Below are 57,671 nucleotides of genomic sequence, written 5' to 3' on the forward strand. Positions count from 1 at the left end.
AATAATCGACAATGCCCCGTGGTAATGTGTTCAACTAGAACTGTGGTTCTACAGGTAACGCCTTGCCATCAGCTGGTTGCGCAGTACAGTCACATTCAATTATCTGTACATTGAAACATGCAGTTTATCTAGTTTACTTCTATGATTTCTCAAGTTTGCCGGAAGTTTGTAAGGTCCTTCTAAATTACAATGCACAAAAAAGCATAGTAAAGCTGCGTTTTCTTGTCGATTTTAACTTGTTATCCTTATTTCTTGTCTCTATAAAAGCCATCTATGGTTTTACTTGTTCAGAGTCGAAGCTTTACTAGCATAAGTATGGATCTGAGTTTCGATCTAAGGATTGTAATATAGATCCGCTAATGAACAAGAATACGACTGAATTTAGATCCCAAGATGACAGGTTAGAGATGAGCGAGATCCCTGCAGAAAATAATTTAATGGAACTGACTGCTGATATCGTGTCGGCCTATGTTGGTAATAACACTGTGGCCTCCGCTGATTTGCCTGTGCTGATCAACGACGTTTACGTCGCTCTGCAGAAAACCAGCGGTGACCTTTCCGAGCCAGAGCCAGAGCCACTTAAGCCTGCTGTGCCGATTAAGAAGTCTGTCACGAACGATTACATCATCTGTCTTGAAGATGGTAAGAAGTTCAAATCCTTGAAGCGTCACCTTCGTACGCATTACGATATGACGCCAGAAGAGTACCGCGAAAAGTGGGGTCTTCCTTCCGATTACCCTATGGTTGCTCCTCATTATGCAGCAGCTCGCTCTGAGCTTGCTAAAAAGATGGGCCTCGGCCAGCAACGTAAACGCGTTAAATAAGTTTGGACAAATGTCCGCAAAAAAGCCAGCCTCATTTGAGGCTGGCTTTTTTTATTCCCGTTCCGACAATATTATTCCCCACTCATTCGATGGATTTAATTCAAAGACTTGATCTCTATGAATGTTGGATGTGTGCAACAATTATGTAAATAATAAAGGGTAAATTTTACTCAGCAATTTTCAGAGCATAGTTTGAAATCATCATCAAATTAGGTTGATGTGATCTTTTTACGCGTACCGAATAATATGAATTACCTCAAAAATATAAGCAATTATATAGCAATTTGGAAATTGTTGTTTCAACAATTGTGTCTGTTTGCTTGATCAGGCACCTCTTTGATTTTGCAAAAATTGTGTTTTGCTCAACATACCTCTCAATCTTATCCCCCCTGACTTCCGCCAAGGCAACAATCAGTTGTTCTGAGATGATTACCAATCAGTTCATCGGAGTGATTTTATGCCTAGATTATCTGAGGGAGAAGGGTCCGCAATGTCGAGAGGTCCGCGAACTGGAGAGCAGAAGTTGCCACCGAGAGGACATAAGCCCTTAACGGCAGTTGACTGGATGGCCACGGGACGGGTCGCGTTGGCATTTGGGCTGAAGCCAGAAGAGATGCATTCCTCCTCGCGTGGGTATGCCACTGTTGCGAGGGCGCGTCAGGTTTCCATGTACATCCTCCATGTTTCAATGGGTATGACACTCTCTCAAGCTGGCGCGGTTTTTGACAGAGATCGCACCACAGCAGCTCATGCTTGCAGAGTAGTAGAGGACTTGAGGGACGACCCGGAATTTGATGCGATTCTGACTGAGATTGAAGGACAGTTATCAGCATCTGTTGCCAGCGCGCGCATGTGTTCTTCGTTTAAGCAGGAGGCGATAGTAGATGCAATTGGGGCATGAAGAACAATTAGATATGATCAAGCTGTGCAAGCTACTCGCGGGGAGCAATTCCAAAAACCTGAAGGTTGAACAATGGCAACATACGATTTCTCCTGCATTAGCCATTGGATTTATTGAACCTCAGCAAAACCACTATCAGCTTACGTCCTCCGGTAAGCAATGGTTGAGGAAGATGCTGAGTTCAGGAGGATTGGAGCTAAGTGAGGAAAAGTCTTGCGCAGTCCCTAGCAGTGCACCCGTATACAACACCGCAGAAAGCCCTCTTGCATGGCTTAGAAGCAGGAAAGATAGGAGCGGCGTCCCATTTCTTTCTGACAGGCAGTTTGATGCAGGGGAACGGTTACGAGAAGATTTTACCTATGCTCAGCTTCTGGGTAACGTCAGATCAAATTGGAAGGCTGAGCAACTTTCCAGATCAACTGCAAAGCTTGATGATGTCACTGAGAGCGCTTACGACGCGCGAAGGCGCGTTGAAAAAGCAATGAATTCAGTCGGCCCTGAACTGGCTGGAGTTCTGCTGGATGTCTGTTGCTTCCTGAAGTCCCTAAGGAATGTCGAAAGCGAAAGGCAATGGCCCCAACGTACCGCAAAAGTTGTTTTGTGCTTGGGATTGGACCGGTTAGCAAACCATTACGGGTCATCACGCAACTGCGCAGTTGGGCCAGATAAAAGCCAACTAACCAGTTGGCATGCTCTTGTTATTGAACCAGAGCAGCAGCCGCATCATCCTTGATGCGCTGAACCATGGAACTCAATCCATTTGAGCGTTGCGGAGTAAGATGTTCTTTGAGACCGATCTTGCCAAAGATTTCTTCAAGATTGGTCTCAAGGATTCCCTTTGCAGACATGCCGGAATACTGTGCAAGAACAATGGCAACAAGACCGCGAACGATGTGTGCATCGCTGTCGCCTTTATAAAACAGGATCGGGCCATTATCAGCGCCGCTCTGAATTTTTTTGGCCAGCCACACTTGCGAAACACATCCGTGAACGCGATTTTCTTCGTTGCGTTCTTCTTCGGTCAGTGGCGCAAGCTCTCTACCCAGCTCAATGACATAGCGATAGCGGTCTTCCCAGTCGTCAAGGAACTCAAAACCTTCAAGGATATCGGCAATCGCAGTGGTCATTATAGTGGTCTCTCGCTCAAGTATTTAAGTGCGTTTCTACCGCGGCTTCAGCACAGGGGCAATAAGCTTATCTCTATAATATAAAACGGCCCACACTCCATAAAAGGGGCGTGGGCGTAAATGCCTCAAATAAGATTCTTCAAGCTTCGGTTTATGATCCGCGAGAGTAAAGTGGATTTGGTCGCGGAAGAGGCACAGCAAAGGCTGGCGCTTTGTAGGTTGGAGTGACACGGGCAAACGGATTTTGCCTCTCGTTTTGCCCATCGTTTTGATTGTCGGTGATTTGAGTATTTCGCTGACCTTGATCCAGTTGCCAAGGGATCTGTTTATCTGCAGACGTGAGCGTGCCAGAATAAATTGGCTCGTCAACTGCATTTCCCATCTCAGGCAGCAACTGGCCGACAGCAACGTCATCAAATGGAATTGTCTCGATGGCTTCTTTCGCGGTTGTTATGGAAGCAACCTGGGTGGCATCACGACCAGATAAGCCATCGTCGCTGAGATAGTTGTATGTCAGGCGCGCAGCCTCTTTGGCCTTCAATCCAACCAGCGTGAACACTGAACCACCCATTTCACAAGCGTTAGCATTGCGATCACAAAACCCGCCTAAGTCTTTGAATGTAGACTGGGCAGCCATATAAACCTGCACAATGCCAATGGAAGGCGCATCCTCATCACTTCCTGTTCCGATAGGAAGAAGAAGGAGAACAAGTCCAATCCAAAATGTAGTTCTAAGCAAAAAGAACATTGGCTTCGCCCGTTGGTTTGATAGTTCAGAGCCGCAATCAAATTGTAGATAGCGCTCAACCTATTGAAATCATAGGGTTTAGGCTCAAATATAACTTTTATTGTTCTCGCTAAATTTGATTCAAATTTGATTCAAATGGCGAACGTGTTGATTTGTTGAGGCATTTTGGTTGCAATTGATTTTGTATGAAAATGATCTTGCTTAAAGAAGAGTAAATATTATCGATATTTTGAAAGATATTTACTTCACTTAGCGTTCTGTAAATGGTTCGCCCTCTAAAATGTATCTAGTTAAATTAAGTGGAATAAGAATCTCAGTATCTTTTTGAGGTTCTATCCGGCAGGTGATGATTAGTCTGCATTTCCAATACACTCAAGTTTACGCCATCCAATGGACATATTGGTGTCAACATCATCAAAGATAAGGCGGAATCATTACGCGTCGTGGTTTGCTACACTGGTGTTGGTATTGATAAATGCGAATTGCCGAACCTTTGTGAACCATTTTTTCAGGCAAAATCGGGTAGAGTGAACTGTAAGAGTGGAGCCGGACTAGAGGGGCCGGTCGTTAAAGGCCTTATAGACGTTCACGGTGGGCAGTTGCTTATTCAAAGTGGACTTGGAGAGGGGACAACGGTATCTGTTTCCCTTCCGCGTCAGCAACTTGATGCGTGTGGCAAAAGTTTAAACTCGAGTGAGAACTCGAAGACACAAAATGTAAGAGGTAGTGCTTTATGGCGGGGCGGAAACCAAACGGCAAGAATGCGAGCAGGGACCTGCCTAGAGCAAATCCTGTACAAGCTCAGCCAAATGGTGAGCACCAGCTTCAAATGCACTACGATGACGACGTCGCCTTCTACGGCGATGACGAAGTCGACCATGCAGCTGTTGCTAATGCAGCGAGCAAAAGACGTGGCAAGATGAACAAGTTCGCAACTTTCATGTTTATAGCGTTTGGGACAATGGGCTCGCTGATTGCTGTAAATGCGGCATTTCTTCAAGATGGTAAACATCCATCTCCAATAATGACCACCCGGACCGATCAGCCACAGTTAGACAGTTCTGCTCTCGTCAGAACAGCACAGCTTGTGCAACGTCAGGAGCTTGTTGGAGAAATACAACGGGAGCTCAGGCGGCTGGGTGTATATCCGGGCAGCTTAGATGGACAGTTTGGTCCTGCAACTGAGCGTGCCATCAGAGCATATCAACGCCAGCGTGCTATCAAAGAAACGGGTCTCGTGACGGATGGGCTACTGGCTCGCCTGACAATGGATTTTGATGCCGTCGAAGTTTCATCTTCACAATCGGAACAGGCAACGCCAAACGGAGATATTCCGATCCCGCGGGCAACGCCTGGAGAAATTGCAGCTTTAACGCAAGGCAAGCAGTTGGTTGCCCAAAAAGGTGTTCAGCAGGCAGCCACGACTGTGCGTATTAAAAAATTGCAACAAACGCTGGCAAGTCTTGGATATGGTCCGTTGACGGTTGATGGCATACCAGGTGGTCAAACCTCATCCGCTATCGCAGCTTTCCAGAGGGAAAATAAGCTCAAGGTGGATGGGAAGATGAGCGAAGCTCTGATTTCCAACCTGACACGTATCAGTGGAACTCGTATTTAGCGATAGCAGTTACACTCAAATCTGGAAGATATAAAAATGCGAGTAACCTCAGAGTTCTGGGTCGCAGCGTATACACGTCGCTGTTTTGCTGAAGGCGCATTTGCAGGCCTTCGCCGGAAGGGCGCTGCCGGGGCGGGTGCAATTTTTATTGTCATTGATCGTCTGGATTCGACCTACGATTTTTACGGTCCTGCACCACAATCATTTTTCGCTGAAGAAAAGCCGCTTGACCGTGAATTCGAGTGCCTGATGGAAAAGAAATCTCGTGAGGAAATTGAAACCAAGCTGGAGCGCGAAGAGCGTATGGACCCCGATTTCTGGGTTGTCGAGGTGGAGGACAAGGAGGCCAGGTGTTTTCTGACGCTCCCAAAAGAACTAGGGCCTGATGATCTGTTCTCACGCTTTTGAGGCAACCGCACTTACTTTTTGTTTATGTGGGCTGGCGATATGCCCAGTGTGGGAACGAAGCTCTCTGACCACCGTATTAGTCGCTTCAAAGATGCTTTGATAACGGGGAGTAGAGGGGTGCTCTGCCCAGCTTGCCAGTATGAGGCGTGCTGTATGTTTACAAAGTCCTGCAGCTGCCTTTTGTAAATCCCGCATACGATCTGTTTCAATCATCGTGCCCCAAAACCGAACCAGAAGCTGATCAACGGATTTGGGGGCAAATCCAAGCCCGACAAGCAGAACGATAAAACCGTCAGGTGTCTGGTGGCTACAACAGCTATGCACCTGATCAACTGTCATTTTGGACGCTTTGACCAGCTGAGCTGATACACTTGCCTGTCCGTCTCGTAGTCCCTTTTGGGCGAGCTCTTCGCATTCAACAAGGGTGAGCTTGGAAATTGACACATCTGGTGCGTTATCTTTTTCCAGACTATCCGTAAGATCTTGAAAAGTCGAAATCGGAGCTGCCTGCAAGAACGCTTCCAGCTTCTCAGAGGGTTTTATCCCTTTAGTCGTTAGGCCGCTGCTGGCTGGCCTGTGTAATTTCGAGCTACGGTTCTGCGCAACATATTCACCAATCATAAGATCGTGGTCGTTCGCCAGGACAGACATGACGGACTCTGGAGCATTTGAAAGAGGGCATAGCAGATGCGCGACCTTAAGCCGGCTATCAACGGAGACTGACGCAAGATGTTGTAGTGCCAGTTCCTCATACATATGTGCACCAGCACAGGAGTGACCGGAGGCAACAAAAGCTTCTGTTGCTGCAATTAGGAGTTGGGATCTGTCTTCCATGGAGGCGCGAACCTATTTACTCAACTAAAGAATTATCAGTGTTTCGGCGCTGACATAAAATGACACGGCTCTTATTAAGCTCCGAAGAAAATTACTAGCTAAATTTAGGAGTAAACACTTTACAGCTCATTAACTGAAACTCCGCTTAACTGTGAAAAGAAACAGTAGCTTGTAAAACTAGGAAACATACCGGAGGATCAGAAATGGGTAAACTTCATGATCTAGTTACTGAGCGGTCTCGTAGGCAACCAAAACTCGTTGGTCGAGCTGGCGATAGAAATACGGCCTCAGCTCAAATCCATATTTTCCCAGGCGTTTATAGAGTGCCGTCGGGGATTGCCTGTAAACAGAGGATTGGTGTTATTCGGGTGGTTGAAAAGCACTCGGAATACGAGCGGGACTAGCGCTCTGCAAACTTTGCCTGTATTCCCGGTGTACTGAACAATGGGACGCGAAGTTATGGGGCATATCTGTAGGACGGGATTGGACGGTGAGGGGGACAACTCTACCCTGCTAATCCGTATACTCAACGCCGCTCCAGAGCAGCAGAAAGCACAACGCACATGTGTGCCCGGCTTGATATTACTTGTCACCGCCAGCCTTCTCCTGACAGCTTGTGCGCGTCCCAAAGGCGATTTTGGTCGCGCAAAGCCTAATGTTTTGCATGACCGTGTCGCCAAAGATCTGGGCATGCTCTATCGCTATTCCCAAAAGCAGGATGTTTCCAATCTCAATCTGACCGATCAGGAAACTGAACTGAGGGATAGAGGCTGGACACTGGTGATACCTCCGTCCTCTGAAGATTGGATTGGGGCGAATAAAGCGCAATTGCAGCGACAGGGTTTTCTCAAGGATCCATATGCTGAGATGAATCCCTCCAGTTACTACGTCTACCTGCGTTCAGATAAATACCGCTCCAGCGAAACCCGTTATTCCCGTTTGATCGATGACATGAACGCTGAGCGTAAGTTGCTGCCTCCGTTTTGTAAGATCGCACGGAAGGTACTGGTGAGCGATCATGAACGTCTTGATGCGCTCAAGCGCCAGACTGATGTGAACCCGCAGTTTGCAACGGGTGTAAGGGCACGCACGAAGGAGAATAAGACCTTCGTAGATTGGGTGTTGCGCGCAACCGGAAGACGTCTGCAAGCCTATCAAATGGCTATCAACGCTCTTGAAATTGAAACGCCCTCACCTAAACAGATCTGGGATGCAAGCCACGGCTTTGAACTGCTTCGGCGTGAATACGAAGAGCTGCCGTCAAAATGTTATGCAGAAATGAAACCACGCAAAGAGCCTGAAATGAAGCCCTCTCGCATATTCACGGGTTGGGGGCTTGAAAGACCCGCTCCGCAGAAGTAGCCCGCAAGGGAGGTTCCTTCTGAAAAGTGGGTTCTGTGGCGCGGTAAACTGAGCCTAAGCGTTTGGTAGGCCAGAACATGTCGCACTGCGCAGCGCCTCAGCTATCCTTGGCAAATACGCACTGGAGGGAACAAACGCCCGAAAGAGCGCAAAGCCCTTCAGCTCGTTGGTCTCCACCACAATGATCTCTTCCAGATTATCCGGCGGGTTTTCACGCAAAATCGAAAGTTGCTGCGGTGTAAGCACCAGCATGGTCACCACTTCCCCCTCAGAGGTGCGGTCATTGAGGCTGTAGGTCACCTGACCCTTTTCGTTAAACAGGCCGAGAGACCAGAACGGAGAAGGAGCAACAGCACGCACCACCAAAGGACCGTTTTCAAGGGAATAACGGCAGATTGCATGGCGCATAGACGGATCAAGGTCTGGCAAAGGTTCACTACGTGGCAGGATTGGCGGCAGAACTTGAAAGCTCCGGTCCATGCCAAAACTTCCCACCCGTTCATAGGGGGAGTGAGGCACATAACCCGGCACATTCAGGAGTATGGCAACATGAATTATCCCCGCAACGAAAAGCCCGCCGATGCCCCAAAGAATCCATCGTGGTGAAATGTAGATGTTCCGCAGTGATTTTAGAAAATCGGTCACCGGCAACCCACCCGTTCTACAGATGGCATGATGGGAGCATTCAGGCCGGCGCCGGTTGTGTAGGGAGTATCATAAAGCCGCATGGCAAAGACGAGCCCGTTATACCCGCCGGTTGGCAGCCAGTTCCCCGGACGGGCTACAGGTGATACCTGGATAGCAAACCCTCCAGTGTCATCCATCAGGATCCCCTGACTATGCAAGGAAGCGCGGCCCGCATCTGTTGCCAACAGCTCCAGTGCGTTGTTCAAAGCTGTGATGGTCCAAAGTCGGGTCGCAAGTGCCTTGCCATAAATTCTGTAGTCGCATTGAGGGTTTAGCGCCCGTCCACTACTGTCAAACGCTGCATAAAAGGCAATTCCCTCACCACTGCCCAACGGTACGCGGCCTGTTCGAGCAAAGATGGCTGTACTGTAAGGGTCACTGGAAACAGTGCCTGCATAGGGGTGTGCAATCCAAACCCCACTTTCAAGCGCGTTAAAAGGAGAGCCACGGTTGAGGGAAAGGTAGGCACTGCCTATCCCCACTGTCAAAGCTATCAAGACAGAGAATAAAAACGGTCCGAATGAGAAGAAAGGCGCTTTGTAAAGCAGCGGTGAAATATGCGGCCAAGGTTTTTGCCAGGAGGTTTCCGGGTCAAAAACCTGCTGTTCATTCGGTTCTGGAAACGCCACAAGAGGCATATGCACTGTGTGTGTCATTGGGTATAAGTCACGCCCGCTGCTGCGTCAGAGCCCAGCTGAGCCTGCACATTGAAATTCGTATTTGTATTGAATGGAAGCGTTTGTAGCCGTTTGCCAAGTGCGTCCAGCACCTGTTGAGAGCTTCTGTTCAACAACTCTGGAGGGCCGGTCACTTCCCTGTCACTGAGGGAATTATTTGCTATGACGGCCTTGCCTTCAGGGGCTTCAACACCGGGCATAGGTTTTAATTCCAAGCCCTGATGAGCATAGGTCATAAATTTGCCCCAGGTCATAGCGGGCAGGCTGCCACCAGTCATCCGGCGCGTGGGGGAATAGTCATCATTGCCGTACCACACAGCAGCAGATAGATTGCCCGTATAGCCAACAAACCAGGCATCACGATAGGCTTGTGTTGTCCCTGTTTTGCCAGCAGCAGTTATACCCTCAAGTTGTGCTCGGCGGCCAGTGCCCCGTTCAATAACGTTCACCAGCACATCGTTCATCATTGCGACCTTATCAAATGGCAGAATTCGGAGAGCTGGGCCAACGTCTCGCTCATGACTGTAAAGCACTTCCCCTTTGGAGTTGCGTAGTTCCAATACACCGTAAGGGTCCACTTTCTTCCCGCCGGAACCAAAGGCTGCATAAGAACTAGCCATATCCAGAACGGTCACCTCAGAAACGCCAAGCGGCATCGCACGGGTGATTTTTAGCTCGCTGTTGATACCCATCATGTAAGCCGTGGTCGCGATTTTATCGCGCCCGATGGCCTGCGCCAAACGCACAGGAATGGTGTTAATGGACTTGGTAAGCGCCGTTTTGAGCGTAACAGGACCTGCGTAACCGCGGGTATAGTTACGCGGGCTCCAGCCACCAATGCTAATAGGGCGATCGGGGACAACGCTGTCACTCTCATATCCATTGAGGAATGCCGCCATATACACGAAGGGCTTGAAGGACGAACCCGGCTGACGCAGAGCATCTGTCGCGCGGTTAAACTGACTCTCATCATAATCGCGTCCGCCAACCATGCTGCGCACGGCGCCTTCAGTGGTAACAACTGCCATGGCCGCTTCTTCCACACCGTAGCGCTCGCTGTACTGGCGCAGGATACTCTCAACACTGTTGACGGCTTCCCGCTGGAAACCGGGGTCGAGGGTTGTGCGAACTGAGATAACACGATCGTTTTTCAACTCAGGGTATTGAGAAGCAAGTTTTTTGACCTCTTCAAAGGCCCAATCAAGAAAATGGTCGGGAGCTTCACTCTTGGTGCGGTCAATCGCTTCGGCTGGGTTGCGCCGTGCCGCAATAACTTGCCCCTCTGACATGAAGCCGGCCTGCACGATATTCGTCAGCACCTCATTGGCACGTGCGCGGGCAGCGGGTAGGTTTTTATGTGGAGCGTACTTGGAAGGGGCTTTGTAAAGCCCTGATAACATAGCAGCTTCTGCGAGTGTGATCTCGCGGACATCTTTGTCGAAATAAAACTCGGAAGCTGCAGCAACGCCAAATGTTCCCGCACCCATGTAGGCGCGATCAAGGTACAGTTTGAGGATTTCTCGTTTGGAAAGGTTCATTTCCAGCCAGAGAGCGAGGTAAGCTTCTTTGATTTTGCGTTGTAGTGTGCGTTCGTTTGAAAGGAACAGGTTTTTTGCAAGCTGCTGTGTAATCGAGGAGCCACCCTGCACAACGGAGCGGGCTTTAACGTTGGCAACCATTGCACGGAAGGTACCAAAAAAGTCGATTCCCATATGATTAAAGAATCGACGATCCTCTGTTGCCAGTGTTGCTTGAATCATATGGTCCGGAATCTCATCGAGTGGAACTTTGTCATTGAGCAGGATGCCGCGCTTGCCAAGCGGGTTTCCAAACCGGTCAAAGAAACTGATAGAAAAATCTGATGTGGTTTTCCAGTCTGTGCGTTCTGTTGCTTTGAAGGCAGGCTGCGCAAAGGCAAGCATGATGAGAAAACCAAAGGCACAATAAGTCAGCCCTTCAGAGGCAAGACCTGCAATCCATTTAGAAGGTCCGCGCAGGGTAAACCGGCGCATAAAGGCGGAGTATCCGCGAAAGAAGACGCCGAGAAACTGCGTCCCGCGCCAGATAGCAGAATCCAGCCATGCATCGGTTGCAAGCATGCGCTGGGATAAATCGTGAAGGGTAGATGAGCGTCCCTCACGCTTTTTATTCATCTTTTCAGCAGAATTATCCGTGACATTCTGCTTTTCGCTGCTATCAGAGTTTTCTTCCAAACCGATTACCCGTACTACCGGTCACATCCCTGAAGGCACTTGGGGGATTATGAACCAAAACTGACAAACCTGTTAAAATGACATCCTCGCGAACTTCCAATTGGAATTTTGCATTGAGAGCGACAAAAATGGTACCCGTAAACTCTGAGAGTCACCGCCCTTTCTGGCAAACGAAAACCCTTGAGGACATGACCCATGACGAATGGGAGAGCCTCTGTGATGGTTGTGGACGCTGCTGTTTGAACAAACTGGAAGATTGGGACACTGGTGCAATCTACTGGACAAACATCGCGTGTACTTTGCTAGATGGTACCACGTGTAGGTGCAAAAACTATGAAGATCGCTTCGATACAGTGCCAGATTGTGTGCAGCTTTCACCGGAAACTGTGAGAAATTTGAAATGGTTACCTCCAACATGCGCGTATCGTCTCGTTCGTGATGGCAAAGACCTGTACTGGTGGCATCCGCTTGTCTCCCAAGATCCTCAGTCCGTTCATGACGCGGGAATTTCAGTCAAAAACCAGACCATCAGCGAAGATGGGATGGAGCCTGAAGAATATGAGAAATTCCTCATCGAATGGCCTGAAGAGCCGGGCGATACTGAATGATCCTGCAAAATTACTTTTCGTTTCAATAGGCTTCTCCACAAGGGGAGGCGGGGATAACTCCAAAGTCTCTATGTCTTACTGCAACGCAGATCTCACAGGATCTGCGTTGAAATGCCCATATCCATCAATCCCTTGCCGTCCAAACAGATCGCACTGAACTTATCCTGCAATTTTAGCGCGAGAAGGGGATAAGTGTCCATTCTCAATTTGGCCAAATAACTAGGAATATAATCTTGACATCGCACCGCTGATCAGGTAGGTTTTAGGCATGCTAGAGAAAGTGTAAGTGACACCGCAATCGCAATGTTGCGTAGCTGGATCGATCTCTGGCCTTTATATATTTAGCGAATTCGCAAGCTGCCTCTGTTTCAAAGGGCGGCTTTTTTTGTGCCTGATGGATGGAGGTGCAGATGCCCTCAGAACCAAAACATCAAACCCCAACCGAGCCGGTATCAGATGAGCCAGCCCAGCTTGGTCAACGTCACCGTGTTTCTGCCGAGGTTTGGCAAACAGTGCGCCGCATGGTGGAAGACGACGCAATCTCCATTGCAGATATCGCCCGCAAAACCGGTCTGCCGGAAACCACAATCACCAGTAAAGTGAGGCGGGAAGGGTGGCTGCGAAAATGGCAGGTGGCACAAGAATTGGCAGGAGCGGAACCGGAAGAACGCAGGCGTTTGATCGCTCGGCTCTACAAAGCATTTGAGAAACAAGTCACGGCATTAGAAACCCGCTTGAAAGACCTGACAGGGAACCGGGAGAGTGCCGCAAACGAGATGGATGTCGCCGCCAAAGCAATCACCAGCCTCGCCAAGACGCTGGATATGCTCATTGACCTACAGGATGCACACGGTGTGAACGAGCAGAAGGAGGGAAGCGATGATGAACTGCGACAACAGCTTTCGCGCAAAATTGCAAGCTTGTGTGGCGCAGGGCAAACTTCCTGATTTTGTTGCTGCTCTTACCTCCGATGAGTTGAGATATTTGCAATATAATTGGCACCTGTTTTCCCATGCTCATCAGCTCCCGCCAGCAGGCAACTGGCTCACATGGGTACTGATGGGCGGACGTGGGTGCGGCAAAACCAGAGCAGGTGCAGAGTGGGTGCGCGGCAAAGTATCCGGTGAGCATTGGGCAGGCCCCAAAGCTGGCAATGTCGCGCTGATCGGCCAGACCTATGCAGATGTGCGAGAGGTGATGATTGAGGGTGTCTCCGGTTTGCTATCAGTCCATCCGCCAAATCAGAAACCTCAATGGAACTCCTCACGCCGCCGGTTGGAGTGGCCCAACGGAGCGGTTGCCAGGGCGTTTTCCTCAGAGGATCCAGAGGCATTGCGCGGCCCCCAATTTGACGCCGCCTGGTGCGATGAAGCAGGCAAGTGGAGCAACGCAACTGAAACCTTCGATATGCTGCAATTCGGGTTACGGCTAGGCACGCAACCGCAACAGCTGGTCACGACAACACCCAAGCCAACGCCGCTTATCAAGGCGCTGATAGCAGGAGAAAACACCGTCATCACTAAGGCCGCAACCAAAGCCAATGCCGCTTTCCTGGCGGAGGGGTTTTTAAAACAGATGGCGACCCGGTACGGCGGCACACGGCTCGGCCGACAGGAGCTGGATGGCGAGCTGATTGAGGACCGCGAGGATGCCTTGTTTGCCCGTAAATGGTTTGAGGCCGGACGCGTAAAACACCTGCCGGAGCTGCAACGCATTGTGGTTGCTATAGACCCCCCAGCCACATCCGGTAAGCGGGCCGATGCCTGCGGGATTGTTGCAACGGGAATAACGGAGACAGGGGACCTCTACGTGCTGCGCGATAGAACAGCACAAGGTCTGCGTCCCTCAGTTTGGGCGCAGCGGGCACTGTCGCTTTACCATGAACTGAGTGCAGATTGCCTTCTCGCTGAGGTTAATCAAGGCGGCGAAATGGTGCGTGAAGTCATCGCTGGATGTGATGACAGTGTGCCGGTTAAATCCGTCCATGCAACCCATAGCAAACGCCGCAGAGCAGAGCCGGTTGCTTTGTTATATGAGCAAGGCCGCGTCCATCATTGCGGAGTGTTTCCCGAACTGGAAGACGAACTCGCCGACTTTGGAGTGGATGGCTTGAGCAACGGTAAATCACCGGACCGGCTGGATGCATTGGTCTGGTCCATTGCAGAGCTGACGTCTCGCAAAGCGGGCAAACCGCGCATGCGAACTCTCTGAAATGCCAGTTTCAGAGCATAAAGCTAAGTCACCTTGGTGGGTTGCTCTGTACTCGAAATGGTATGATTCAAAACTTTAAGTTTAAGCGAAAAGGACTCTAATTACATGGGGTTACGCGGACTTCTAGACTCGATACTTTCGCCCGCTTCAGAGCAAAAAGCATCACGAACTCAATCTGTTGCTTCAATCCGATTTGGTGAAGGGGCCATCTGGACACCTCGAAACTACGCCTCCCTTATAGACCAAGGATATTTGCGAAATACGATCGCTTACCGGTGCGTACGGCTTATCTCAGAAGCATCTGCCAACGTGCGCCTCAACCTCAAAGTCGGAGATCGTGAGTTGGACACTCATCCGCTGCTGGACCTGATCGCAAGACCAGCTCCTATGCGCACTGGCCTGTCCTTGTTGGAGGAGGTTTACGGTTACTTGCTCGTAGCTGGCAATGCTTATTTGGAGGTTGTCTCTCTGCAAGGAGAACCGCACGAACTCCACGCTCTGCGACCCGACCGTATGAAGGTACTGGTGGATGAGGCGGGTTGGATTGAAGCCTACCAATACAAGGTGGCAGGGCGCGCTGTGGAGCTGCGAAAGGCGGAGGGCGATAAGCTTGAGCCGGTGCTGCACATCAAGCTCTTCAATCCGCTCAATGATCATTACGGCTTTGCTCCCCTTGAGGCGGCACAAGTGGCGCTCGATATCCATAATGCGGCAGGTGAATGGAACAAGTCACTGCTGGACAATGCAGCCTGCCCAACCGGTGCTCTTATCTATGGGGCCGGGGATGCCATGAACATGACGGACGACCAGTTCGACCGGCTCAAGGCGGAGCTGGAAAGCTCGTACCAAGGCGCAAAAAATGCAGGCCGTCCCATGCTGCTGGAAGGGGGACTGGATTGGAAACAGATGGGCATGTCGCCGCGTGATATGGACTTCATTGAACTGAAGAACATGGCCGCGCGCGAGGTGGCTCTGGCCTTTGGTGTGCCGCCCATGTTGCTCGGCATTCCGGGCGATAACACCTACGCCAACTATCAGGAAGCCAACCGCGCCTTCTGGCGGCTAACGGTATTGCCATTGGTCGCCCGTGTCCTTTCCGAAATCTCCGGCTGGCTGTCTGCTGCCTATGGGGAGCCGTTGAAGCTGGAAGCAGATCTGGATGCCATTGAAGCGTTGGCGCACGAGCGTAAAGCGCTGTGGGACAGAGTAACCGCTGCGGACTTCCTCTCGCGAGATGAAAAGCGGCTTGCTGTTGGCTACGGCGTGGAAGGTGCAGATGAGTGAGCTACTGCTCCTGCTCAGTGAACAAGGCGATCTGGCGCATATGGTGCTGGGTGCATGGGCGGGCACCTCAACCTCACTGTTGGTGTGGGTGCTCAAACAGGTCATTCGCTTCAATCGCCGCTTTGAGGAATTCATGGCGGAGCTGGAAAAACTCAACCAAATGCTGCTTGCAGATACCTGATGCCGTGCTCTTTTAACAGTTGAGGTTACGTCAAATACTAGGGAGTCTATGGCGTTCCCAACGCGCAAAAACGTGGGCGAGAACTACCATGAAAACAGAACACAACCGAGCGCCACTGGCAAAGGAAAGGGCCGAACCGCAACCACCTGCACAAACCTTTGCCAACTTCACACAAGCCATTGCGGGGCTTCTGGCTCAGCGCCGCACACACCAACCACCACCAGAAAAACAAAACGGGATGTGGAGCAGGGAATCGCAATAAGGGAGGCGGACAATTTGAACACAGAACACCCCATTGCCATAGAAGGGTATGCCAGCCGGTTTGAACTTTCCGATCAGGGGGGAGATGTCATGCGGCGTGGTGCATTTCAAAACTCGCTGCACGGGCGCAATCTGTCGGATGTCAAAATGCTCTGGCAACATGATCCAACAGTCCCAATCGGCAAATGGCTGCATATTCAGGAGGACAGCGTCGGCCTGTTTGTAAAAGGGGTGCTGTATCCGGGCATCTTGCAAGGGCAACAAGCCATCGCCATGGTGCGGGCTGGCATATTGGATGGCCTGTCCATCGGCTTTAAAACCCGCAAGGCTAGGCGAGATAATAGAACGGGCCGCCGCGATGTACTGGCAGTCGATCTCTGGGAGATCTCACTGGTCACATTCCCGCTGTTGTCATCAGCGCGTTTGTCGGTCGTCGCCTGAATCTCAAACAACTGAACGTTAATTGCGTGTGGCGTCATCCAGATGCCGCAGAGCGCACTCATGTGCTAGCGAAGGGAATAAAATCCTATGAAATCCGCATGTAATCCGACCTTGGAAACCAAGGACTTTGCACGGGAGGCCGCCAACAAAGCAGCTCCTCTTGCCAATACCGGCCATGTCACAGGGCAACTCACCGCCTATTCCGCTGTGCCAGCCAGTGCCGCCAGTTTTGAACAGCTGGGCAATGCGTACACAGAATACACGCAGACCAATGATGCGCGGCTGGAGGAGTTGGAGCAAAAATCCAGCGCAGATACGCTTTTGGATGAAAAACTGGCGCGGCTGGATGAGATTATTGATGGGCAACTGCGCCGGATCAATGAGGTTCAACTCAAATCACAGCGCTTGCCTCGTTCTGCGCCGGAAACTGGCCATAGCCAAACGGTTGAGGGCGAACATAAAACCGCCTTTGACACGTATATGCGCGAAGGCCGAGAAACGCAGCTCAAAGCCTTGGAACAAAAGGCAATGTCCGCTGGCTTGTCCGCAGATGGCGGTTATCTGCTGCCGGAGCAACTGGAAACAGACATTCTGCGCCGTCTCACATCTTTGTCTCCCATCCGATCCATTGCCGCAATCCGCAAGATTTCCGGTCCGTCTTATCGCCGCCCTGTCGTCAAAACCAACCCAACGGCGGATTGGGAAGGCGAAACAGACAGCAGAGCGGAAACACCCGGCATGAAGTTTGAAATGCGGGAGGTGAAGATATTCGAGCTCGCCGCCATGCCTGCGGTCACCCAAACCCTGCTGGACGATGCCGCCGTCAATATGGGCGAGATTTTGGCAGAGGAGGTAGAGACTGCCTTTGCAGAGAAGGAGTCCAGCGCTTTCCTCAATGGCAATGGCACATCCGAACCTCTAGGACTGCTCAAAGGCACCGTTCATGGAACACTGGATGATACAGGCGTTTCCATTGGTTCCATAAAGACCGGCGCAGCTGGTGCGTTTGCCTCCTCCAACGGAGGGGATGTTCTCATCTCACTGATCTACGGGGTGAAAACGGCAGCCCGCCGCAATGCGCGTTTCCTCCTCAACCGCAGAACCCAAGCGGCTCTGCGTAAGCTGAAAGACGGACAGGGCAATTACCTGTGGCAGCCACCAGTCACCGCAGGCGCTGACCCAAGCTTGATGGGTTTTCCGGTCACAGAGGCAGAACACATGCCGGATATGACGGCAGGCTCTAACCCCTACGCCATCGCTTTTGGTGATTTCCATCGTGGTTACATGGTGGTGGACCGGGTCGGCATCTCAGTGCTGCGAGATCCGTATACCAGCAAGCCCAACGTGCTGTTTTACATCACCAAACGCGTGGGCGGCGGCATCATGGATTATGACGCCTACAAGCTGATCAACTTCAGCGCCTAACCATTATCACTCTGAAATTTTGAAGAAGGAGGGGCCGCCGTGACGGCTATACTCACAGTGCCACCGGCTCTGGAGCCGGTTTCGCTTGCTCAGGCGCACGCGCAATTGCGGGTCTCGCACACCCATGAGGATGACCTGGTCACACGGTTGATCAAGTCGGCTCGGGAGCATGTGGAGACCATCACACGGCGGGCTCTCATTCATCAGGAATGGCGGGTGCTGCTGGATACCGCACCAGCTGACAGGCTTATACGGCTGCCCGTTGCCCCTGTGGCAGAGGTGCTCCGGGTCTACGTGTATGACCGGGAAGGCAATCAACGGCTGTTATCGGCCTCAGATTACCAGACGGATCTGGCGGGTAACCCAGCACGCCTGCGGTTTAAGGCCGGAGCCATTGGATGTCTGCGAGATCTCAATGGCATCGAGGTTGACTTCAAAGCAGGGTACGGCGCGGGGGCGTCCGCCGTCCCCGCTGGCCTGCAAACCGCCATCCTGATGTTGATGGGCTTCTGGTACGAGCGCCGCACGATGCTGGAAGAAGACCGCCTGACTGGACTAATGCCCCACGGCTTTGAGGCAGCACTGTCCCCCTATAAGGTTTTGAAAATATGAGGGCGGCAGGCAGGTTGAATGAGCCACTGCTGCTGCTGCGTTCAGAACAGACCCAGGCAACAGATGGCACCATCACACGTTCATACCAACAGGTCGCCATGGTGTGGGGAGAGGTGAAATCCACGGCAGGTAGTGAGGCGCTCACAGCTGGGCGGCTCTCATCAAGTTATCCCCTAACCATCACCATTCGCCGCAGAACGGATGTGGAGGAAGGCTGGCGGGTGGAGCGCGACGATCAAAGCTTGCGGGTCAAAGCAGTTGAGCCAGCCGGGGTGTCTGCCGCCTTCATGCGGCTGAGTTGTGAGTTGGAGGAAGGCCGTGATGGGGGAGCTTGACTACAGAAAAGCCTTGTTTCAAGCCATCCATGCCAAGACAGGACTGGCAGCTTATCTGGGGGATCCGTTGCGGGTGTTTGATGGTGTCCCGCGCGGCGCAAAATTACCCTACGCCACGTTAGAGGCTGTCTCAACCCAGTTGCTCACCGGGCATCTGGAGGAGGGCGGACGCATGAGCGGCTCCATTGGCATCTATTCCCGCCATCCAGATCGCTCCGAAATCCTCCAAGTTCTGCAAATACTCAGCGAGGTTCTGGAAGCTGGCGTATCGCCCGCCGCACCTCATGAAAGCGCAGGGCTCACCATGAGCGAAACCAGCTGCCGCCGCTTGCCAGATGGCCGCACTTGGTACGGGCGCATCAAGTTCACAGTTCTGCTTGAAGAAAACCAAGCGGCATAAACAGGAGGGACTACACATGGTCGCACAGGCGGGAAAAGATCTCCTGTTGAAGCTGGATTATGCGGGCTCAGGCACGTTTGAAAGCGTTGCAGGCCTGCGCAGCAGGCGCTTGGCGCTCAACGCAAGCCCGGTTGATATCACTGATGCCCAAAGCGTAGGCCGCTGGCGGGAGCTGTTGGCAGGCGCTGCCACACGGCACGCCTCCCTGTCGGGCAGTGGCCTGTTCCGTAACAAAGCCTCCGCTGAAAAGGTGCGCAGCGCTTTCTTTGCCGGAGAGTTGAAAAACTGGCAACTCATCCTGCCCGGTTTCGGTACGTTGGAAGGCCCGTTCCACCTCTCGGCACTGGAGTATTCCGGCGACTATCGCTCTGAAGTCACCTTCGAGATTGCGCTGGAATCGGCAGGTCCTCTCACATTCACCCCAACCCCCTGAGGAATGCATTATGGAAAGACCCTCATACAGACGCGGTGCCAACGCACGGCGCGGAGAGATCATTGCCGAACTGGCCGGGAAACCGCAAATCCTCGTCCTCACACTGGGGGCACTCGCCGAGCTGGAAGACGCCTTTGCCTGCGAGAACCTGCAGGCGCTGACTGAGCGTTTCACCTCCGGCTCCCTGAGCGCAACAGACATCATCAAGGTGTTGGGCGCAGGTCTACGCGGAGGTGGTCTACTCGTTGAAAATGAGGAGGTCGCCGGGATGCCGTGTGAAGGCGGTATTCCAGTCTTGGCAAGGCTGGCGGGAGAGCTGCTGGTCGCAACCTTTGCCCCGGAAACCAAACCAACAGCAGATCAGGGCGAGCACCACCCGCGCCCGTAATACGCGAGAGACCTTCAAACCAGCCCGCTGCCCAGTCTTTCCCATGGCGTGATCTTTTTTACAAAGCCAGCCGGGAACTTGGGTGGTCCTCTCGCACATTCTGGCAAGCAACCCCAACCGAGTTGGCCATGGCGCTGTTTCCTGAAAAGCCAAACGGATCTGCCGTTATGGAGCGGGAAACGCTGGAACAGCTCCTCACTCAGTTCCCAGATATTTAGGAGGGTTTAGGCAATGGCCTCTAACAACAATGAAACCATAGATGTGAGCGAAGCACGGGAGCTGGAAGCAACCATGCAGGAGGTGAGTTCACTGGCTAAAGAATTCTCCTCCGAGCTGAGTAAAGGCCTGCAAAGCGCTGTAGTCTCAGGCAAGGATCTGCAATCAATCCTCTCCAAAGTCGCCCTCAATCTTTCCAACTCAGCCCTCAGCAGTGCCCTTAAACCGCTGGAAAATCTGCTCACCTCCAGCATCACATCGCTCATCAGCGGGCCATCAGCAGGCGTAACCCCCTTTGCCAAAGGCGGGGTCGTATCCTCACCCACCATGTTCGCTATGGGTGGCTCTGGTCTTGGTGTGATGGGAGAAGCGGGCACAGAGGCAATATTGCCCCTGCAACGGGGCAGCGATGGCCGCCTTGGAGTTGCAGCATCAGGAGGCGGGACACACCCCAACATCACAGTCAATGTGATGGCACAGGATGTACGCAGTTTTGAAAAATCTCAGGGGCAGATTGCGATGATAATGGCCCGCGCCACCGGACGGGGGCGACGCGGGCTATGACGCCGGCATTGAAGAGGAGGGACTCAAGGACCGACGTAGTTTTGCTACCGGACGGTGGCAGCAAACTTTGTGGAAAATACCGCTGTTCAGCAAAGAGGGAGGAGCTTGAACATTGGGCCTGCGCAAATCACGCAAACAAATTTCCCATGTCAAACCTCATAGATGCTTCGTGCAGTCCTAACCTTGAGCCAAGTCAAACAGGAGAGGGATATGCCCTTATGTTTTGTTGATGAACCATTCCCCCTTGGAATTTCCTTTGGGGCATCTGTCAGGGTTGAGAAACGCGCGCAGGTCTCCTCTCTGCTCAATGGCATGGAGATTCGGAATGCCATCTGGAAGGGCTCCCGCCGTCATTATGATGTGGGCACAGGCCTGCGCAGTTCAGCAGACCTGCACAGTGTCCTCGGGTTTTTCGAGAAGGTGGGAGGCCGCCTTTGTGGGTTTCGGTTTCGCGACCCAATGGAGCATAAATCCTGCGCGTTTGATGGCGTGCCCAGCGCCACTGACGCGGTGATTGGCGTTGGCGATGTAACCACCACAACGTTTCAACTGGTTAAACCTGTGGGCGTGGGGGCCAGCTTATGGCAGCGCAAAATATCAAAACCGGTGGTTGGTACGGTGAGTGTGGCCGTGGCGGGAATGACAAAGACCATCGGCAGCCATGTTCTGCTGGATCCGATGACCGGCCACCTTGAATTTCAAGAGGGACATATTCCCCTCAGTGAGGAAGTCGTGAGCGCAGGCTTTTTCTATGACACGCCCACCCGCTTTGAAGCTGATCATCTGGATATCAACCTGCTGCACTTTGAAGCCGGACAGGTGCCCAGCATTCCCCTCGTGGAAATTATCGGCTGATCTCATTTAACGCTCCTGCATATTGAAAGAGCAAACTCATGTTCAACGCTGCTTTGAAAGAACACCTGCAAGGGGATGGGCTCACTGTGGCCTATTGCTGGCAATTAAAAGCCAATAACGGGCACACCCTCGGCTTCACCAACCATGATCACGCGATTACCTTTGATGGAATGACCTTCGAGCCGGGATTCGGGTTTGATGGCACGCAAGCCAACGCGCAAGCTGAGTTTCAGGCAGGACAAGAAGAAGCCCTCGGCATTCTGTCCTCAGATAGCCTGAGCGAGCAGGACTTGTATGCTGGTCTTTGGGACAATGCAGCAGTTGAGGTCTACCTCGTCAACTGGCAAGCCCCGGATCAGCACCAGTTACTTCGCCGGGGAGATCTGGGAGAAGTCACAAGAGATACCAACGTATTTCGCGCAGAGTTTCGCTCACTGGCAGCGCGACTTTCAGCACCAAAGGGCAGGGTGCTCTCCCAGCAATGCCATGCAGACCTTGGTGATGCAAAGTGCGGTGTGGACCTGAGCGCAACAAAGAATACCCGCTCAGTCACCATCGCGAGACAAGATGCCAGCAAACACCTCATCATTGAGGCCAATGCCGATATCACCGCAGGCTGGTGGGCGTTTGGTAAACTCACTCTGTTGGCAGGCCCTTACAAGGATCAAGCTCTTCGTATTGCAGGCCATACAGCAGAGCAAGGCGAACATAGATTATCCCTTTGGTCGCCAATTTTGCTGGAATTGACCTTTCCCCTCGCAGCGAAAATCAGTGTTGGCTGCGATAAGAGCTGGGGCACATGCCAGTCACGGTTTCAAAACCACCAAAACTTTCGCGGCTTCCCTCATATGCCGGGCAATGATTTTATGCTGGCGGGACCAGAAAGCACCTCCGCTGGTAACAACGGCGCAAAGCTGGTGGGGTGAAAATGACCTTGACCCGTGATGACATCATCGCCGAGGCCCGCAGTTGGATAGGAACCCCCTACCAGCATCAAGCCTGCGCCAAAGGGGCCGGCTGCGACTGTCTCGGCCTCATTCGTGGACTCTACCGATATACGCATGGCTCAGAGCCGCCAATGCCCGCAGCTTATGCACCCGAATGGGCTGAGCTGCGAAAAGACGATCAGCTCCTCCATGCCGCCCAGCGCTATCTGCATGAAATTGAGGGACAAGCGCAGACCCCGATGCCCGCTGAAATCATTTTGTTCCGCTGGGCACCTCAATACCCTTGCAAACATCTTGGCGTGATGAGTGGCAGTGACCGTTTCATCCACGCCTATGAGCCTGTGGGTGTGGTTGAAAGTCCGCTCGTTCCCATGTGGCGCAACCGCATAGCAGCCCGGTTTTCTTTTTTCCCAAATTAATCGTTTCAGAAAGGAATTCCCTATGGCAACCATGGTACTTTCCAGTGTGGGTGCAGCGGTTGGTGGTGCCATTGGTGGGCCTATCGGCGCGATTGCAGGGCAGGCATTGGGCGCATTGGCTGGGTCCTATATCGACCAGCAAATATTTGGTGAAACACGGGAAATCTCAACCGGAAAACTGGGAGACCTGCAATTACAAACCGCTGCTGAAGGCGCATCCTTGCCCTTCGTATATGGCCGCGTGCGGGTCACAGGCAATATCATCTGGGCAACCCGGTTTGAGGAGGTTGTTAGGGAAGAAAAGCAAGGTGGTAAATCCGCCGGGCCATCAACCAGTGTTACCAGCCACAGCTACTACGCCAATTTTGCGGTGGGATTATGCGAAGGCCCGATATCCGCCGTGCGCCGCATCTGGGCCAATGGCAAGGAGCTGGAGACCTCCTCCCTCAACCTGCGTATCTACCTTGGAAGCGAAGACCAGCAACCGGACCCGCTTATTGAAGCCAAACAAGGCGCAGCCCCGGCCTACAAAGGCACAGCCTATGTGGTGTTCGAGCATTTACCATTGGCAGATTTTGGCAACCGCCTGCCCCAATTGGCATTTGAGGTGTTGCGCTCTGTAGAACCCTTGGAGCAACAAATCAAAGCGGTGACCCTTATCCCCGGTGCGGGGGAGTTCATCTATCATCCAGAGGAGGTGTTACAGGAACTCTCTCCGGGCAACACCAGAAGCGTCAACCGCCATGGCAACGGCGAGGAAACAGACCTCATCCGGTCGTTAGACGAGTTACAAGCCCTTTGCCCCAATCTACAAAGTGTCGCGCTGGTGGTCTCATGGTTTGGCGATGACCTGCGTGCATCACACTGTTCCATTCGTCCCAAGGTTTCCAACAACACGGCCAAGCACTTGCCCGCCAATTGGAGCGTGGCTGGCCTTGCAAGGTCGCAGGCACAGCAAGTCTCACAGATTGATGGCAAACCAGCCTTTGGCGGCACTCCCTCGGATGCGTCCATCATCGCAGCGATCATCGAGCTAAAACGGCGCGGCTTGAAAGTCATGTTCTATCCGTTTGTGATGATGGATATTCCCGCAGACAACCAATTGCCGGACCCATATGGCGCTGCAAAACAGGCAAGCTACCCATGGCGCGGCCGCATCACCACAGATATTGCGCAGGGTGTAACAGGGTCTTCGCAGGGAACCTCTGCCATCAACCCACAGATAGAGGCGTTCCTTGAGGAAAGCACCCAATGGCGCTACCGCAAGTTCATTCTCCACTACGCAAATCTGGTGAATGAGGCAGGCGGTGTCGGTGCATTCCTGATCGGCTCAGAGCTGCGCGGTCTCACACAAAGCTGGGCGGGCGCTGGTTCGTTTCCGTTCGTCGATCACTTAAAAACGCTGGTGGGAGACGTGCGCCAGATTGTTGGAAACACAACAAACCTCTCCTATGCTGCGGACTGGAGCGAATACGCAGGCTACGCGCCGCAATCAGGTGACCTACGATTTCCTCTCGATCCACTCTGGGCACGGCCTGAGGTCGACTTCATCGGCATAGATAACTACCTGCCACTCACAGACCTACGAGATGAAGATGATCCGCAAAGTGCCTATGATCTGGAGCAACTACGTGCGGGAATCACCTCTGGTGAGTACTACGACTGGTATTATGCCAACCAAGAGGCACGGAACCAGAAGGCCCGCACCCCCATTACTGACGATGCCCATGATAAGCCATGGGTTTTTAGGCAAAAAGACCTGAAGAGCTGGTGGCAAAACCAGCATGTGGAGCGGGTTGGTGGAACGGAAGTAAGCAGCCCCACACCATGGGTGCCGCAATCCAAACCCATCTGGTTCACAGAGCTTGGCTTTCCAGCCGTTGACAAAGGCACAAACCAGCCCAACGTTTTTGTCGATCCCAAATCCTCAGAAAGCCACTTACCTCATTTTTCCAAAGGCCATCGGGACGATCTGGTACAACGCCGTGGGCTAGAAGCTCAGCTAAGCTATTGGGGCACGGATCATCCAAATTGGCCTCAAGGGGACAATCCAACGTCCAGCCACTACTCGGGCGAAATGGTTGATCCAGATAATGTCTATCTCTGGACGTGGGACGCACGGCCCTATCCTGAGTTCCCAACCTACACCAGCGAGTGGGCAGATGGCCCCAACTGGCAGCTCGGGCATTGGCTGACGGGACGCCTAGGCAACCTCTCTGCAAATGGCCTGATCCGCGCCATGCGAGACGATTTCGGCCATACTGCAGACCTGTGTGAACTTGCCGACCTTGGGGAGAGCATTGAGGGGCTGGTGGTTGCGGGTCCAACATCGCTGCGCTCAGCTCTTTCTCCCGTCCTGCAATTGTTCGACGCAATGGCAGTCGATCGCGGCACGCATCTTGCTATTGTATCAAAACACCCTGCTGGGACCAGTCCCATCGACAACACATTACAACTGGGGGATATTTTAGAGGCTCAGCAAGAGGGAGAGGGGTTTATCTCCATCGCTCGAAATGATGGAAAAGATCTGCCAGCTGAGTTGCGCTTGTCCGGTTCTGACCCTCAACGTAATTTTGAAAGTATCGTGGTTGCATCCCGCAGGCTGGAGGGTGTTGACCGAAGAACGTCAACAATTCACCTCCCTATCGTTGTCTCGTCCCATACAGCTAAACGTCTGGTGAGAAAGCTGCATCAATCACTTTGGCTAGACCGTGAAAAGATGATGTTCAACCTATCGCTTAAAACCGCAGATTTGCGTGTTGGAGACCAGATAACACTGCCGGCGGAATTGCTAAGTGAACAAGCAACACCAATGACATGCCGGATAGATCAGATTTCGCTGGGCTCTTCAATGGAGATTGAGGCTACGCGCTTGTCAGGATCACCATCCGCAGCGACTGCAATCTCCAACCACGGTGATGTTGCTCCCATCTATAATGAGGGCACATCCGGCCCGCCTCTCGTTAAAATCATTGATCTGCCAGGGTTCCATTCAGAAGGGCCCGATGATGGCAGCCCGGTCATCGCGGTCTATAACCAAAGCTGGCCCGGAGCCTATCAGGTCTATCAGTCCAGCTCGGGCGAGGATTTCACACCGCTCATGCAAGTGACTGACCCTGCTGTGATGGGAGAACTGGTTGAGAACCTCTCCGCCGGCCCTGTCTGGCGCTGGGATCTCAAATCAAACCTAACCGTCAAACTGTTTGGGGGCACACTGCAAAGCCGCAAGGAACTGGATGTTCTGGCAGGTGCAAATGCGTGTGCAGTCAAAACCTTGGATGAGTGGGAGGTGATACAGTATTGTAATGCCGAATTAATCGCGCCCATGACCTACAAACTCACCAAGCTTTTACGCGGCCAGTTAGGCACAGAGCATTTAGCGGTGATAGGCACGCCAACAGGAGCTGACTTCCTCGTGCTGGACGCCTCCATACAGAAGTTACCATGGACCTCGGACAAAGCGGATATAACACTCTCGTACCGTGTCGTTCCTGCAGGCAAACCGCTTGGATACAAATGGGCAACAACCACCACGGATACAGGAGACCAAAGTGCGCTCAAACCGTATGCGCCGGTTCATGTGAAAACCTCACAAGAAATCAACGGTGATCTCCACATCGCATGGACGCGCAGAACACGGTGGGAAGGGGACAGTTGGGCGCTGGTGGACGTTCCGCTTCATGAGGATGTTTTGCAATTCAGCGTAAAAATATACAAAAGTGTTGCCGGACAAAGTACCGTCACTTTTTTGCGTGAGCTCACGGTAGAGAAGAGTGAGGCAATCTACTCCCAGTCAATGATGCTTCAGGATGTAGGTGTGGGGAACCATCAACTTAAGATAGATATTGCGCAGCTCTCCGCCAAATATGGAAAGGGAACAACCATCACGAGTACGTTCAAAGTTTACCTCTGACATTAAGGGCGGTTTAAACAGGGTTATCCAAATTTCTTTAAGGAGAATGCCCAGTGCTGGCACAAGGGGCCAAGAATCTGCTAGGTCATTGTTTTGGAATAATAACGCATCGTTCATGTGACGTTCAGCGCTTGCCGGTTAGAAGACCCATTATGAGACATCGAATCCAACAATTCCTTTTTCGCCCTTTGATGGCATTGGCTTTGGTAACTGCCGTTTTCGCTTGGTCCACTCCAGCTCATGCTGCGTGTTTGTCGTCCAGCGCCACACGCCAGGCGGTTGCCAGTGGGCAGGCGAGGCCTTTAGGATCTTTGCGCGTCAACGGACAGATCCTTTCAGCCAAACTGTGCGAAAGCGGCGGCGGGTTGGTTTACGTGCTGTCGGTGCTCAACAACGGAAATGTTTCACAAGTGCGATTGAACGCACGAACGGGACGCAGGCAGTAACGAGAGTGCCAAGAGCTTTGGATATAAGAAGTCTTGCCTGAATTTGAACGAATTTTTCAAGCGATATAAACTTTGAAGCTGGTGTGGGGTATTTGTAATGCGGATGTTGGTTGTCGAAGATGACGGCGATTTAAACAGGCAGCTGTGCGAAGCGCTGGAAGATGCAGGCTACGTTGTCGATAAAGCATTTGATGGTGAAGAAGGGCATTTCCTCGGAGATACCGAACCGTATGACGCGATTATTCTGGACCTGGGTTTGCCGCAAATGGATGGCCTCAGCGTGCTGGAGCGCTGGCGCCGCGATGGTCATACCACACCTGTCCTCATTCTCACCGCACGCGACCGGTGGAGTGATAAGGTTGCCGGTATTGATGCGGGCGCAGACGATTACGTTGCCAAGCCGTTCCACATGGAAGAAGTCCTGGCGCGGGTGAGGGCTTTGGTTCGCCGTGCAGCTGGTCTGGCATCCAATGAGATCTCCATTGGCGATATTGTTTTGGACACCAAGGCGGGCAAAGTCACCAAAAACGGTATGTCCGTCAAACTGACCTCTCACGAATTTCGCTTGCTGTCCTATCTCATGCACCATAAAGGCAGAGTAATTTCCAGAACCGAATTGGTTGAACATCTCTACGATCAGGACTTTGACCGCGACTCCAATACCATTGAAGTCTTTGTAGGTCGCTTGCGGAAGAAATTCGGCAGCAAAATGATCGAGACAGTGCGCGGATTGGGTTATCGGTTACAGGAAGAAAATGCCTGACACAGACAGCAAACCGCAAATGGCCTCCAAAGGCCTTAATCGCTGGAACCTGATCCGTTATATCCGCAAACAGCAACAGACGTCATTGGCATGGCGTCTGATTTTTGTTGCTGGCCTCTGGGCTATTGTCACCCTGTTCGTTGCAGGCGCTATCCTCGTCGCCCTGTTTCGTGAAGCTGGTGAAAAAGCGCTGGATGATCGTCTAGACGTGCATATGACAGCTATTGTCAGCCTCATTGCCAATGTCGGAGACCAACAGAAGCTTGAGACCCGGCAAATTGGTGATCCACGCTTCACTATGCCGTTGTCTGGTTGGTATTGGACAGTTCAACGGGACGGCAAAGTCCTTTATGAGAGCGATTCTTTGTTCGGTGATACGCTCAAAATGCCAAATCTTGGTGGGGTATCAGAGGCAACGCGCAATATCATTGGTCCTGCAGGGCGAGATTTGCGCCTTCTGCAAAAACGCATTCAATTCGGCAGTGAAACACCTGTCACAATTGCTGTTGCTGGCAGCACGAGAGAACTTGGCGAAAGCACCACTTCTTTTGCGTGGCAGGCCGCGACGACACTGGGCGTTTTGGGTTTGGGGTTGATCGGCGCCATTTTCCTTCAGGTCCGCTTTGGTCTGCGACCTTTAAACGAACTTCAGGATTCATTTGGCCGGGTACGGCAGGGTAAAGAGGAAGAAGTGCTGGAGGACCTGCCAAAAGAGCTGAAACCGTTGGCAGTGGAACTCAACGCTCTCATTCATTCCAATAGAGAAGTGGTGGAACATTCCAGAACACAGGTAGGTAATTTAGCACATGCCCTGAAAACGCCTCTGTCAGTGATTACCAACGAGGCACGCAGTTCTGATGATCCGCTTGCAATGAAGGTTTCAGAACAGGCAGATCTGATGAGAGGGCAAGTCCAGCACTATCTGGAAAAGGCGCGCATGGCGGCTCAGCGCAGAGTTATCGGCGTGTCTTGTGAGGCAGGGCCGATCATTGCACGCATGGCTCGGGCGATGGAGAAAATCCATCGTGACAAGGAGCCGGAGATATCGGTTGAGATGGATGAAGGCCTGTTGTTCAGAGGTGAGCAACAGGATCTGGAAGAAATCCTTGGAAATTTGTTGGATAATGCCTGCAAATGGTGTGATAAAAAAGTGTCAGTGACGCTCAAAACCCACAATTCCTCCGCGTCACTTATATGTCTGATCGTAGAAGATGATGGTCCAGGACTAGGACCAGAAGAGCGAAAACGGGCGGTACGTCGTGGTCAGCGTTTGGATGAAACAGTACCGGGTACCGGGCTTGGTTTGTCAATTGTAGTTGATATTGCAGGCGTTTATGGTGGCGCGTTTGAGCTGGGATCTAGCAAACTGGGCGGGCTAAAGGCAACAGTCACGTTGCCTGCGCTGTCAATCTAATCTGTTTTGGGCAGGGGTTGCATCTGTTTTAAACAGTACGGATAGTAGATTTAACTGTGTTTTGGGGGTTGCTTGGCAACATCGTTTTCGGGCTAATGGCGCAGCTTTTGCTCAAAGACTGTCGAGAATCTCGGGAAGGAACTATCGTTCCTTTTCAGAAAACTGATAAGTCGCTAAAGCGACAAAAAGGATGCATGTTGGTGCGGAACTGGAAACAAATTTTGGCTTTGTCTTGCATGGTTGGCGGTTTGGCTGGCTGTAGCACGACAGACCATCTCTCAAAGTCAGAGCAGTCCTCATCCTCTTCATCTGTCTTTGGGTTCTGGTCTTCAGAAAACGAGCAGAATGGTGCAGCTCAAGCTGCAATCGACAGCGCAACTGCCGGTGAATTAAAGCAGATGCTCCGCAGTGGTGATCTGGATACCGTTTACAAAGCGCAAAACAAAGCACTCAACGCATCGGATGCTGGCAACAAAGTTGTGTGGCGGAACCGATTCTCGGGGGCCAATGGCACAGCAAAGTCTGGTCCGGTGTATTATGTGAATGATCGCCGCTGCCGCGACTTCAAACACACCATTGCTTACGATGAAAAAACGCAGGTTATCAAGGGTGCAGCCTGTGAAGAGGGCGAACGCTGGGCTGCGTTGAACTAACAAATTTCCTGAGCAAATTTAATCTTTCCCGAGAAAATTAGGCGGCTATAGCCGTTTATCTACGGAAAATATTGCCTATCAAGACTTGATTAAGCAATTCAGCCGATAGTTTCTGCGGGGTAATGCAATTCTGTCCTTTGATAAAGGTGTGTGTGATCCAGGTTTCGGCATAATTTTGCCGGGGCCAGAATAAAGCTGAGTACCAGAGAGTTTTGGATGCACGAAATAAACCACAAAGCGTTGCAGATGGAAAAGGTACTGGGTGCCTTATCTCATAGTGCATTGCGTATGTTGGAGCGGTCCGTAGAGGGCACGTTGCAAAGTGGCAAGTCTGTCCCCAACTCTGATCTCATGCTGCAGACGATTCGTCGGCTACTTGGTCAAAACACATCTATTCCTGAAATAAAGCTCTCTCTGGAAACACCGTTAAAGCGCGCGATCTTGAGCCCGCTACAGCCATTTTTGGTTCCTGCCCCGTTAAAGCAGCAACGCGCTGGACGTATAGATGCCTCTGTCATTGATACGCTTTGGGCTTATATGCGGCGTGAGCTTCTTTCAAAAGAGTTTTCAGAAGCAGTCACTGCGTTGGAAGAGCTTTGCGAAGAGCAAGATCTGCCCTCAACACATGATACGGTTCGAAAAGCGTTGGCGATCGCTGCAGAAGGATTACGCTTGCGTTTGGTTGCTGCGGCCAAAAAAGAACTGATAGCGGCTGAGAGTGACAGTCAAACCAAGACCAAACTCCGCCGCAAAGTTGGTGGGCACGTTAATTTCGACTTCTTTAGAGACGCGCTGGAGATTCTGGACCGCGCGCCCGCTTGGGAAGATGTAATGGTTCGCACAAAACCATTTGCAGAAGACGTTTTGTCCATGAGGTCGGGAGAGAGTTTATCAGAGCTGCGATCTCATATCGAAAAGCATCCCAAGGAGGCGAGTTATCTGGCCGCGCTGTCTTACCTGCGCCTGGATGAAGCGCCCGCGGAGCTCATAAAACTCGCACAGGCTCTCTCAGTAAGTGCAGAACTCAATGGCATTGTTGGGACGCCTTATGCAGTCTTTGTGGAATTTGCGTTGTCTGCCTTTGAACAAAGCATCATCCTTGTCGAAGGGTGGCAGAAGGACGAGGGCTCTGTTGTCGGCTTACCAGAAGCAGCAAAAGCCTGCCTGATTCATTTTGAGGATTTAGACGAGCTCAAGGGCTTTGTTGAATGTGATCACTGGTATCACCAAACAACCCAGCTTAAAGGTCGCCTCTGTGCCATGCTGAAGGAAGAAATCCGCACCCTACCGTCTTTACTCGAAGAGGTGATAGCCTCAGAAATTCAATCAGAGAGAGTGAAAAATCAGAGTGGATCCCGTACCGAGCAGATTCAACGCTCCTATCACAAATGTTTGAGGGGATTAAAACTGGCCAAGCTTGCATCCCAATACGCTGGCATCCTCGGTCTCAATGAGTTGCAAAACTCTACCCACGAACATGTTGAACGTTTTATCGACCGCAATTCTGAAATGCTGCTGAAGTCGCCTAAATCAGCGCAAAACGAGACAAAAAACGTTCCCAATTATGGCGAAATTTCGCAAAAGTTGAGCCGTTTGATCTCTATGAGCGAGATCTCATTAGAGCCTGAAGACACCGCGAACCTGATCCGTAGGCAGAAGACATACTTAAAAAACGCCGCTTAACCCATTGCTTGCGCCTGCGTCTTTTAGAAAGTAAGTGAATTTTCCTAGGTATTTTGTGGGTATATAACCCCTGCGACGGCCCGCCGCAGGGGGGGAACTGTTGCCTTTCACATTTAGAACCTGTCTATTTAGGCCACTATGACATTCTGGTTAGTTCTCGCAATTTTGACGGCGGCGGTCGCATTGACCGTACTCGTTCCATTGACCCGCTCTCCCAAGGTTAGTCCTGAAGAGCGCAATGATGAAGCTGTGTTTCGTGCTCAGCTTGATGAAATACAAAAAGATCTTGAGCGCGGTGTTATCGCGCCGGATATGGCAGAAGCCGCCAAAATTGAAGTGTCGCGCCGTTTGTTGGCAGCGCATAAGCAAAACCAGGGAGGTCATACCTCGGCTCCCTCTAAGTTTCGCATGCGATTGGTCCAGCTTACGGTGATTATACTGATGCCATTGGCTGCCCTTGGTATGTATTTGCAATTTGGCTCTCCTGAGGTGCCAGACCAACCACGCGCAGAGCGTTTGGTCGCACAATCAGGGCAAGCCGATTTGCGGGTGCTCATTGCGCGCACTGAAGACCATTTGCAGGAAAATCCGAAGGATGGTCAGGGCTGGGCAGTCATCGCTCCAGTCTACATGCGCACCGGGCAGTTTGAGAAAGCGCGCCGCGCCTACGCCAATGCGTTGCAACAGTATTCTGAAAATACTGAGCTGATGGTTGGATGGGCAGAAGCCAGCATTTTTGCCAACAACGGGCAGGTCAGCGAAGAAATTGAAAAGGTATTGCGGAGGATCAACCTCGCGCAGCCTGAAATGCTTCAACCTTACTATTATCTGGCCATGGCGATGGGCCAAAAAGGTCAGCTTAATAAGGCTCTGGACGCGTGGAATGCCCTACTGAGAAGTGCAGACCCAACAGCGCCTTGGATAGATGCTGCCAAAGCTCAACGCGATGAACTGATCGCACAAGGTGCCGTCGCATCAAGCAAAATTCCTGAGCTTTCTGCCGCAGCGCAACAACCAGCCAGCCCAACAGCTGAGGAAGTCAGTGCAGCATCGCAAATGAGCGCAGATGACCGCAAAGACATGATCAACCAAATGGTTGTTCAGCTGAATGAGCGTTTAACGGAAGAGGGTGGTTCAGCTGCCGAATGGGCACGATTGATCCAGTCTCGGATTATTCTTGGCGAACAGGTAAAGGCGATCAAAACAGTTGCCCGCGCCAAGGAAAACCTGAAAGACGATGCTGCTGGTCTGAAACAGATCAACCAGCTGGCGGCGAGTTTGAAGTTAACACCTGCCAAATGAGGCAGATAGCATAAATGCTGCGACCAGCTTGAAAAACCTAGTGGCTCAGAGTTGGCAACGTATCTTTGGAACTGGCAAAAATGACACGTAAACAGAAAAGACTCGGCCTCATTGGTCTTGCAGGATTGGTGCTGACGTCAGCCGTCGGCTTGGTTCTTTATGGACTTTCCAGCAGCGTGACCTATTTCCAAAGCCCAAGCGATATTGCTGAACAGCAGATAGCTGTTGGGCAGAGAATTCGTCTTGGTGGTTTGGTGGAAGATGATTCCGTCGATAAAAGTGCTGGCTCCATAATTCTGTTTCGCGTAACCGATCAGGCTGAAACTGTTCCGGTGTTCTTTAAAGGTATTTTGCCAGATCTGTTCCGCGAAGGGCAGGGCATCATCGCCGAAGGTTTTATGGATGAAAAAGGCGTCTTCAATGCCGATTTGGTTCTAGCCAAGCACGATGAGAGCTACATGCCTAAGGAAGTCTATGAGTCACTCAAAGACGAGGGACATTGGATGGAAGAAGAGCAGGCCGCAGTCACCGACCAGAGTTCCAAAATAAATTAATCAAAGTCAGCCCACAACCGGGCCGGAAGTACAGCACCTGAAATGGACTGTAGGAAAACGCAATGATAATTGAAATTGGCCACTATGCGCTCATTCTTGCATTGGTAGTCGCAGCGATTCAATCAGTCTTTCCAGTGTGGGGAGCCGTTCATTCAGATCACCGTCTGATGGGAATGGCGCCTGGCCTTGCAATACTTATGTTCCTTCTGGTTTGCGTTTCCTTTGGCGCATTAACCTGGGCCTATTTGTCCTCTGACTTCTCACTGCTGAATACCTATCAGAATTCGTATAGTGATAAGCCGTTGATCTATAAAATCTCCGGCGTCTGGGGGAACCATGAGGGCTCCATTCTGCTCTGGGTGCTCATTCTTACGTTGTTTGGCGCGCTCGTTGCTGTGTTCTCCCGCAACATTCCTCAACAATTGAGAGCCGCAACACTCGGCGCTCAGGGTTGGGTATCCTTCGCATTCCTTCTGTTTGTTATTGTTGCATCAAATCCGTTCATACGCATTAGCCCGGCTCCGTTACAAGGCACCGGCCTGAACCCAATGCTGCAGGATGTGGGTTTGGCTATACACCCGCCAATCCTTTACATCGGTTATGTTGGCTTCTCCATCGTGTTCGCGTTCGCAGCCGCAGCCCTTATTCTTGGCAAGCTTGATGCCGCATGGGCGCGTTGGGTGCGTCCTTGGATTCTCGTCAGTTGGTCCTTCCTCACCCTCGGCATCGCAATGGGTTCTTATTGGGCTTATTACGAGCTCGGTTGGGGTGGCTGGTGGTTCTGGGATCCGGTTGAAAACGCATCCTTTATGCCATGGTTGACCGGTACCGCCCTGTTGCACTCCGCAATTGTTATGGAGCGCCGTGATGCGCTCAAAGTCTGGACAGTCTTCCTTGCACTTCTGACATTTTCGTTGTCGCTGCTTGGTACCTTCCTCGTCCGTTCTGGTGTCCTGACCTCTGTTCACGCGTTTGCAGTTGATCCAGCTCGTGGTGTCTTTATTCTGGCTATCCTCCTCATCTTCGTAGGTGGATCTCTGGCTTTGTTCGCATGGCGTGCGCCTCTGCTACGTCAGGGTGGTTTGTTCTCTCCCATCAGCCGTGAAGGCGCGTTGGTGCTCAACAACTTGTTCCTTACAACGGCTTGTGCAGCTGTGTTTGTTGGAACGCTCTATCCGCTGGTCCTTGAAGCCTTCTCTGGCAGTAAGATTTCTGTAGGCGCACCATTTTTCAACCTGACATTCGGCCCGATCATGGTGCCCGTGCTGATTTTGATGCCATTTGGTCAGTTGTTGGCGTGGAAGCGCGGCGATATATTGGGCGTGAGCCAACGTCTGACGTCAGCTTTCATTGTGTCGATTCTGGCAACGATTGGATTGATCTGGTTCATGGGCGCAAGCTCCACCAGCATCCTGACAGCGCTCGGCTTTGGTCTGGCCTTCTGGGCAATCTTCGGCTCCTTGTGGGAGATTGTAGATCGCTCTCAGATCTTCAAAGTAGGTGTCGCGCGTGCCTTTGCTCGTGTTAAAGGCTTTGCACCAACAGTGTGGTCCTCTGTTCTGGGACATGCTGGTATCGGTATAACTGTTCTGGGTATTGTCGCCACCTCAGCCTTTGAGATGGAACGTGTGGAAGTCATGCGACCGGGTGATACTCTGGAGCAGAATGGCTATCACGTGACCTACGAGAAGAGTTGGGTACAAAAAGGCGCGAACTATGAAGAGATTGTATCTCGCTATACGCTTCGTAAAGACGGCCAGATTGTAGACATCATGGAGCCTACCAAGCGTGCTTATGCAGCCGGTGGTATGCCGATGAGCGAAACGTCCATCGCAACCTTTGGGTTCTCACAGGTCTACTTCGCGACAGGTGACACTGATGAAAATGGTGGTATCGTTACGCGCATCTACTTCAAGCCGTTGATCACCTTGATCTGGATTGGAACACTTATCATGTCCCTAGGTGGTGCGATTGCGTTGTTTGATCGTCGCTTGCGTGTAGGCGCTCCTGTATCTGCACGAAAACGCAAAGTTGCAGCACTTGCGCGTGCAAATGCTAGTCCGGCGGAGTAAGAACCATGAAGCTCAAATTCGTTCTGGCCCTGCTTTCATGCATTCTTATGGGTTCTGGTATTGCATTCGCTGTGAACCCGGATGAAGTGCTGAAAGATCCGGTTTTGGAAGGACGTGCTCGCGAAATCTCAAAAGTGGTTCGCTGTGTGGTGTGTCAGAACCAGTCCATCGACGATTCTAACGCCAAACTGGCAAAAGACTTGCGGTTGTTGGTTCGTGAGCGGTTGGTCGAAGGGGATAGCGACAGCGAAGTTCTGGATTATCTTGTAGCCAGATATGGTGAGTTCGTTCTGCTGAAGCCTCGTTTTGCGTTTCACACTTTGTTCTTGTGGGCAGGCGGTCCTCTGGTTCTCGTTTTGGGTGGCTTTTTCTTGTGGCGAACGGCTCGCAAGAAAAAAGGCGCTTCTCAGAATAAGGCTGGATCCGCTGTTAAACCTCTGACAGCCGAAGAGCAGGCCGAATTGGACAAGTTGATGTCTACGCCTAAATAGAGCGATAAATTCGCGAAGGGGCCTCACGATCACAAGTTGTGAGGCTCACGGTAAATCACTTCTTTTTGCAACCAGTTGAATTGTAAAGGTGCGTGTAAGCGCGCACTAGATACCTGTCTTATAAAGTATTGACTGCGCCCGGAGCTATTCTAGATGGCAGCTGCGCAGGAAAATGACAGGAACCATTCACATGGCAAATGATCCGGAAAAACTGGAATTTGAAGGCTCTTTGGGAGCCCAACTCGCAGCCCGTCTGGATAAGCCAGAAGGCACACCCAAAGCCTATGCGCTTTTTGCGCACTGTTTTACATGCTCTAAAGACTTGTCAGCCGCGCGCCGTATTGCTGCTGCCCTGACAAAAGATGGCATTGCAGTCCTACGCTTTGATTTTACAGGTTTAGGTAACAGCGGTGGAGATTTTGCCTCCACCAACTTCTCTTCAAACCTTCAGGATCTTGTGCTTGCCGCGGATTACATGCGCAAACATCTGGAAGCTCCCAAATTGCTTGTTGGCCATTCTCTTGGCGGCGCAGCCGTGCTTGCCGCTGCCGCGGAAATTCCCGAAGTTGATGCTGTCGCAACCATTGGCGCACCGGCTTCAGCTGATCATGTCATCCATAATTTTGGTGCCTCACTGGATGAAATTGAAGAAAAAGGCGAGGCAACTGTCCAACTTGGTGAGCGCCCGTTTAAGATTAGAAAACAGTTTGTCGACGATCTGATAGCTCAGGACGTGCGATCTAGAGTGGCGGTGCTTAAAAAAGCTGTCCTGGTGCTTCATTCTCCCGTTGATAAGACTGTCGGTATCGAAAATGCCGCTCAAATTTTTGAAGCAGCCAAACACCCCAAATCCTTTGTCTCACTGGACGATGCAGATCACTTGTTGATCAAATACAAAGATGCTGATTATGCGGCACGCGTTATTGCAGCATGGGCAAGCCGGTATATGGGCGCAAAGAAATAGGCGTGTAGGGACCCAATAGTTTTCCCATCATTACAGAAGATTAATGTGGCAGATAGGTGTTTGTAAGGTTGGCTCAGGCATAGTCATTCTCAACGGAATTCAAAAAAAGCCCGTTTCCCCGGTTGGGCTGAGATTGACCAAATGGAGTTGAGCCAAATGAAGTTGACAAAGAACGCAAGTTCCAACGTTATTTCCCTATCTGCTGCTAATTTTTTTTCCAAACGTCGTTCCAGTCTTCTCAACGGCACCATGGCCCTCGCGATCGTCGGCGCCATGGCTGCTCCCCTTGTACTTGCCCCTATAACTGCTCAGGCAGAGCCTGTTCGCGTTAACGCTCCCGCAATGCCAAGCTTTGTTGCTTTGGTAGAAGCAGTTCAGCCTACCGTTGTTTCTGTCCGGGTTCGCTCTGAGATCAAAGAGGAAGATCGCCTTAGCGGTGTTCCTCCGATGTTCCGCGATATGCCTAAGGATCACCCGCTACAGAAGTTCTTCCGCGAATATGGTCGTCCGGGCGGCGATGCTCCTCAGAAAAAAGCCCCACGCAAACGTTACGACCAATCTCAAGGCTCCGGGTTTTTCATCTCTGATGATGGTTTCGTCGTGACCAATGAACACGTTGTTGAAGGTGGTACTGAGTTCACGATTGTGACCAGTGAGGGTGATGAACTGGATGCAACCCTTGTTGGGTCCGATAAACGCTCAGATCTGGCGCTGTTGAAAGTCGAGGGCAAAGAGAAATTCGAATACGTTGCATTTGCTGAAGACACGCCATCGGTAGGTGAATGGGTTGTTGCCGTTGGTAACCCGTTCGGCCTTGGTGGCACAGTAACTGCTGGTATCGTCTCTGCTCGTGGTCGTGATATCGGCGCAGGTATCTATGATGATTTCCTCCAGATTGATGCCTCGGTAAACCGCGGTAACTCAGGTGGCCCAGCCTTCAACGTCAAGGGTGAAGTTGTTGGCGTAAACTCCGCCATCGTCTCCCCAAGTGGCGGTAACGTAGGTATTGCCTTCGCAATTCCAGCAGCAACAGCCAAAAAGATTATCTCAGACCTGAAAGAAGATGGTGCTGTGACCCGTGGTTGGTTGGGTGTTCAAATCCAGCCCGTAACCAAGGACATTGCAGAATCTCTGGGCCTTGAGAATGAAAATGGGACGCTGGTTGCTGAAACTCAGGAAGGTACTCCAGCCGAGAAAGCAGGCTTTACAGCCGGCGATATTATCCTGAAAGTTGACGGCAAAGAAGTGAATGGCCCACGCGAACTTGCTAAGGTCATTGCTGGCTACGAACCGGATACAGATGTTGAGATCACCTACTGGCGCGATGGTGACATCAAAACAGCAACAGTTACTCTTGGCACCATTCCTGATGAGAAAAAGAAGGCGTCAGTCACCAAGAACAAGGATGCCAACACTGCGCTGGTAGACAGCCTTGGTCTGGAACTGGCGACAGCTGAGCAAGCAGGCGTGGATGAAGAAGGTGTTGTTGTCACCAAAGTAGCTCCAGATGGTCCGGCAGCGGACAAAGGTCTGGCACCAGGTGCAATCATCACAGAGGTTGCTGGCGTAACTGTTAAAACACCGACAGACGTTGCTGAGCAGGTTGAAAAAGCACGCGAACAAGGCCGCAAAGCAGTTCTGCTTCGTGTAACCCGCGGCGAAAACACTTTGTTTGTTGCAATTCCGTTGGAAGGAAATGAAGACAAAGAATAACCCTTTCCCCGAATGAGGATCGCAGGACGCCCCTCCTGTGATCCTTCACCGAAACATGTGATCTTACCCTCGTTGATGTGTTTCGGTTGGTTATGGGGCTGGTATCAAATGCCCTCATCTGACGACCAGCCCCACGAACCATCTCATTGAGCTCGGCACGGGTTTGACTGACGGGGCCTTTGCCGGGCACAATAAAACTTCTGCAAATGCTCGAGGTTGCCTCTGACAGCATTTGCTTTTTTTTATCGTTTCCCCGCATTCTAGGGCAAACGACCAATGCCTTGCTCCGGGAATGACAAAAATGAGAATCTTGATTATTGAAGATGATCGGGAAGCCGCAGATTACTTGCTCAAAGCACTAAAAGAAGCAGGACATGCCGCTGATCTGGCCGTAGATGGCGAAGACGGATTGGAACTGGCAATCTCAAATACATGGGATGTGCTGGTGGTGGATCGCATGTTGCCCAAACGAGACGGCCTTTCAATAATCGAAACACTTCGCGCCTCTGGTGATGAAACCCCAGTCCTCATCCTATCAGCTCTGTCTCAGGTGGATGATCGCGTTACCGGCCTGCGTGCTGGCGGAGATGACTACCTCTCCAAACCCTACGCATTTTCAGAACTTCTTGCTCGTGTAGAAGCATTAGGCCGCCGGAAAACGGGTCCGCAGGTGGAAACCAAGCTGCAAGTGTCTGATCTGATTTTGGACCGTCTTGCGCACTCTGTCTCGCGCGCTGGTCAGGATCTTGTTTTGCAGCCCCGTGAGTTCCGTCTGCTGGAATACCTCATGAAACATGCAGGACAGGTCGTAACCCGCACTATGCTGCTGGAAAACGTCTGGGACTACCATTTCGACCCTCAGACCAATGTAATTGACGTTCACATCTCGCGTCTCCGGTCAAAGATCGACAAAGGCTTTGACTATCCATTGTTACACACCGTGCGCGGTGCGGGGTACTCCATCCGTGACAGCTCTAACTAGGATACTCTCCACCACGGCCTTCAAACTGGCGGCGATCTACCTCACGTCGTTCACCGCGCTCTCTGTGTTTTTGTTTATCTTCATTTCGCAGAACACAGATGATCTGATGAACAAACAGGTCGTACAAACCGTTGATGCTGAAATTCAGGGCCTTGCCGAGCAATACGCTCAAAACGGGATCAACGGCCTTGTAGTCGGCGTGGAGCGCAGAGTGCGCAGCCCCAATTCCAATCTCTATCTCATTCTGGATTACTCCGGAAATGTCATTACAGGAAACATCTCCTATCTTCCTGAAAAGGTCTTGGCTGAAAGCGACGGGAGCATTCAGTTTGTGTCCTATACGCCGCACGGCATGCCTGCGACAGAGAAAGCAAAATTCAAAGCCATAGTCCGCATCTTTGAGCTCCCCGGCAACTTTAAACTCCTTGTCGGGCGTGATTTGGAAGATCAGGTTCATTTGAAAAACCTACTGGGAGATGCGCTCACGCTGTGGCTCGTAGGTATGGTGGTTCTGGCCGGAATCACATGGTTCTTCGTGAACCGCCGTATTTTGAAGCGTATCGACAACCTGTCCATGAGCTCACGTCAGATTATGGAGGGCGATTTGGCAGGTCGTCTGGACGTCACTGGTAATGGAGATGAGTTTGACCGCCTCGCAAGCAACCTCAACGTCATGCTGGATCGTATTGAGGACCTGATGCGCGGCCTTAAGGAAGTTTCCGATAACATCGCCCATGATTTAAAAACTCCACTCACACGCATGCGGGGACGTGTGGAAGCAGCCTTGCGTGCAGATCTGACGGAGATTGAAGGCCGGCGCTGCTTGGAAGATACACTGATTGAAACAGATGAACTCATCAACACCTTCAATGCGCTGCTGCGTATCGCCCGTGTTGAAGCAGGGTCGACCGGTGCGCAATTGAAAGCCCAAAGACTTGCGGAGATCGTCAATGATGTCTGTGAGCTTTATGAACCAGCTGCTGAAGAGGAAGGCGTTGAGTTTTCTGTGTCAGTCAAGGGTGACCCAATTGTTGACGGTGACCGGGAACTCCTAGCTCAGGCAATGGCAAATCTTATTGAAAATGCTCTCAAATATGGGCGTCCAGAACACGAAGATGTTCAACCTACCATCAAAATTGACTTATCCAAAATTGGCGAACAAGCTATACTCAGCATCGAAGACAATGGCAGCGGCATTGTCAAAGCTGATCGCGATAGAGTCTGTAATCGCTTTGTTCGGTTGGATAGTTCACGTCATGCACCGGGATCTGGCCTTGGACTGTCCCTTATCAAGGCGGTGGTAACTCTCCATCATGGAGAATTGCAGTTAAGGTCTGCAACAACAGCAGATGATTCTGATAGTGATAAACAATCTGGCTTAAGTGCACGGATTGTGTTGCCCCTGAGCAAGGGGTTAGCAAGTGACGGAGAGGTCAAAGAGGCATGGGACAAGGCTCAGAAGAAGAACGCCACCAGCTGAAAACCAGTACTCTCAAACGCGTCCATAGAGAAGGGGCACCTGCGCCCCTTCTTGAGCGTTTGGAGAAAATGCCTGTTTGTGCGGATGATGATTTAGGCAACCAGCACCTTAAAGACCTGATTAAAAAACTGGAACGCAAAGATCTGATCTCTGAGTTTGAACAGTTGTGTCAGCGCGTCCCACATCTTCGCAGTTTCATTAAGGGCTTCATGGTCAATGCGCCGTTTCTGCGCGAGACCATGCTGCGTGATGTACATCGCTTCCTGCGCATTCTTAATACGCCACCAGAAGAAACGATTGCCATTCTTTTACAGGACTGCCTGATTGCCAAACCGCAAACAGAAGCCGAGCTTATGCAGGTCTTGCGGTTAGCAAAGCAGGAGATGGCGCTTACTGTCGCTCTGACGGATATCGCCGGGGCATGGCCTTTGGAAAGTGTCACCGGTGCTCTTACACGCTTTGCTGATACGTCTCTGACGGCCTGCTTGCGCTTTTGCTTTCGGGACTTGGAAGCAAAAGGCAAGTTCATCCCTGTTGACCATGATGAGCCGGAGAAAGAAGCGGGTTATTTCATCCTCGCCATGGGCAAACACGGTGCTGGAGAACTCAATTACTCCTCTGATATTGATCTGATCATAATTTATGACCCTGAGAGATCCCGCTTGATTGGCGGAGCTGAAGCTCCTGTTGAATTTGTCCGTATGACGCGCCGCCTCGTAAAACTGATGAATGAGCGCACAGGTGATGGCTATGTCTTTAGAACAGACTTAAGATTAAGGCCTGATCCCGGCGCCACGCCTCTGGCTATCTCGGTACCAGCTGCGCTCGTCTATTATGAAAGCCTTGGGCAAAACTGGGAACGCGCTGCTCTCATCAAAGCGCGCCCTTGTGCTGGTGATATAGAAGCCGGTGAAATCTTTCTGGAAGAAATTCGACCATTCGTCTGGCGGAAATACCTCGACTACGCCGCAATTTCTGACGTTCATTCCATCAAACGGCAGATACACGCTCATAAGGGGTTCGGCAAAATCACTGTTGCTGGTCATAATGTGAAACTTGGTCGTGGTGGTATTCGCGAAGTTGAGTTTTTCGCACAAACCCAGCAGCTCATTGCCGGGGGGCGGAACCCACAGTTACGAGATCGTCGCACAATTATAACGCTGGAACGCCTCGCCGATTGCGGCTGGATTGACCAGTCCGCTTACGTCGAGATGGAAGAAGCCTATCGCTACCTACGGGAAGTTGAGCACCGCATTCAGATGATCAACGATGAGCAAACCCATATCCTGCCAAAGGATGAGGAAGCCCTTACTCGCGTCTACCATCTGATGGGCATTCGTGGTCGCTCAGAGTTTGCCACAGAGATCCGTGCCAGGTTTGAGACGGTGCAAAAACATTATTCCGGCCTGTTTGAACATGAGCCGGATCTGGCGACAAACCTCGGCAATCTGGTCTTTACGGGAGATGATGAAGACCCTGATACTGTTGAGACATTGATGCAGCTGGGTTTCCATAGACCTATTGAGGCGATCAAAATCATTCGCCAGTGGCACTATGGTAGATACCCAGCTGTCCGAGCACCCAAGTCACGGGAACGTTTGACTGAGTTCACACCCATCCTACTGGATGCACTCGCCAAAACGGAAAACGCTGATAAGGCGCTGCTGACGTTTGACTCGTTCCTTTCCAAACTCCCCATGGGTGTTCAGCTGTTCGGATTGCTGAAGTCCAACCCACATCTGCTCAACCTGCTGGCAATGGTCATGGGCAATGCACCGCGGATGGCAGAAATAGTCTCCAGGCGCGTGCATGTGCTTGATGCTCTTTTGGAGCCTGCATTCTTTGGAGGTGCACCAACCCCTGAGCAGGTGAACGCTGCACTTGCAACCACTTTGGGTCAAGCCAGCTACTATGAGGAAGCGCTGGACCGCGCGCGTATTTTTGCACAGGAACAACAATTCCTGCTGGGTCTTCGGCTGATTACAAGCTCCATCAGCGCTGCAGAAATGGGGCAGGGGCTGTCGACATTGGCAGATGCTGTTCTATGTCAACTGCTACCGCTTGTGCAAAAAGAACTGGAAGAGACACACGGTAAGATCTCCGGCGCAGATGTTGCACTTGTCGCCATGGGAAAACTGGGCGGGCAGGAAATCACATGTTCCTCTGATCTTGACTTGATCTTGCTCTACGACTTCCCTGAGGATGTTGTTCAAAGTGATGGCAAGCGCCCTCTTGCGCCTAGTCAGTATTACAGCAGGCTCACACAGCGTTTGGTCTCCGCGCTAACAGCGCCAACAGCTGAGGGCGTGCTTTATGAGGTCGACTTCAGATTGCGCCCCTCAGGCAATTCAGGGCCGCTTGCAACGCGATTTGCGTCCTTCAAGGACTACCAGTCCAAAGATGCATGGACATGGGAGCACATGGCTCTGACACGCACGCGGGTGATTACAAGTTCCAGCGTAGAATTTTCCATGCAGATCGACTGCGCTGTTTCGCAGCTTCTGCAGGAAAAACGTGAGCAGAAAACACTGGCACTTGAAGTCTGCGATATGCGCGCCCGTATTCAGAAGGAAAAGCCTGCAAAAAGCCCTTGGCAGATCAAAGGCATTCCCGGTGGTCTGATTGATATTGAGTTCATCGCCCAGTTCCTTCAACTGGCCCATGGCGTTAAACATCCAGAGATCCTTCAAACACGAACTGAAGACGCACTTATTAAGGCGCGTGACCTTGGCGTACTCTCAGAAGAGGATGCGGAAACACTCTTGCCCGCACTGCGTCACTACGAGGATCTTACGCAGATCCTAAAGCTCGCTTTGACTGGACATTTTGATCCCAAAACGGCGCCGGGTGGATTGCTGGATATGCTTGTTGATACGGGTGGTGAACCAGACTTTGAACGTCTGACCATTTATATGCAGGACCAGCAAGCTAAAGTGCGCGAAACCTTTGAGCGGTTGCTTGGGAAAGTCGAGCAAATTGCAAAAGCCCCTTGATCAGCTTTGAGCTTTGAATACAAAAAGGCCGCTCCTAGGAGCGGCCTTTTTAATGAAACAAACTCTTGTGTTAGGCCGCATTCAATTCGTTGAGGCTTGAAAGGCGACCTTTAGCGCGCCCTCTGGCTTTCAAAGGCAACTTGATGGTTACCTCGGTGCCTTTCTCAACTTCAGAAGCAATCTCCATATACCCACCATGCAACTCGCTCAGGGAGCGTGCAATCGCCAGACCTAGGCCGGAACCCTTGTGCGTCTTGGTGAACTGGTTTTCCACCTGAACAAACGGCTTGGCGAGACGGTCGATATCCTTCTTGGCGATGCCGATGCCGTTGTCGGTAATCTTGAGCTCGGCAAATGCGCCAACTTTGCGGGCAGAGATGCGAACCTCACCGTTATCAGGCGTAAACTTGATGGAGTTGGCAAGCAGGTTGAGAAGAATTTGCTTTACAGCGCGGCGATCCGCTTCAAGATGCATTTGCGGGAGATTCTCGCTAATAACCTTGATGTTTTTCTCACCAGCAGTTGCAGAGATAATCCGCGCCGCATCCTGCACAATTTGCTGGATCTGAACATCTTCAACAGACAGTTCAATCCGCCCAGCTTCGATCTTGGACATATCCAGAATGTCGTTGATCACGTTCAGCAGGTAGTTGCCGGAGGAATGAATATCCTTGCAGTATTCCCTGTATTTATCAGAACCAAGATCACCAAACATCCCCTGATCCATGATTTCAGAGAAACCAATAATCGCATTCAGCGGCGTTCTGAGTTCGTGAGAGATGTTGGCAAGGAATTCAGACTTCGCTTGGTTGGCATCTTCAGCACGGGTCTTCTCGTCAGCGTATTTCTCGGTCAGCTCAACAAGCTGTTGCGCCTGGAGCTCCAGTTTCTGGCGAGACTGACGTAAGTCGGCAATGGTCGCCATATGGCCGCGTTCTGAATCTAAAAGCTTCTCTTCTTTTCGCTTCAATTCGGTAATATCGGTTCCAACAGAAACGAAACCACCATCCTTGGTTCTGCGTTCGGAAACCTGCAACCAGCGGCCACCTTCCATTTCCACCTTGTAAGCGCTGTTCATATCATTGTCGGTGTAGTCGCCTTCTTCCGGTTCAGAAATGATCGGCTGACTTGCCGAAGACATCACGGTTGAATACGGCGTACCCGCCTTTACGACATGGTCAGGAAGGTGGTGAAGGAGACGGTAGTTGGAGTTACACATCACCAGATGGTTGTCTGCATCCCAAAGCACGAAAGCCTCTGAGATGTTTTCAATCGCATCCCGCAGACGCAAGTCAGCGGTGCGGCTTTGGGCTGCCAGCTGCTTCTGTTCAGTCACATCCATGCAGATGCCGATCAGGTGAGGCTCATGGGTCCCGGCATCCGTTTGGACTTCCGCACGAACACGCAGCCACACCCAGGAGCCATCAATGTGACGCATGCGCCATTGACGATCCACGTTGTTCTTACCGGTATCGAGCAAGCTCTTAGCCAGATCATAAAGGTCCACATCATCCGGGTGGGTGAGTGTTAGGATTTCGGCAAAACCCATTATATCGTTTCGAGGGTCCATGCCTAACATCTCATAGAGCGAGGCTGACCAGAACACACGGCCACGTGACAGGTCCCAATCAAACAAACCACACCGGCCGCGATTGAGAGCAGCGTCTATGCGAGATCGCGTTGCTGAGTAAATCCCATCGGCTTGGAGAGCCCGTGTCGCTTGCGCAAAGTAGGCATAGATGATCACCAGCAGCACCATGGAGGTGGCGACGAAGATTGTAACATTGGCAGAGAGCTTCACGCGCCAGGGTGCGTAAATCGCCTCCTCCGGCTGCATAATAGCAATCATGCCAAGCTTGTTTTGGAGATGGTGAACCGTTGCAAGCATCGCATTCGACTGACCTTCATTAACAGTCAGAACGCCAGCACGTTTCCCAAAGAATGTCATTGGCTGCGTATCACCAAGGTAACTGGTGATCTTCGAGCCTTCCATATCCGGGCGTGTTGGGGCGCTTGCGACGATCGTGCCGTTGGGATCAGTCAATAAAATCTGTCGGCTCTTGCTGGTTGCCCGAGGGGGAAGAGCTTCAGCTAGGGCACTTTGCAAAGCGGAATTGAGGCCCAAATTGCCTTTGTCCTGCTCTGAAATGTTGATGTTGGCCGTCAACGCGATCGCAATCAACGTAAGATCGTCTTGCGCCTGCTGGGTAACTTCTTCGTAATTATAAGCAATCTCTAAGCCACGAAAAATGGCAGTGCATGCAATAAACGCAATGCAAAGAACAGGAATAATTCTGCGCATCAATGGTTCAGTCGTTAAAAGACGCTGATAAGCAGGTTGGGCAAGTAATTTGATGTGACCAGTCAAAGCATCTTTTTTGCCTGCTCGTTTGGTCGAATTTAAGAGTCGTCGAGCGGTCGCGCCTCCCGTAAAGGCTCGTGCCATAAATGCCCCCATGTGTCAGATTCCGCCGCAAATAACTCAGGTTGCAATACCCCCGAATCACGTTCATTTGAATCTATCCGAATCAACTTGTCCAGTGTCCGCACACAAAAAAATGGTTAACGGCAGCACTTTTTGCCGCCGTTAATTTTCCTAGGACTCTCAGAGACTTCGCTGGTTGCAAAGTAGACTTGCCTAGCTTAGGCAACGCTCAACTATTTCCTTGACATCAGTTGAGAGTTGTTGATCCGAGCTAAGAATTCGCTTCAATGCTGCCTCGGCTTTTACTTTGCGTTCTGCATTCATATTCTTCCAAGTGCCAAAGCTTTTGACCATTCTGGAAGCAACTTGTGGGTTTGTCTTATCCAAAAGCAGTGTAATTTCAGCAAGGTAGTCGTATCCAGAGCCGTCAGCTGCATGAAAACCTCTCGTATTGCCACTTAGGAAGCCGCCAATGAGGGAATAGATCCGGTTTGGATTATCCCAAGAAAAGGCTGGATGCTCAGTAAGTGTGCGTAGGGCTGCGATGGGGGTTTCGCTTGGCGTACGCGCTGCTGTGTGGAGCCACTTGTCCATTGCAAGGGCGGTGCCTTGGTGGCGGTTCTCAAAGGATTTCAGGGCGTCTTCGGCTCCAGCATGGCTTTGCGTAACGAGGATTATAAGCGCTCCCATGAGGTCAGTCATATTGTCTGCCGCATCAAAATGAGCCTTGGTCAGCTCTGCGCCTTCCTGCTTCCCGCTTGCGGCCATGTAGGAAAGGCAGCGCAGTTTAAACATCCGCTTTCCGGCAGAAAGCGCGTCCGGGCTAAAGATTGGCGGCATTTCAAGGCTCTCGTAAATGCGCTTGAAGCTGTCATAGAGCGCAAGACCTATTTCCATAGCCAATGTGTCACGAGCAGAGCCAATCGCGTCTGTATCGACGTCCTTGCCGATTTCCAGTGCGATACCTTGTTCTGTCGGCAAGGGTAGGACGAAACCACGGAACGCATGATCGAGGGTGTCGTCCTCTGCCATATGGCCCAAAGCTTCAATGAAAGCCTCTTTGCCCGCAGGAACGTTGCTGTTGGTCATCTCAATCAGCATCTCGGTCATAAGAACCTGAGCGGATTGCCACCGGTTGAACGGGTCACTATCGTGGCGCATGAGGAAAATCTGGTCTTCGCGAGAAAGAGTACTTTCCAGTTTCACAGGAGCTGAGAATTCACGCAGCAAAGATGGAACCGGGCGCGCACCAATGCCGTGGAAGACAAGTGTTTGCTTGGCTTGCGTCAGACAAAGCAGGTCGCCCTTGACGTCAGCACCTTCAACCTTGGAGAACTCCAGATCATCCCCATTAGGTCCAACAAGGCCGAACCGGATAGGGATGAAGAAGGATGTCTTCTCGTTCTGTCCCGGTGTTGGCGGTGTTGGCGGTGTTGTCTGCTCCAGCTCAAGCGTGAAGGTCTTTGCAGCCTCATCATAGCAGCCGTTTGCCTTCAGTTGAGGCGTGCCAGATTGGTGATACCACAAGGAGAAGTGTGAGAGGTCTGCGCTGTTTGCCTCCTCAAAACACTTTATGAAGTCTTCAATCGTAGAGGCATCTCCATCATGACGCTCAAAATAAAGGTCCATCCCTTTGCGGAACCCGTCTGCACCAAGAATGGTCTTGATCATACGAACAAGCTCAGCACCCTTGTCATAAACAGTTGCGGTGTAGAAGTTGTTGATCTCTTTGTATTCGGTTGGTCGCACAGGGTGGGAGAGCGGTCCCTGATCCTCTGGGAACTGGCGAGATTTGAGGCGGATCACGTCTGCAATTCGCTTCACCGAACGCGAGCGCTCATCAGAAGAAAATTCCTGATCACGGAAGACCGTCAAGCCTTCTTTCAGGCAAAGCTGGAACCATTCACGGCAAGTGATGCGATTGCCAGTCCAGTTGTGGAAGTACTCATGCGCGACAACAGTTTCAATGCCTTCGTAATCTGTGTCAGTTGCCGTATCGCTATCGGCCAGAATGTACTTGTCGTTGAAGATGTTGAGGCCCTTGTTCTCCATGGCACCCATGTTGAACGCTGAAACGGCAACAATGTTGAACACATCAAGGTCGTACTCGCGGCCAAACACCTTCTCATCCCAGCGCATGGACCGAATGAGGCTATCCATAGACCAGCCTGCACGGTTCTCATTGCCTTTTTCGACATAGATGTTCAGGTCAACAGGCTTGCCGGAGGCCGTGGTGTATTTCTCGGAAATGCAGGTAAGGTCGCCGCCGACCAACGCAAACAGGTAGGCAGGTTTTGGATGCGGATCATGCCAAACGGCAAAATGACGGTCCGTACCCTCAATATCGCCGGTCTCCTGCGGATTGCCATTGCCTAGCAGAATTGGGCTTGTGGATTTGTCTGCTTCAATGCGGGTGGTGAACACGGAAAGCACATCAGGACGGTCATAGTAATAGGTGATGCGGCGGAAGCCTTCAGCTTCACACTGCGTGCAGTAAATACCTTGCGAGAGATAAAGACCCATCAGCTGCGTATTGGCTGTTGGGTTCAGCCGGGTGACAACCTCAAGCTCAAATTCTTCTGCAGGCGGCGAGGTCACCACCAATTTGTCCGCGCTCGCAGAATAGGCCGCCTCATCAAGCACAGCACCATTCAGCTTCAAAGAAACCAGCGTCAGTTCATCGCCGTCCAGCTCCAAAGGAGCGCCAGCATCAGAGCCTGCGCGAGGGCTAAGGGTAAGACTGGAAATAACCTCAGTGGCTTCCGCATGAAGTTTAAAGACCAGAGAGACGTTTTTGATGGTGTAAGGCGTCTCTTTGTAATCTTCCAATTTAATGAGCTGAGCACTCTCAAATCGCATGCTTGTTCTCCTAGGAGGTGGTGAAGCAGTCTTGTCGCCTTGGGCGCCATGCTTCCAAATTTTAATGTTGTTCGGCGGTACCTATGAAAACGGTTCCGGTCAAATGCAGGACTTCAATACATAAACAGTTTTGCACCCAAAAATAGATCTTTCAAGGTCTGGGAGGGACTGGAACGACTTCATGACAGATCCTCGCAGGACCGCATAAGCAAAAACAGATAGCACTGAGTCTCAGAAAATCCATTAAAGACTAAGTTGAGGTTACTCTCGTGAATGCGCCCCTTGAGAACGTGAAAGTATTGGAACTGGCTCGAATTCTGGCTGGTCCATGGATAGGACAAACCCTGTCTGATCTCGGTGCGGATGTGATCAAGGTCGAGAGCCCACGCGGGGATGATACACGCACGTGGGGCCCTCCCTTCATTGAGGAGGAGGGTGGCACCAAAAGCGCTGCCTACTTCCATGCCTGCAACCGCGGCAAGCGATCCATAACGGCAGATTTCGCAAAGCAGGAGGATTTGGAGTTAATCTTCGATCTGGTCCGCCGGAGTGATGTGCTGATCGAGAACTTCAAAGTCGGCGGGTTGGCAAAATACGGTCTGGATTACGAGAGCCTCCAGAAAATCAATCCCAAGCTGATTTACTGCTCCGTCACAGGCTTCGGCCAAACCGGCCCCTATGCGCACCGTGCAGGTTATGATTTCATGATTCAGGGCATGGGCGGCATCATGGATCTGACGGGCCCCAAAGGCGGTGAACCACAAAAGGTGGGCGTCGCATTTGCGGATATTTTCACGGGCCTTTACGGCGTTATAGGCATTCAGGCAGCGCTTCGCCGCCGGGATCTGACGGGCGAGGGCGAGTGGATTGATATGGCCCTGCTGGATGCTCAAGTGGGCGTGCTAGCCAATCAGGCGATGAATTACCTCAGCAGCGGCAATGTTCCAACGCGTATGGGCAATGCTCATCCCAACATCGTTCCCTATCAGGTGTTTGAAGTGAAGGATGGTCATCTGATTGTTGCGGTCGGCAACGACAGCCAATTTGCAAATTTCTGTAAAATCCTCGGCGTGCCTGAACTGGCGGAAAATGAAAAATATTCTACCAACCCAATGCGTGTGCAGCACAGAGAAGAATTAACACCAAAGCTTGAGGCACTCGTCCATAGGTTTGAGCGAGATGATTTGCTCTCTATTATGGAACAGCACGGTGTTCCTGCTGGCCCAATCAACTCAGTTGCAGATGTTTTAAATGATCCGCAAATTGAACATCGCCAAATGAAAGTTCAACTGCCAACAAATTCGGTCGGTACTGGTGAGCAAATCTATGTACGTTCCCCAATTAAATTTAAAAACTCTAAGCTGAATCTTGAAAGGGGTGCACCTGCACTTGATGAGCACAGAGAAGAGATATTAAGAGAAATAGGCAGGGAAGCTGGAGAATAAAGGGTGGCGACACTTTGTTACCAAAGGCAGTTTGACGCCTAGTGCGGCTAATGGTTTAACGGGCTGTTACTCTAGGACATGTAGGTGGTAAAACTTGAAATTCTGGAATGGAATAAGACACAGAATTACAAGTGTCTCGCATTGCTATTACAAGCTCTCATTGACGTGGCTGGTAAGCCTCACCTTCGTGACCGTGGTAACACTCTGCGGTGGCATCGTTTTGTATATGTCCGTCATGACCAACTTGAAAAATACCCGCAGTCTGATTGAAAAAGCTTCAATCATGTCGACACAGGCCATCGACAAAGGTGCGGGCAATTACTTTATGCCCGTCTTCTCGGCGATTAAAGGCGTGAAGCAATTCGCCGAAGAGTTTCCAGATAGAAAAAGTGCGATTGAAGCAACACGGCATTCCTTTCGGGGGACCTTGTTCGGAGTTGAGAGTGCTGACGCGCTTGTTATGTCTCTTCCAGACGGAACAATGCTTGGGATGAAGCGCGCCGAAAATGGCGGCGGTGTTGTTGAGTACATACCGAAATTACCGTTGTTCAAGTTCGACAACCTGAAAAAAATGGCCGCGCAAAAGACCCAGAACCCGTTTTGGGGCGATTTCTACTCGGGCAACAACAACCCTTTTGCAACGATCACAGGATCCATCGATAAAGACGGTAAAGTGATCGCCTATGTATCTGCCATTGTAACAATGCGCGGTCTTGGAGCTGTCCTTTCCTCTGATGAAGAAGAAGCGGATGTTACCAGGTTCATTTTGAGTGATAAATTCCGTGTCCTTGCTTACGCATCGCAGCACAATAAGCTAGACCAAACCAACTTACTGACCAAACTAGACGATTTTGGCGATCCGGTTCTTGCTGAACTGGAAAACAGTGAAGTTCAGCCGTTCAGCCAAAAAGCCAGAAAAAAAGGTGTAGAGCTCCACGTTATTTATGATGGTGAGGAGATGTATGTCCTTGTTCTGCAAAAGCTGAAATCCCCAGACGGGGCAGCTTATTATGTCGGTGAATACCAGCTTGCTAACTCTCGTTATGATGAGTTCTCACGGTTGATCGATTCTGTATTTGCGGGCATTGCTATTGTGTTTTTGTCCGCTCTCATCGCTATATTCTTGGCACGCCGCTTGTCCATGCCATTGAAAGGCATCGCACAGCAGGCAGAAAAGTTTGGCGCGTTGGAATTTGAACATTTGGAAGCTCTTCCGCGCAGTCATATCCGCGAAGTAGATCAAATCACCACAGCAATGAATGCCAGCTCCAGTGGCTTGCAGGCTATGAGCAAATACATTCCAAAATCGCTCTATTCCAAGTTGATGGCGCTGGGTATTGACCGTGCAGCCAAAGCGCGCGAAGCAGAACTGACTATTCTCTTTACCGATATCGCTGGCTTTACATCCTTGTCAGAACACAAAAGTGCAGGCGATATCGCAGGCCTTCTGAACAATCACTTTAAGCTGCTGGTCACGGCTGTGGAGGCTCATCAGGGCACCGTTGATAAATTTATCGGTGATGGCATGTTGGCCTTCTGGGGTGCTCCCGATGAAGTTAAAGACCACGCCCAAAGAGCCATTGCAGCCGCAGAAGATATGGTCAAAGCGGTGAGGGCAGCCAACGCTGAAAATCCGCAGGATGCTGTGTCTGTCCGCATCGCGATCCACACTGGCCCGGTTATTGTTGGCAATGTGGGCGCCGTGGAACGCTGGAATTACACAGTGGTTGGCGACGCGGTTAATGTTTGCAGCCGCCTGCAAAACCTGGCTGGAACCATTCCGCCAATGGTTGGCACTTGCGTTGTTCTCAGCGGCGAGACAGTTGAAGAGGCTGGAAACCCGGATAACATAACCTATCGCGGCAGTCACGAAATCAGAGGCCGAAAAGGCAAGGTGGATGTTTGGCAACTCAACTCCACCATCTGTAATGAACAGTAAGTAAGCTGTGCCGCCGAACGCTAGGTCCGAAAAGCGAGCACGATTTTCGGACCGAATTTGCGATAAAGTAAAAGATTAAAGCAGGTCCATTGCGCCAGATTATCGGTAAACTGCTTTAGTTTAATCTAAGTGTTCCGACCACCCCAACCTCATTGAAAGAAACGCCTGTTCTATTGTCAGTGAGGCGAACGTATATTTGCGCGCGCAGTTTGCTATCTCATATTCTTGAGGAAAGGGGCTCCTGTGAACCTGCTGGATGTCAAAGGGCTGAAAGTGGAGTTTCGTGGAGATGACGGATGCCATCAAGTTGTCCGTGACGTTTCCTTCAGCGTCCCGGAAAACAAATGCGTTGCGCTGGTTGGTGAATCTGGTTCTGGCAAAACAATTATTTCCAGAGCCATAATGGGTATCCTGCCGCCGAAGGCCAGTATCACCGCTGGACAAATACTTCTGCGAGACAACCGAAAGAACCGTGAGATACAGGATATCGCCAAGTTAGATCCTGTCGGCCCTGTCATGCGTGCAATTCGCGGTGAACGCATTGCCATGATTTTTCAAGAGCCCATGGTCTCCCTTTCTCCGCTCCATACCATTGGCGACCAGATTGGCGAAGCTGCACGGCTTCACCGAGATGTTGGCCGCAAAGAGGCACAAGAGCTGACAAAGGATATGCTGCGGCTCGTTCATTTCCCAGAGCCAGAACGATCCATTCGTGCCTACCCGTTTGAGCTGTCAGGTGGTCTGAGACAGCGGGCTCTGATCGCCATGGCCCTTATCTGTCGCCCGGCTCTTCTCATTGCAGATGAGCCGACCACAGCATTAGATGTAACAATTCAGGCGGAAATCCTGAAGTTGATCAAAGAAGTGCAGTCAGAACTCAACATGTCGCTTCTCATGATCACCCATGATTTTGGCGTGGTCACCAACATGGCCGACGAAGTGGTGGTGGTCTACAACGGCGAAATTATGGAAAAAGGCAGTGTAGAGGATCTGTTTGAGACCCCAAAGCACCCTTACTTAAAGGCCCTTCTCCATGCAGTCCCAACGCTCTCCATGGACCCTGAAGAGCGCCTGGCTCCCATCCGCCCAATTACGCCGCGCACAAGCGCTACGGATCTTAAACCGCACCGCACTGTTGAGGGACATCCTACCTATCGTGGCAGCCCGCTGATTGAGCTTGATCAGGTAAGTAAGACGTTCACATTGAAAAATCTGCGTGGTAAAAAACAACGCGGCATGACGACTGCACTGGATGAGGTAAGCCTTACTGTGCGGCGCGGAGAGTGTTTAGGGATCGTCGGGGAGTCTGGATCAGGCAAGACCACTGCAGCACTGGCAATGTTACGGGCGTTTCCATTGACCAAAGGCCGTATTATCTACACCACCGAGGAAGGCCCTCGAGACATTAGCAGTTACACACGTGCTGAACTGTTCCAATATCGAAAACGAGCTCAGATTATTTTCCAAGATCCATTCTCATCTCTCAATCCCCGTCGTACGCTCAATGAAATTTTGCAGGAACCGCTGATCATTCACCGTATGGGTGAACCTTCAAACCAATCAGCACGGGTGAGGGAACTGATTGATCTTGTTGGCCTCTCCCAAAAGTATCTGCGCCGTTACCCACACTCATTCTCTGGTGGCCAACGCCAGAGAATTGGCATCGCACGGGCACTGGCACTCAATCCTGAATTCCTGATTTGCGATGAACCAACCTCAGCCCTTGATGTGTCCGTTCAAGCTCAGGTTTTGAATTTATTGAAAGATTTGAAGGATGAGCTGGGTCTGACCTACGTTTTCGTGAGCCACAACCTCGCTGTTGTTGATTATATCTCGGATCGGGTGGCAGTCATGTGCAAGGGCAAAGTTGTAGAAATTGGTCCAACCCGGCAGGTCATAGACAATCCGCTTCATCCGTATACCCGTGCATTGCTCAAAGCGGTGCCTGAACCGTCCTTGGATCATAAGCTCGACTTTGCAGCTTTGGATGGTGCGGGCAGTTCTGACCCAACGCAATGGCCATCACCGTTCCGCATGCGCTATTCAACCCGGCCTTACTTGATCGAAATGGAAACGGACCATTGGGTTTGCGCTCCGGGCATGGAAGCAGAGCGAGACATCGTTGGTTTAGGGGGCAGCCACATATGAAACATCTCGGCCTGCTCCTAGCAATTGTCATATTCGGTGGGATGACACCCGCCACGATCTCCAACGCGTTGATCCTGAAAGAAACTCCGGGGATACTGCCGGGCCTGCCTCCAATTGTTGATCGTCTCCCCACAGAGCCTCTCATTACGAACCCAGAGGATCTGGGCAGAGAGATTGGAGTGCAGGGAGGCGCACTACACACGCTCATATCCAGGCCCAAAGATGTCCGCCTAATCAATGTTTGGGGCTATGCCCGGCTGGTTGGTTACAACGAGAATCTAGAGCTTTATCCGGACATCCTTGAAAGCGTCGACATCATATCCGACGAAATTTTCACGTTGAATATTCGCGAAGGCCACAAATGGTCTGATGGCATCCCATTCACGGCAGAAGATTTCAGGTTCTGGTATGAGGAGGTGGCTCTCAATAAACACCTTAATCCAAACGGACTGCCCGGTTTTATGCTTGTTGAAGGAAAGCCGCCAGAATTCGTTGTATTGGATAAATATGCAGTACAATTTGCGTGGGAAGACCCAAACCCACTGTTTCTTCAGGAACTTGCCAAAGCGCGCCCTCCCTTCATCTACCGGCCTGCACATTACCTCAAAAAGTTCCACGAAGGCTCTGGTAATCCAGAGTTTATTCGCAAGGTCGCACGCTTGGAAAAAGTTCGAGGTTGGGCACCCTTGTTCAACCGCATGGATGATATGTATGAGGCCAGCAACCCTGACATCCCCACCCTGCAACCGTGGGTGCCATCCACTCACTCTGGCGAACGTCGTGCAGTGATGGAGAGAAATCCGTTCTTCCACAGGGTGGATAGCAGTGGTCAGCAATTACCTTACATTGATCGTATCATCATGGATGTGGTGGACGGAAAGCTCATTCCAGCCAAAACATTAGCTGGGGAGAGCGACCTGCAAGCCAGAGGATTAGGCTTCTCCGACATCTCGGTTTTAAAGCGTGGCGAACACTCTCAAGATTATGAAACGCGTCTTTGGCTTAACTCAAAAGGCTCTGAGATTTCAATACTGCCGAATCTGAGTGTCAAAGACCCAGTTTGGCGCAAGTTGATGCAGGACAGACGGTTCCGTCATGCTCTGTCTATGGGGATTGACCGTGAACTCATCAACAAGGTGCTTTACTTCGGTCTGGGAAGAGCGGGAAATGATACCGTGCTCAATATATCCCCGCTGTACCAACCCGACTATCAAACAGCATGGGTCAGGTTTGACCCGGATTTAGCCAACAAACTTCTCGATGACATTGGACTGACAAAAAAACGAGGAGACGGAATTCGCCTGTTGGAAGATGGCCGGCCACTTCAACTTATCATTGAGACGACGGGTGAAAGTTCGGAACAATCTGACGCGTTGGAGCTGGTTGCGGAAACGTGGAAAGAAATCGGCGTATCCGCTTTCATTCGCCCCAGCCAACGTGACACCATTCGCGCGCGCGCGCTAGCCGGTTTGCTCGTCATGTCGGTTTGGTCTGGATTTGAAAATGGCGTGCCCACAGCTGATATGCCGCCACTGGATTATGCGCCCACCCGAGAGGACTTTCTCTCCTGGGCACCGTGGGGCAATTATTATGAGAGTGATGGGAATGCAGGTGAAAAGCCGGACTGGCCTCCTGCGCAACGCTTGATCGAACTATTCGATCAATGGCTCATGAGCGGCAGTTTTGAAGAACGGGACATGATTTGGGAGCAGATGCTACAAATCCATGCAGACGAGACGATCCACATCGGCTTGGTCAACAGTGTGCGCCAACCGGTTGTTGTGAAGGGATTGCTGAATGTTCCAGATGTTGGAATTTTTGGATGGGACCCAGGAGCGCAATTCGGCATTCACAGAATGGATCTTTTCTTCTTTGCAGATCGATTGCCGAGTGAGGATCGAAAGCATCATTAGTCAAACAAATCTTCAATCTTAAGTCCCAACTAATTTCGCTCCTCAAACCTGATTTTATTTTCCAAGAGAAAGCCAACGCAGCTCAATTAGACTTATGTGATGTGAGAATTTGAACGAGGAAGGGAAGTCAGTGGCCTATTATTTCTTTCGGCGACTTCTGGTGATGATACCGACCCTTGTCGCTGTCAGTTTCCTGATCTTCTTCATCATTGAGTTGCCCGAAGGCGACTACATTACCAACCAGATCTCAATGCTGAGGTCCACAGGCGAAAGTGCGTCCATCGGTCGACTGGAGTTTTTAAGATCCGAATTTGCTTTGGACCGCCCCTTCGCAGAGCGCTACGGAATCTGGGTTGGTTTATGGCCCGGCCCAAACGGGTTTGACGGACTAATTCAAGGTAATTGGGGCTGGTCTTTTGAGTATGACCAACCTGTGGGGGACGTGGTCGGTCCAACATTACCACTCACAATTGCCCTAAACCTTGCAACAATATTCTTTATCTACGCAATTGCATTTCCCATCGGAATTTACTCCGCCAC

The 57,671-nt window shown here is 51.3% G+C and carries 50 protein-coding genes (1 of these 50 running past the window's edge); 42 read left to right on the forward strand and 8 right to left on the reverse strand.

Annotation, left to right across the window (positions count from 1 at the left end; all coding sequences use genetic code 11):
* Positions 1-407 precede the first annotated feature (407 nt).
* From BLS62_RS08645 to BLS62_RS08660, 3 genes are all read left to right on the forward strand, one after another.
* Complete coding sequence (locus BLS62_RS08645; RefSeq protein WP_093179419.1) at positions 408-824, forward strand: Ros/MucR family transcriptional regulator; 417 nt, start codon at positions 408-410, stop codon at positions 822-824.
* A 490-nt stretch (positions 825-1,314) separates the two neighbouring features.
* A complete protein-coding gene (locus BLS62_RS08655; RefSeq protein ID WP_200798493.1) occupies positions 1,315-1,725 on the forward strand; it encodes a helix-turn-helix domain-containing protein in 411 nt (136 codons plus the stop codon).
* Complete coding sequence (locus BLS62_RS08660) at positions 1,709-2,458, forward strand: DUF6456 domain-containing protein (protein WP_143521533.1); 750 nt, start codon at positions 1,709-1,711, stop codon at positions 2,456-2,458. The genes BLS62_RS08655 and BLS62_RS08660 overlap by 17 nt, the downstream gene beginning before the upstream one ends.
* Here BLS62_RS08660 and BLS62_RS08665 read toward each other — a convergent pair.
* Both BLS62_RS08665 and BLS62_RS08670 read right to left on the reverse strand, forming a co-directional pair.
* Positions 2,424-2,852: a SufE family protein gene (locus BLS62_RS08665; protein WP_093179430.1), complete on the reverse strand. Its 429-nt coding sequence runs from the start codon at positions 2,850-2,852 to the stop codon at positions 2,424-2,426. The genes BLS62_RS08660 and BLS62_RS08665 overlap by 35 nt on opposite strands.
* A gap of 151 nt (positions 2,853-3,003) precedes the next feature.
* Positions 3,004-3,600 carry a DUF5330 domain-containing protein gene (locus tag BLS62_RS08670; protein WP_093179433.1) on the reverse strand — a complete coding sequence of 199 codons (597 nt, stop codon included), beginning with the start codon at positions 3,598-3,600 and terminating at the stop codon, positions 3,004-3,006.
* 733 nt (positions 3,601-4,333) lie between these two features.
* Between BLS62_RS08670 and BLS62_RS08680 the strand changes: the two genes are divergently transcribed.
* Together BLS62_RS08680 and BLS62_RS08685 are read left to right on the forward strand one after the other, a co-directional pair.
* Positions 4,334-5,218 (forward strand): peptidoglycan-binding domain-containing protein, encoded by an 885-nt coding sequence (locus BLS62_RS08680; RefSeq protein ID WP_093179439.1) that lies wholly within the window; start codon positions 4,334-4,336, stop codon positions 5,216-5,218.
* Positions 5,219-5,254: 36 nt separating this feature from the next.
* On the forward strand, positions 5,255-5,626 hold the full coding sequence (locus tag BLS62_RS08685) for a DUF1491 family protein (protein ID WP_093179442.1): 372 nt from the start codon (positions 5,255-5,257) through the stop codon (positions 5,624-5,626).
* Here the strand turns inward: BLS62_RS08685 and BLS62_RS08690 are convergent.
* Positions 5,615-6,460, reverse strand: a complete 846-nt coding sequence (locus tag BLS62_RS08690) for a hypothetical protein (RefSeq protein ID WP_200798494.1) — start codon at positions 6,458-6,460, stop codon at positions 5,615-5,617. The two genes, BLS62_RS08685 and BLS62_RS08690, sit on opposite strands and share 12 nt — an antisense overlap.
* 444 nt (positions 6,461-6,904) lie before the next feature.
* Between BLS62_RS08690 and BLS62_RS08695 the strand changes: the two genes are divergently transcribed.
* Complete coding sequence (locus tag BLS62_RS08695; protein WP_208990759.1) at positions 6,905-7,822, forward strand: hypothetical protein; 918 nt, start codon at positions 6,905-6,907, stop codon at positions 7,820-7,822.
* A 54-nt stretch (positions 7,823-7,876) separates the two neighbouring features.
* Here BLS62_RS08695 and BLS62_RS08700 read toward each other — a convergent pair whose 3' ends face one another.
* From BLS62_RS08700 to BLS62_RS08710, 3 genes are read right to left on the reverse strand one after another with little or no spacing between them, the layout of a single operon-like run.
* Positions 7,877-8,467 (reverse strand): DUF1254 domain-containing protein, encoded by a 591-nt coding sequence (locus BLS62_RS08700; RefSeq protein WP_093179448.1) that lies wholly within the window; start codon positions 8,465-8,467, stop codon positions 7,877-7,879.
* Positions 8,464-9,165 (reverse strand): DUF1214 domain-containing protein, encoded by a 702-nt coding sequence (locus tag BLS62_RS08705; protein WP_093179451.1) that lies wholly within the window; start codon positions 9,163-9,165, stop codon positions 8,464-8,466. The genes BLS62_RS08700 and BLS62_RS08705 overlap by 4 nt, the downstream gene beginning before the upstream one ends.
* Entirely contained in the window at positions 9,162-11,399 is a 2,238-nt protein-coding gene (locus BLS62_RS08710; RefSeq protein WP_093179455.1) for a transglycosylase domain-containing protein, read from the reverse strand. Before BLS62_RS08710 ends, BLS62_RS08705 begins: the two co-directional genes overlap by 4 nt.
* Before the next feature lie 128 nt (positions 11,400-11,527).
* Here BLS62_RS08710 and BLS62_RS08715 point away from each other — a divergent pair, with 128 nt between their 5' ends.
* From BLS62_RS08715 to BLS62_RS08870, 31 genes are all read left to right on the forward strand, one after another.
* Positions 11,528-12,007, forward strand: a complete 480-nt coding sequence (locus BLS62_RS08715) for a YcgN family cysteine cluster protein (RefSeq protein ID WP_093179457.1) — start codon at positions 11,528-11,530, stop codon at positions 12,005-12,007.
* Between the two features lie 410 nt (positions 12,008-12,417).
* Positions 12,418-12,954 (forward strand): hypothetical protein, encoded by a 537-nt coding sequence (locus BLS62_RS08720; protein ID WP_208990760.1) that lies wholly within the window; start codon positions 12,418-12,420, stop codon positions 12,952-12,954.
* Complete coding sequence (locus BLS62_RS08725) at positions 12,887-14,218, forward strand: DNA-packaging protein (protein WP_244283564.1); 1,332 nt, start codon at positions 12,887-12,889, stop codon at positions 14,216-14,218. Before BLS62_RS08720 ends, BLS62_RS08725 begins: the two co-directional genes overlap by 68 nt.
* A 105-nt stretch (positions 14,219-14,323) precedes the next feature.
* Positions 14,324-15,502, forward strand: coding sequence for a phage portal protein (locus tag BLS62_RS08730; RefSeq protein ID WP_093179463.1), 1,179 nt, complete (start codon positions 14,324-14,326; stop codon positions 15,500-15,502).
* Positions 15,495-15,683, forward strand: a complete 189-nt coding sequence (locus BLS62_RS08735) for a hypothetical protein (protein WP_093179466.1) — start codon at positions 15,495-15,497, stop codon at positions 15,681-15,683. The genes BLS62_RS08730 and BLS62_RS08735 overlap by 8 nt, the downstream gene beginning before the upstream one ends.
* Before the next feature lie 48 nt (positions 15,684-15,731).
* Positions 15,732-16,385, forward strand: coding sequence for an HK97 family phage prohead protease (locus tag BLS62_RS08740; protein WP_208990761.1), 654 nt, complete (start codon positions 15,732-15,734; stop codon positions 16,383-16,385).
* Between the two features lie 87 nt (positions 16,386-16,472).
* Complete coding sequence (locus BLS62_RS08745; protein WP_093179468.1) at positions 16,473-17,810, forward strand: phage major capsid protein; 1,338 nt, start codon at positions 16,473-16,475, stop codon at positions 17,808-17,810.
* A 39-nt stretch (positions 17,811-17,849) separates the two neighbouring features.
* Entirely contained in the window at positions 17,850-18,422 is a 573-nt protein-coding gene (locus BLS62_RS08750) for a head-tail connector protein (protein WP_093179471.1), read from the forward strand.
* A 14-nt stretch (positions 18,423-18,436) separates the two neighbouring features.
* Positions 18,437-18,757 carry a phage head closure protein gene (locus BLS62_RS08755; RefSeq protein WP_159436512.1) on the forward strand — a complete coding sequence of 107 codons (321 nt, stop codon included), beginning with the start codon at positions 18,437-18,439 and terminating at the stop codon, positions 18,755-18,757.
* The gene (locus tag BLS62_RS08760) at positions 18,744-19,157 is read left to right on the forward strand and encodes a DUF3168 domain-containing protein (RefSeq protein ID WP_093179477.1); all 414 of its coding nucleotides are present in this window, start codon (positions 18,744-18,746) and stop codon (positions 19,155-19,157) included. The genes BLS62_RS08755 and BLS62_RS08760 overlap by 14 nt, the downstream gene beginning before the upstream one ends.
* Before the next feature lie 16 nt (positions 19,158-19,173).
* Positions 19,174-19,590, forward strand: coding sequence for a phage major tail protein, TP901-1 family (locus BLS62_RS08765; protein ID WP_093179480.1), 417 nt, complete (start codon positions 19,174-19,176; stop codon positions 19,588-19,590).
* Positions 19,591-19,600: 10 nt separating this feature from the next.
* Positions 19,601-19,978, forward strand: a complete 378-nt coding sequence (locus BLS62_RS08770; RefSeq protein ID WP_093179484.1) for a gene transfer agent family protein — start codon at positions 19,601-19,603, stop codon at positions 19,976-19,978.
* A complete protein-coding gene (locus BLS62_RS08775) occupies positions 19,978-20,196 on the forward strand; it encodes a phage tail assembly chaperone (RefSeq protein ID WP_093179486.1) in 219 nt (72 codons plus the stop codon). The genes BLS62_RS08770 and BLS62_RS08775 overlap by 1 nt, the downstream gene beginning before the upstream one ends.
* Before the next feature lie 13 nt (positions 20,197-20,209).
* Positions 20,210-20,758: a phage tail tape measure protein gene (locus BLS62_RS08780; RefSeq protein WP_093179489.1), complete on the forward strand. Its 549-nt coding sequence runs from the start codon at positions 20,210-20,212 to the stop codon at positions 20,756-20,758.
* Between the two features lie 210 nt (positions 20,759-20,968).
* Positions 20,969-21,613, forward strand: coding sequence for a DUF2460 domain-containing protein (locus tag BLS62_RS08785; RefSeq protein WP_093179492.1), 645 nt, complete (start codon positions 20,969-20,971; stop codon positions 21,611-21,613).
* Positions 21,614-21,651: 38 nt separating this feature from the next.
* The gene (locus BLS62_RS08790; protein WP_093179495.1) at positions 21,652-22,539 is read left to right on the forward strand and encodes a DUF2163 domain-containing protein; all 888 of its coding nucleotides are present in this window, start codon (positions 21,652-21,654) and stop codon (positions 22,537-22,539) included.
* Positions 22,540-22,541: 2 nt separating this feature from the next.
* A complete protein-coding gene (locus BLS62_RS08795) occupies positions 22,542-22,979 on the forward strand; it encodes a C40 family peptidase (protein ID WP_093179499.1) in 438 nt (145 codons plus the stop codon).
* Positions 22,980-23,001: 22 nt separating this feature from the next.
* Positions 23,002-26,892, forward strand: a complete 3,891-nt coding sequence (locus tag BLS62_RS08800; protein WP_093179502.1) for a baseplate multidomain protein megatron — start codon at positions 23,002-23,004, stop codon at positions 26,890-26,892.
* Between the two features lie 543 nt (positions 26,893-27,435).
* On the forward strand, positions 27,436-28,101 hold the full coding sequence (locus BLS62_RS08810) for a response regulator transcription factor (RefSeq protein ID WP_093179508.1): 666 nt from the start codon (positions 27,436-27,438) through the stop codon (positions 28,099-28,101).
* Positions 28,094-29,515, forward strand: a complete 1,422-nt coding sequence (locus BLS62_RS08815) for a sensor histidine kinase (RefSeq protein WP_208990762.1) — start codon at positions 28,094-28,096, stop codon at positions 29,513-29,515. The genes BLS62_RS08810 and BLS62_RS08815 overlap by 8 nt, the downstream gene beginning before the upstream one ends.
* Positions 29,516-29,736: 221 nt before the next feature.
* The gene (locus BLS62_RS08820; protein ID WP_208990763.1) at positions 29,737-30,168 is read left to right on the forward strand and encodes an RT0821/Lpp0805 family surface protein; all 432 of its coding nucleotides are present in this window, start codon (positions 29,737-29,739) and stop codon (positions 30,166-30,168) included.
* 216 nt (positions 30,169-30,384) lie between these two features.
* Positions 30,385-31,851 (forward strand): hypothetical protein, encoded by a 1,467-nt coding sequence (locus tag BLS62_RS08825; protein ID WP_093179511.1) that lies wholly within the window; start codon positions 30,385-30,387, stop codon positions 31,849-31,851.
* A 138-nt stretch (positions 31,852-31,989) separates the two neighbouring features.
* The gene (gene ccmI, locus BLS62_RS08830) at positions 31,990-33,153 is read left to right on the forward strand and encodes a c-type cytochrome biogenesis protein CcmI (protein WP_093179514.1); all 1,164 of its coding nucleotides are present in this window, start codon (positions 31,990-31,992) and stop codon (positions 33,151-33,153) included.
* An 80-nt stretch (positions 33,154-33,233) separates the two neighbouring features.
* Positions 33,234-33,707, forward strand: coding sequence for a cytochrome c maturation protein CcmE (ccmE, locus tag BLS62_RS08835; protein ID WP_093188650.1), 474 nt, complete (start codon positions 33,234-33,236; stop codon positions 33,705-33,707).
* Between the two features lie 62 nt (positions 33,708-33,769).
* Positions 33,770-35,779, forward strand: coding sequence for a heme lyase CcmF/NrfE family subunit (locus BLS62_RS08840; protein ID WP_093179517.1), 2,010 nt, complete (start codon positions 33,770-33,772; stop codon positions 35,777-35,779).
* Positions 35,780-35,784: 5 nt separating this feature from the next.
* On the forward strand, positions 35,785-36,270 hold the full coding sequence (locus BLS62_RS08845; protein ID WP_093179520.1) for a cytochrome c-type biogenesis protein: 486 nt from the start codon (positions 35,785-35,787) through the stop codon (positions 36,268-36,270).
* Positions 36,271-36,460: 190 nt separating this feature from the next.
* A complete protein-coding gene (locus BLS62_RS08850; protein WP_093179523.1) occupies positions 36,461-37,234 on the forward strand; it encodes an alpha/beta hydrolase family protein in 774 nt (257 codons plus the stop codon).
* 156 nt (positions 37,235-37,390) lie between these two features.
* On the forward strand, positions 37,391-38,947 hold the full coding sequence (locus tag BLS62_RS08855) for a Do family serine endopeptidase (RefSeq protein ID WP_093188653.1): 1,557 nt from the start codon (positions 37,391-37,393) through the stop codon (positions 38,945-38,947).
* Positions 38,948-39,248: 301 nt separating this feature from the next.
* On the forward strand, positions 39,249-39,929 hold the full coding sequence (locus BLS62_RS08860; RefSeq protein ID WP_200798495.1) for a response regulator transcription factor: 681 nt from the start codon (positions 39,249-39,251) through the stop codon (positions 39,927-39,929).
* Positions 39,913-41,409 carry a HAMP domain-containing sensor histidine kinase gene (locus tag BLS62_RS08865; RefSeq protein ID WP_093179526.1) on the forward strand — a complete coding sequence of 499 codons (1,497 nt, stop codon included), beginning with the start codon at positions 39,913-39,915 and terminating at the stop codon, positions 41,407-41,409. Before BLS62_RS08860 ends, BLS62_RS08865 begins: the two co-directional genes overlap by 17 nt.
* Entirely contained in the window at positions 41,373-44,402 is a 3,030-nt protein-coding gene (locus BLS62_RS08870; protein ID WP_093179529.1) for a bifunctional [glutamine synthetase] adenylyltransferase/[glutamine synthetase]-adenylyl-L-tyrosine phosphorylase, read from the forward strand. The genes BLS62_RS08865 and BLS62_RS08870 overlap by 37 nt, the downstream gene beginning before the upstream one ends.
* A gap of 70 nt (positions 44,403-44,472) precedes the next feature.
* On the opposite strand, the gene BLS62_RS08875 is transcribed toward BLS62_RS08870, so the two are convergent.
* Both BLS62_RS08875 and pepN read right to left on the reverse strand, forming a co-directional pair.
* Positions 44,473-46,848 (reverse strand): PAS domain-containing sensor histidine kinase, encoded by a 2,376-nt coding sequence (locus BLS62_RS08875; RefSeq protein ID WP_093179532.1) that lies wholly within the window; start codon positions 46,846-46,848, stop codon positions 44,473-44,475.
* A 192-nt stretch (positions 46,849-47,040) separates the two neighbouring features.
* Positions 47,041-49,686 (reverse strand): aminopeptidase N, encoded by a 2,646-nt coding sequence (gene pepN / locus BLS62_RS08880; RefSeq protein ID WP_093179535.1) that lies wholly within the window; start codon positions 49,684-49,686, stop codon positions 47,041-47,043.
* Positions 49,687-49,955: 269 nt separating this feature from the next.
* Between pepN and BLS62_RS08885 the strand changes: the two genes are divergently transcribed.
* The 5 genes from BLS62_RS08885 to BLS62_RS08905 all read left to right on the forward strand — a co-directional run.
* Positions 49,956-51,131: a CaiB/BaiF CoA transferase family protein gene (locus tag BLS62_RS08885; RefSeq protein WP_093179538.1), complete on the forward strand. Its 1,176-nt coding sequence runs from the start codon at positions 49,956-49,958 to the stop codon at positions 51,129-51,131.
* A gap of 160 nt (positions 51,132-51,291) precedes the next feature.
* Entirely contained in the window at positions 51,292-53,070 is a 1,779-nt protein-coding gene (locus BLS62_RS08890) for an adenylate/guanylate cyclase domain-containing protein (protein WP_208990764.1), read from the forward strand.
* A gap of 243 nt (positions 53,071-53,313) precedes the next feature.
* A complete protein-coding gene (locus tag BLS62_RS08895; RefSeq protein ID WP_093179543.1) occupies positions 53,314-55,218 on the forward strand; it encodes an ABC transporter ATP-binding protein in 1,905 nt (634 codons plus the stop codon).
* Positions 55,215-57,131, forward strand: a complete 1,917-nt coding sequence (locus BLS62_RS08900) for an ABC transporter substrate-binding protein (RefSeq protein WP_093179546.1) — start codon at positions 55,215-55,217, stop codon at positions 57,129-57,131. Before BLS62_RS08895 ends, BLS62_RS08900 begins: the two co-directional genes overlap by 4 nt.
* Before the next feature lie 163 nt (positions 57,132-57,294).
* Positions 57,295-57,671, forward strand: partial view of an ABC transporter permease gene (locus BLS62_RS08905; protein WP_093188658.1) — the start only. The gene runs 619 nt beyond the window's last position; only the first 377 of its 996 coding nucleotides appear in the window; the start codon lies at positions 57,295-57,297; its stop codon lies off the right edge, out of view.

It is taken from the genome of Pseudovibrio sp. Tun.PSC04-5.I4 (assembly GCF_900104145.1).
Taxonomy (GTDB): Bacteria; Pseudomonadota; Alphaproteobacteria; order Rhizobiales; family Stappiaceae; genus Pseudovibrio.

Bases quoted from the DNA above. Each gene is read 5' to 3' on its own strand.
- BLS62_RS08765 (WP_093179480.1), top strand. From the start codon at position 19,174: ATGGTCGCACAGGCGGGAAAAGATCTCCTGTTGAAGCTGGATTATGCG.
- ccmI (WP_093179514.1), top strand. From the start codon at position 31,990: ATGACATTCTGGTTAGTTCTCGCAATTTTGACGGCGGCGGTCGCATTG.
- BLS62_RS08850 (WP_093179523.1), top strand. From the start codon at position 36,461: ATGGCAAATGATCCGGAAAAACTGGAATTTGAAGGCTCTTTGGGAGCC.
- BLS62_RS08695 (WP_208990759.1), top strand. From the start codon at position 6,905: ATGGGACGCGAAGTTATGGGGCATATCTGTAGGACGGGATTGGACGGT.
- BLS62_RS08730 (WP_093179463.1), top strand. From the start codon at position 14,324: ATGGGGTTACGCGGACTTCTAGACTCGATACTTTCGCCCGCTTCAGAG.
- BLS62_RS08660 (WP_143521533.1), top strand. From the start codon at position 1,709: ATGCAATTGGGGCATGAAGAACAATTAGATATGATCAAGCTGTGCAAG.
- BLS62_RS08855 (WP_093188653.1), top strand. From the start codon at position 37,391: ATGAAGTTGACAAAGAACGCAAGTTCCAACGTTATTTCCCTATCTGCT.
- BLS62_RS08740 (WP_208990761.1), top strand. From the start codon at position 15,732: ATGGCGTTCCCAACGCGCAAAAACGTGGGCGAGAACTACCATGAAAAC.
- BLS62_RS08745 (WP_093179468.1), top strand. From the start codon at position 16,473: ATGAAATCCGCATGTAATCCGACCTTGGAAACCAAGGACTTTGCACGG.
- BLS62_RS08690 (WP_200798494.1), bottom strand. From the start codon at position 6,460: ATGGAAGACAGATCCCAACTCCTAATTGCAGCAACAGAAGCTTTTGTT.
- BLS62_RS08715 (WP_093179457.1), top strand. From the start codon at position 11,528: ATGGTACCCGTAAACTCTGAGAGTCACCGCCCTTTCTGGCAAACGAAA.
- BLS62_RS08825 (WP_093179511.1), top strand. From the start codon at position 30,385: ATGCACGAAATAAACCACAAAGCGTTGCAGATGGAAAAGGTACTGGGT.
- BLS62_RS08770 (WP_093179484.1), top strand. From the start codon at position 19,601: ATGGAAAGACCCTCATACAGACGCGGTGCCAACGCACGGCGCGGAGAG.
- BLS62_RS08840 (WP_093179517.1), top strand. From the start codon at position 33,770: ATGATAATTGAAATTGGCCACTATGCGCTCATTCTTGCATTGGTAGTC.
- BLS62_RS08790 (WP_093179495.1), top strand. From the start codon at position 21,652: ATGTTCAACGCTGCTTTGAAAGAACACCTGCAAGGGGATGGGCTCACT.
- BLS62_RS08720 (WP_208990760.1), top strand. From the start codon at position 12,418: ATGCCCTCAGAACCAAAACATCAAACCCCAACCGAGCCGGTATCAGAT.
- BLS62_RS08870 (WP_093179529.1), top strand. From the start codon at position 41,373: ATGGGACAAGGCTCAGAAGAAGAACGCCACCAGCTGAAAACCAGTACT.
- BLS62_RS08845 (WP_093179520.1), top strand. From the start codon at position 35,785: ATGAAGCTCAAATTCGTTCTGGCCCTGCTTTCATGCATTCTTATGGGT.
- BLS62_RS08875 (WP_093179532.1), bottom strand. From the start codon at position 46,848: ATGGCACGAGCCTTTACGGGAGGCGCGACCGCTCGACGACTCTTAAAT.
- BLS62_RS08800 (WP_093179502.1), top strand. From the start codon at position 23,002: ATGGCAACCATGGTACTTTCCAGTGTGGGTGCAGCGGTTGGTGGTGCC.
- BLS62_RS08785 (WP_093179492.1), top strand. From the start codon at position 20,969: ATGCCCTTATGTTTTGTTGATGAACCATTCCCCCTTGGAATTTCCTTT.
- BLS62_RS08680 (WP_093179439.1), top strand. From the start codon at position 4,334: ATGGCGGGGCGGAAACCAAACGGCAAGAATGCGAGCAGGGACCTGCCT.
- pepN (WP_093179535.1), bottom strand. From the start codon at position 49,686: ATGCGATTTGAGAGTGCTCAGCTCATTAAATTGGAAGATTACAAAGAG.
- BLS62_RS08780 (WP_093179489.1), top strand. From the start codon at position 20,210: ATGGCCTCTAACAACAATGAAACCATAGATGTGAGCGAAGCACGGGAG.
- BLS62_RS08655 (WP_200798493.1), top strand. From the start codon at position 1,315: ATGTCGAGAGGTCCGCGAACTGGAGAGCAGAAGTTGCCACCGAGAGGA.
- BLS62_RS08815 (WP_208990762.1), top strand. From the start codon at position 28,094: ATGCCTGACACAGACAGCAAACCGCAAATGGCCTCCAAAGGCCTTAAT.
- BLS62_RS08795 (WP_093179499.1), top strand. From the start codon at position 22,542: ATGACCTTGACCCGTGATGACATCATCGCCGAGGCCCGCAGTTGGATA.
- BLS62_RS08705 (WP_093179451.1), bottom strand. From the start codon at position 9,165: ATGACACACACAGTGCATATGCCTCTTGTGGCGTTTCCAGAACCGAAT.
- BLS62_RS08900 (WP_093179546.1), top strand. From the start codon at position 55,215: ATGAAACATCTCGGCCTGCTCCTAGCAATTGTCATATTCGGTGGGATG.
- BLS62_RS08685 (WP_093179442.1), top strand. From the start codon at position 5,255: ATGCGAGTAACCTCAGAGTTCTGGGTCGCAGCGTATACACGTCGCTGT.
- BLS62_RS08760 (WP_093179477.1), top strand. From the start codon at position 18,744: ATGGGGGAGCTTGACTACAGAAAAGCCTTGTTTCAAGCCATCCATGCC.
- BLS62_RS08645 (WP_093179419.1), top strand. From the start codon at position 408: ATGAGCGAGATCCCTGCAGAAAATAATTTAATGGAACTGACTGCTGAT.
- BLS62_RS08810 (WP_093179508.1), top strand. From the start codon at position 27,436: ATGCGGATGTTGGTTGTCGAAGATGACGGCGATTTAAACAGGCAGCTG.
- BLS62_RS08735 (WP_093179466.1), top strand. From the start codon at position 15,495: ATGAGTGAGCTACTGCTCCTGCTCAGTGAACAAGGCGATCTGGCGCAT.
- BLS62_RS08665 (WP_093179430.1), bottom strand. From the start codon at position 2,852: ATGACCACTGCGATTGCCGATATCCTTGAAGGTTTTGAGTTCCTTGAC.
- ccmE (WP_093188650.1), top strand. From the start codon at position 33,234: ATGACACGTAAACAGAAAAGACTCGGCCTCATTGGTCTTGCAGGATTG.
- BLS62_RS08725 (WP_244283564.1), top strand. From the start codon at position 12,887: ATGATGAACTGCGACAACAGCTTTCGCGCAAAATTGCAAGCTTGTGTG.
- BLS62_RS08670 (WP_093179433.1), bottom strand. From the start codon at position 3,600: ATGTTCTTTTTGCTTAGAACTACATTTTGGATTGGACTTGTTCTCCTT.
- BLS62_RS08860 (WP_200798495.1), top strand. From the start codon at position 39,249: ATGAGAATCTTGATTATTGAAGATGATCGGGAAGCCGCAGATTACTTG.